Source organism: Xenorhabdus lircayensis (assembly GCF_016306625.1).
GTDB lineage: Bacteria > Pseudomonadota > Gammaproteobacteria > Enterobacterales > Enterobacteriaceae > Xenorhabdus > Xenorhabdus lircayensis.
In genome coordinates, this window is record NZ_JACOII010000033.1 from 57,672 (window position 1) to 115,342 (window position 57,671).

General features: G+C 42.1%; 49 protein-coding genes, 1 other RNA gene and 3 pseudogenes (2 of these 53 cut by a window edge). 34 read left to right on the forward strand and 19 right to left on the reverse strand.

Translation table 11 applies throughout. The annotated features are described in order from the left end of the window. From H8A87_RS08510 to H8A87_RS08520, 3 genes are all read left to right on the forward strand, one after another. A protein-coding gene (locus H8A87_RS08510) for an efflux RND transporter permease subunit (protein ID WP_198689544.1) crosses the window boundary here: on the forward strand, window positions 1-1,410 show its final stretch. The gene continues 1,740 nt to the left of window position 1, outside the view; only the last 1,410 of its 3,150 coding nucleotides appear in the window; its start codon lies off the left edge, out of view; its stop codon occupies window positions 1,408-1,410. Window positions 1,411-1,958: 548 nt separating this feature from the next. Beyond that, window positions 1,959-2,327 (forward strand): Hha toxicity modulator TomB, encoded by a 369-nt coding sequence (gene tomB / locus H8A87_RS08515; protein WP_198689545.1) that lies wholly within the window; start codon window positions 1,959-1,961, stop codon window positions 2,325-2,327. Window positions 2,328-2,372: 45 nt separating this feature from the next. Then, window positions 2,373-2,576: an HHA domain-containing protein gene (locus H8A87_RS08520; protein WP_010845060.1), complete on the forward strand. Its 204-nt coding sequence runs from the start codon at window positions 2,373-2,375 to the stop codon at window positions 2,574-2,576. Window positions 2,577-2,665: 89 nt separating this feature from the next. Here the strand turns inward: H8A87_RS08520 and ffs are convergent. Then, window positions 2,666-2,762, reverse strand: an RNA gene (gene ffs / locus H8A87_RS08525) — signal recognition particle sRNA small type. Window positions 2,763-3,460: 698 nt separating this feature from the next. Between ffs and tesB the strand changes: the two genes are divergently transcribed. Next, complete coding sequence (tesB, locus tag H8A87_RS08530) at window positions 3,461-4,315, forward strand: acyl-CoA thioesterase II (protein WP_198689546.1); 855 nt, start codon at window positions 3,461-3,463, stop codon at window positions 4,313-4,315. Between the two features lie 141 nt (window positions 4,316-4,456). Here tesB and amtB read toward each other — a convergent pair whose 3' ends face one another. The 5 genes from amtB to H8A87_RS08555 all read right to left on the reverse strand — a co-directional run bounded on the left by amtB (window position 4,457) and on the right by H8A87_RS08555 (window position 10,285). After that, window positions 4,457-5,737 carry an ammonium transporter AmtB gene (gene amtB / locus H8A87_RS08535; RefSeq protein ID WP_198689547.1) on the reverse strand — a complete coding sequence of 427 codons (1,281 nt, stop codon included), beginning with the start codon at window positions 5,735-5,737 and terminating at the stop codon, window positions 4,457-4,459. Between the two features lie 14 nt (window positions 5,738-5,751). Beyond that, a complete protein-coding gene (gene glnK, locus H8A87_RS08540; protein ID WP_198689548.1) occupies window positions 5,752-6,090 on the reverse strand; it encodes a P-II family nitrogen regulator in 339 nt (112 codons plus the stop codon). A 156-nt stretch (window positions 6,091-6,246) separates the two neighbouring features. Beyond that, complete coding sequence (locus H8A87_RS08545; RefSeq protein ID WP_198689549.1) at window positions 6,247-8,025, reverse strand: SmdB family multidrug efflux ABC transporter permease/ATP-binding protein; 1,779 nt, start codon at window positions 8,023-8,025, stop codon at window positions 6,247-6,249. Continuing rightward, complete coding sequence (locus H8A87_RS08550) at window positions 8,009-9,757, reverse strand: SmdA family multidrug ABC transporter permease/ATP-binding protein (protein WP_198689550.1); 1,749 nt, start codon at window positions 9,755-9,757, stop codon at window positions 8,009-8,011. Before H8A87_RS08550 ends, H8A87_RS08545 begins: the two co-directional genes overlap by 17 nt. A gap of 57 nt (window positions 9,758-9,814) precedes the next feature. Then, window positions 9,815-10,285: an Lrp/AsnC family transcriptional regulator gene (locus H8A87_RS08555; protein WP_198689551.1), complete on the reverse strand. Its 471-nt coding sequence runs from the start codon at window positions 10,283-10,285 to the stop codon at window positions 9,815-9,817. Window positions 10,286-10,407: 122 nt separating this feature from the next. On the opposite strand from H8A87_RS08555, the gene H8A87_RS08560 reads away from it, so the two are divergent. Both H8A87_RS08560 and queC read left to right on the forward strand, forming a co-directional pair. Next, window positions 10,408-11,460: a PLP-dependent cysteine synthase family protein gene (locus tag H8A87_RS08560; RefSeq protein ID WP_198689552.1), complete on the forward strand. Its 1,053-nt coding sequence runs from the start codon at window positions 10,408-10,410 to the stop codon at window positions 11,458-11,460. A 32-nt stretch (window positions 11,461-11,492) separates the two neighbouring features. Continuing rightward, complete coding sequence (gene queC / locus H8A87_RS08565; RefSeq protein ID WP_198689553.1) at window positions 11,493-12,191, forward strand: 7-cyano-7-deazaguanine synthase QueC; 699 nt, start codon at window positions 11,493-11,495, stop codon at window positions 12,189-12,191. Between the two features lie 122 nt (window positions 12,192-12,313). Here the strand turns inward: queC and H8A87_RS08570 are convergent, their stop codons facing one another. The 9 genes from H8A87_RS08570 to bolA all read right to left on the reverse strand — a co-directional run bounded on the left by H8A87_RS08570 (window position 12,314) and on the right by bolA (window position 22,940). Further along, window positions 12,314-12,718 (reverse strand): acyl-CoA thioesterase, encoded by a 405-nt coding sequence (locus tag H8A87_RS08570; RefSeq protein ID WP_198689554.1) that lies wholly within the window; start codon window positions 12,716-12,718, stop codon window positions 12,314-12,316. A 148-nt stretch (window positions 12,719-12,866) separates the two neighbouring features. Then, the gene (locus H8A87_RS08575) at window positions 12,867-13,259 is read right to left on the reverse strand and encodes a ComEA family DNA-binding protein (RefSeq protein ID WP_198689555.1); all 393 of its coding nucleotides are present in this window, start codon (window positions 13,257-13,259) and stop codon (window positions 12,867-12,869) included. Between the two features lie 148 nt (window positions 13,260-13,407). Then, complete coding sequence (gene ppiD / locus H8A87_RS08580) at window positions 13,408-15,288, reverse strand: peptidylprolyl isomerase (protein ID WP_198689556.1); 1,881 nt, start codon at window positions 15,286-15,288, stop codon at window positions 13,408-13,410. A 175-nt stretch (window positions 15,289-15,463) separates the two neighbouring features. After that, window positions 15,464-15,739: a nucleoid-associated protein HU-beta gene (gene hupB / locus H8A87_RS08585; RefSeq protein ID WP_198689557.1), complete on the reverse strand. Its 276-nt coding sequence runs from the start codon at window positions 15,737-15,739 to the stop codon at window positions 15,464-15,466. A 241-nt stretch (window positions 15,740-15,980) separates the two neighbouring features. Continuing rightward, window positions 15,981-18,335, reverse strand: coding sequence for an endopeptidase La (gene lon, locus H8A87_RS08590; RefSeq protein WP_198689558.1), 2,355 nt, complete (start codon window positions 18,333-18,335; stop codon window positions 15,981-15,983). A 294-nt stretch (window positions 18,336-18,629) separates the two neighbouring features. Next, window positions 18,630-19,901, reverse strand: coding sequence for an ATP-dependent protease ATP-binding subunit ClpX (gene clpX / locus H8A87_RS08595; RefSeq protein WP_198689559.1), 1,272 nt, complete (start codon window positions 19,899-19,901; stop codon window positions 18,630-18,632). 145 nt (window positions 19,902-20,046) lie between these two features. Continuing rightward, the gene (gene clpP / locus H8A87_RS08600; RefSeq protein ID WP_198689560.1) at window positions 20,047-20,670 is read right to left on the reverse strand and encodes an ATP-dependent Clp endopeptidase proteolytic subunit ClpP; all 624 of its coding nucleotides are present in this window, start codon (window positions 20,668-20,670) and stop codon (window positions 20,047-20,049) included. A 262-nt stretch (window positions 20,671-20,932) separates the two neighbouring features. Next, window positions 20,933-22,237, reverse strand: coding sequence for a trigger factor (gene tig / locus H8A87_RS08605; protein WP_198689561.1), 1,305 nt, complete (start codon window positions 22,235-22,237; stop codon window positions 20,933-20,935). A gap of 379 nt (window positions 22,238-22,616) precedes the next feature. Next, window positions 22,617-22,940: a transcriptional regulator BolA gene (bolA, locus tag H8A87_RS08610; protein ID WP_198689562.1), complete on the reverse strand. Its 324-nt coding sequence runs from the start codon at window positions 22,938-22,940 to the stop codon at window positions 22,617-22,619. A gap of 239 nt (window positions 22,941-23,179) precedes the next feature. Between bolA and H8A87_RS08615 the strand changes: the two genes are divergently transcribed. The 9 genes from H8A87_RS08615 to H8A87_RS08655 all read left to right on the forward strand — a co-directional run bounded on the left by H8A87_RS08615 (window position 23,180) and on the right by H8A87_RS08655 (window position 33,056). Beyond that, window positions 23,180-23,767 (forward strand): lipoprotein, encoded by a 588-nt coding sequence (locus H8A87_RS08615; protein WP_198689563.1) that lies wholly within the window; start codon window positions 23,180-23,182, stop codon window positions 23,765-23,767. Window positions 23,768-23,838: 71 nt separating this feature from the next. After that, window positions 23,839-25,368, forward strand: coding sequence for a muropeptide MFS transporter AmpG (gene ampG / locus H8A87_RS08620; RefSeq protein ID WP_198689564.1), 1,530 nt, complete (start codon window positions 23,839-23,841; stop codon window positions 25,366-25,368). A gap of 265 nt (window positions 25,369-25,633) precedes the next feature. Next, window positions 25,634-26,401, forward strand: coding sequence for a nucleoside-specific channel-forming Tsx family protein (locus H8A87_RS08625; protein WP_198689565.1), 768 nt, complete (start codon window positions 25,634-25,636; stop codon window positions 26,399-26,401). A gap of 351 nt (window positions 26,402-26,752) precedes the next feature. Then, window positions 26,753-27,718, forward strand: a complete 966-nt coding sequence (cyoA, locus tag H8A87_RS08630; RefSeq protein ID WP_198689566.1) for a cytochrome o ubiquinol oxidase subunit II — start codon at window positions 26,753-26,755, stop codon at window positions 27,716-27,718. Between the two features lie 4 nt (window positions 27,719-27,722). Beyond that, complete coding sequence (gene cyoB / locus H8A87_RS08635) at window positions 27,723-29,705, forward strand: cytochrome o ubiquinol oxidase subunit I (RefSeq protein ID WP_198689567.1); 1,983 nt, start codon at window positions 27,723-27,725, stop codon at window positions 29,703-29,705. Then, window positions 29,705-30,316 carry a cytochrome o ubiquinol oxidase subunit III gene (locus H8A87_RS08640; protein ID WP_198689568.1) on the forward strand — a complete coding sequence of 204 codons (612 nt, stop codon included), beginning with the start codon at window positions 29,705-29,707 and terminating at the stop codon, window positions 30,314-30,316. The genes cyoB and H8A87_RS08640 overlap by 1 nt, the downstream gene beginning before the upstream one ends. Next, window positions 30,316-30,648: a cytochrome o ubiquinol oxidase subunit IV gene (locus tag H8A87_RS08645; RefSeq protein WP_198689569.1), complete on the forward strand. Its 333-nt coding sequence runs from the start codon at window positions 30,316-30,318 to the stop codon at window positions 30,646-30,648. The genes H8A87_RS08640 and H8A87_RS08645 overlap by 1 nt, the downstream gene beginning before the upstream one ends. A 12-nt stretch (window positions 30,649-30,660) precedes the next feature. Continuing rightward, window positions 30,661-31,545 carry a heme o synthase gene (gene cyoE / locus H8A87_RS08650; RefSeq protein ID WP_198689570.1) on the forward strand — a complete coding sequence of 295 codons (885 nt, stop codon included), beginning with the start codon at window positions 30,661-30,663 and terminating at the stop codon, window positions 31,543-31,545. 143 nt (window positions 31,546-31,688) lie between these two features. Beyond that, on the forward strand, window positions 31,689-33,056 hold the full coding sequence (locus tag H8A87_RS08655; protein ID WP_198689571.1) for an MFS transporter: 1,368 nt from the start codon (window positions 31,689-31,691) through the stop codon (window positions 33,054-33,056). A gap of 116 nt (window positions 33,057-33,172) precedes the next feature. Here the strand turns inward: H8A87_RS08655 and H8A87_RS08660 are convergent, their stop codons facing one another. Continuing rightward, entirely contained in the window at window positions 33,173-34,672 is a 1,500-nt protein-coding gene (locus H8A87_RS08660) for a glycosyl hydrolase family 18 protein (RefSeq protein WP_198689572.1), read from the reverse strand. A gap of 282 nt (window positions 34,673-34,954) precedes the next feature. Further along, the gene (locus tag H8A87_RS08665; protein ID WP_198689573.1) at window positions 34,955-35,446 is read right to left on the reverse strand and encodes a YajQ family cyclic di-GMP-binding protein; all 492 of its coding nucleotides are present in this window, start codon (window positions 35,444-35,446) and stop codon (window positions 34,955-34,957) included. Window positions 35,447-35,621: 175 nt separating this feature from the next. Here H8A87_RS08665 and panE point away from each other — a divergent pair, with 175 nt between their 5' ends. Continuing rightward, window positions 35,622-36,536, forward strand: coding sequence for a 2-dehydropantoate 2-reductase (panE, locus tag H8A87_RS08670; protein WP_198689574.1), 915 nt, complete (start codon window positions 35,622-35,624; stop codon window positions 36,534-36,536). Further along, window positions 36,496-37,092, forward strand: a complete 597-nt coding sequence (yajL, locus tag H8A87_RS08675; protein WP_198689575.1) for a protein deglycase YajL — start codon at window positions 36,496-36,498, stop codon at window positions 37,090-37,092. The genes panE and yajL overlap by 41 nt, the downstream gene beginning before the upstream one ends. A 70-nt stretch (window positions 37,093-37,162) precedes the next feature. On the opposite strand, the gene thiI is transcribed toward yajL, so the two are convergent. Then, window positions 37,163-38,611 carry a tRNA uracil 4-sulfurtransferase ThiI gene (gene thiI / locus H8A87_RS08680; RefSeq protein ID WP_198689576.1) on the reverse strand — a complete coding sequence of 483 codons (1,449 nt, stop codon included), beginning with the start codon at window positions 38,609-38,611 and terminating at the stop codon, window positions 37,163-37,165. 228 nt (window positions 38,612-38,839) lie between these two features. On the opposite strand from thiI, the gene xseB reads away from it, so the two are divergent. The 7 genes from xseB (at window position 38,840) to H8A87_RS08715 (ending at window position 46,431) form a co-directional block, all read left to right on the forward strand. Then, a complete protein-coding gene (gene xseB, locus H8A87_RS08685) occupies window positions 38,840-39,097 on the forward strand; it encodes an exodeoxyribonuclease VII small subunit (protein WP_198689577.1) in 258 nt (85 codons plus the stop codon). A 4-nt stretch (window positions 39,098-39,101) separates the two neighbouring features. Continuing rightward, complete coding sequence (ispA, locus tag H8A87_RS08690; protein ID WP_198689578.1) at window positions 39,102-40,019, forward strand: (2E,6E)-farnesyl diphosphate synthase; 918 nt, start codon at window positions 39,102-39,104, stop codon at window positions 40,017-40,019. A gap of 163 nt (window positions 40,020-40,182) precedes the next feature. Then, window positions 40,183-42,048 carry a 1-deoxy-D-xylulose-5-phosphate synthase gene (dxs, locus tag H8A87_RS08695; protein WP_198689579.1) on the forward strand — a complete coding sequence of 622 codons (1,866 nt, stop codon included), beginning with the start codon at window positions 40,183-40,185 and terminating at the stop codon, window positions 42,046-42,048. 311 nt (window positions 42,049-42,359) lie between these two features. Beyond that, on the forward strand, window positions 42,360-43,568 hold the full coding sequence (locus H8A87_RS08700) for a KamA family radical SAM protein (RefSeq protein ID WP_232370146.1): 1,209 nt from the start codon (window positions 42,360-42,362) through the stop codon (window positions 43,566-43,568). Then, window positions 43,565-44,461, forward strand: a complete 897-nt coding sequence (locus tag H8A87_RS08705) for an ATP-grasp domain-containing protein (protein ID WP_332460349.1) — start codon at window positions 43,565-43,567, stop codon at window positions 44,459-44,461. The genes H8A87_RS08700 and H8A87_RS08705 overlap by 4 nt, the downstream gene beginning before the upstream one ends. 12 nt (window positions 44,462-44,473) lie before the next feature. Beyond that, window positions 44,474-45,199 carry a 2OG-Fe dioxygenase family protein gene (locus tag H8A87_RS08710; protein ID WP_198689580.1) on the forward strand — a complete coding sequence of 242 codons (726 nt, stop codon included), beginning with the start codon at window positions 44,474-44,476 and terminating at the stop codon, window positions 45,197-45,199. A gap of 5 nt (window positions 45,200-45,204) precedes the next feature. Next, entirely contained in the window at window positions 45,205-46,431 is a 1,227-nt protein-coding gene (locus tag H8A87_RS08715; RefSeq protein ID WP_198689581.1) for an MFS transporter, read from the forward strand. A gap of 88 nt (window positions 46,432-46,519) precedes the next feature. Here H8A87_RS08715 and H8A87_RS08720 read toward each other — a convergent pair. After that, window positions 46,520-47,139, reverse strand: a pseudogene (locus H8A87_RS08720) (IS1 family transposase); the annotation flags it as partial. Window positions 47,140-47,850: 711 nt separating this feature from the next. On the opposite strand from H8A87_RS08720, the gene H8A87_RS08725 reads away from it, so the two are divergent. From H8A87_RS08725 to pcp, 10 genes and pseudogenes are all read left to right on the forward strand, one after another. Next, window positions 47,851-48,525 (forward strand): helix-turn-helix transcriptional regulator, encoded by a 675-nt coding sequence (locus H8A87_RS08725; RefSeq protein WP_198689582.1) that lies wholly within the window; start codon window positions 47,851-47,853, stop codon window positions 48,523-48,525. 273 nt (window positions 48,526-48,798) lie between these two features. Continuing rightward, window positions 48,799-49,800, forward strand: a complete 1,002-nt coding sequence (locus H8A87_RS08730; RefSeq protein ID WP_198689583.1) for a LacI family DNA-binding transcriptional regulator — start codon at window positions 48,799-48,801, stop codon at window positions 49,798-49,800. A 38-nt stretch (window positions 49,801-49,838) separates the two neighbouring features. Beyond that, on the forward strand, window positions 49,839-51,293 hold the full coding sequence (nhaC, locus tag H8A87_RS08735; RefSeq protein WP_198689584.1) for a Na+/H+ antiporter NhaC: 1,455 nt from the start codon (window positions 49,839-49,841) through the stop codon (window positions 51,291-51,293). Further along, on the forward strand, window positions 51,280-52,479 hold the full coding sequence (locus H8A87_RS08740) for a MalY/PatB family protein (protein WP_198689585.1): 1,200 nt from the start codon (window positions 51,280-51,282) through the stop codon (window positions 52,477-52,479). The genes nhaC and H8A87_RS08740 overlap by 14 nt, the downstream gene beginning before the upstream one ends. 907 nt (window positions 52,480-53,386) lie before the next feature. Next, on the forward strand, window positions 53,387-54,076 hold the full coding sequence (locus H8A87_RS08745; RefSeq protein WP_198689586.1) for a PAS domain-containing protein: 690 nt from the start codon (window positions 53,387-53,389) through the stop codon (window positions 54,074-54,076). A gap of 33 nt (window positions 54,077-54,109) precedes the next feature. Further along, the gene (locus H8A87_RS08750) at window positions 54,110-54,790 is read left to right on the forward strand and encodes a helix-turn-helix transcriptional regulator (RefSeq protein ID WP_198689587.1); all 681 of its coding nucleotides are present in this window, start codon (window positions 54,110-54,112) and stop codon (window positions 54,788-54,790) included. A 503-nt stretch (window positions 54,791-55,293) separates the two neighbouring features. Continuing rightward, window positions 55,294-56,022, forward strand: a complete 729-nt coding sequence (locus H8A87_RS08755) for a DUF969 domain-containing protein (RefSeq protein WP_198689588.1) — start codon at window positions 55,294-55,296, stop codon at window positions 56,020-56,022. Then, a pseudogene (locus tag H8A87_RS20445) lies at window positions 56,019-56,720 on the forward strand (5-oxoproline transporter, DUF979 family subunit); the annotation flags it as partial. The gene H8A87_RS08755 and the pseudogene H8A87_RS20445, both read left to right, overlap by 4 nt. Window positions 56,721-56,820: 100 nt before the next feature. Beyond that, window positions 56,821-57,141, forward strand: a pseudogene (locus H8A87_RS20450) (5-oxoproline transporter, DUF979 family subunit); the annotation flags it as partial. 20 nt (window positions 57,142-57,161) lie between these two features. After that, a protein-coding gene (gene pcp / locus H8A87_RS08765) for a pyroglutamyl-peptidase I (RefSeq protein WP_198689589.1) crosses the window boundary here: on the forward strand, window positions 57,162-57,671 show its 5' portion. It continues 138 nt past the right edge of the window; 510 of the gene's 648 nt are visible here — the first part of the coding sequence; its start codon is at window positions 57,162-57,164; its stop codon lies beyond the right edge, outside the window.

The window sequence follows — 57,671 nt, forward strand, 5'->3', positions numbered from 1 at the left end:
TCAACTCAGGAACAGACACAAAAGATATTGAACGAAATCAATGACTACTTCTATACCAAAGAGAACGATGTTGTTAAATCTGTGTTTACAGTTAACGGCTTTGGTTTCGGTGGTCAGGGGCAAAATACGGGTCTGGCATTTATCAGCTTAAAGGATTGGGAACAACGTAAGGATGAGAAATATAAGGTGCCAGCCATTATTGGCCGAGCAAACGCAAATTTTGCTCAAATCAAGGAAGGTATCGTCTTTGCGTTTAATATTCCTTCAATTGTAGAGTTGGGCTCTGCCAGTGGTTTTGACTTCCAATTGATTGACAAAGGGAACCTTGGGCATGAAGCACTGACGGCAGCACGTAACCAGTTGCTTGGCATGGTGGCACAACACCCAGATATGCTCAGGAGTGTTCGTCCTAATGGGCAGAATGACACGCAACAGTATCGTATCCATATCAATAAGGAAAAAGCAGAAGCACTGGGTATATCCACCACAAATATCAACTCAACACTAAGTACGATGTTTGGTGGCGCTTATATCAATGACTTTATCGACCGCGGTCGTGTCAAAAAAGTCTATATTCAAGCCGACGCCCCTTATCGTATGTTGCCGAGCGATATCAGCAAGTTGTATGTCCGTAACTACCATGGTCAAATGGTACCGTTTTCCGCATTCTTAGACATATCAAAAGAACCGTGGGTTTATGGTTCACCGCGTCTGGAACGCTATAACGGCCTTCCTTCTATGGAAATCGTGGGTGAAGCCTCTCCTGACAAAAGTACCGGTGATGCAATGGCGCTTATGGAGCAACTGGCATCACAATTACCACCCGGTATTGGCTATGACTGGACTGGAATGTCTTATCAAGAACGTCTGTCTGGCAATCAGGCTCCAGCGTTATATACGCTATCATTGATTGTCGTATTCCTCTGTCTGGCTGCTCTTTATGAAAGCTGGTCTATTCCATTCTCGGTCATGCTGGTCGTCCCACTGGGGGTTATCGGTGCGTTGTTAGCAACATCAATGCGCGGATTGGATAATGACGTTTACTTTAAGGTTGGCCTATTGACGACTATCGGATTGTCAGCGAAAAACGCCATCCTTATCGTAGAGTTCGCTAAGGACCTGATAGAAAAAGAAGGAAAGGGGTTAATAGAAGCAACCCTAGATGCTGTCAAAATGCGTTTACGTCCAATCCTGATGACATCTTTGGCCTTTATGCTTGGGGTTATGCCTCTGGTATTGAGCAATGGTGCAGGCTCAGGTGCACAAAACGCCGTAGGGACAGGGGTATTGGGTGGTATGATTGCAGCTACATCGCTGGCAATCTATTTCGTCCCAGTATTTTTCGTTGTCATCAAGCGTCGATTCACGAAGAAAAGTGAAGATATTGAGCACATCTCAACTCCTCACTAAATTCAACTATGTTAAAAAAGGCCACATATGTGGCCTTTTCCTTTGATAATCTAATTAAAATAAATACTTATGATAAATAGGTTATGTTTAAAGGTGATATCTTTCTGTTTTTTATAATAAATAGAAGATAAATTGATAACTTAGCTTGTTTTTCTTCTGATTACACCTTTAATGGTAAAAAGTGTTCCATCTCGATAGTGACATATGTAATAATGGCACTATATTGATTTTGAAAATCGCAATACAATCGCCTATAATGACTTCTGTGCTATTGCTACAGCATCTACTGTATTAGTATAATTCAATACATTTAACAGCATATGTGGATATGACTATCCTTTATAGTAGAGCGTTAAGCTTTTGTCAGGTTCAGGCGTAAATTAGCCACTTTTTAAAAACCCCTGTTGGCAGATGCGTAAAAAATAGAGCTTTAATATTAATAAATAATAATCATGTTTTGATAGGCTCAATTTTAAAAGAATGACTATAATAATTAACATGTATAAGCCTTAGTTCAAATAAGCCGTGCGTTGTTTACGGAGGTGATTATGGATGAATATTCACCAAGAAGACATGATATTGCTGAATTAAAATACTTATGTGAAAATTTAATTCACGAGGCATTTTCAGTCCTGAATCGCACTGATAATCATTGGATTCACGATCTGACTTCCGAGAAAAGCTTAAAACTAAACGAATTGATCGAACACATTGCAGCTTTTGTTTGGTACTTTAAAATTAAATACTCAGATAACTACGATCTCAGTACCTTAATTGATGAGTATCTCGATGAAACATATAATTTATTTGGAAGTGATAAGATAAGCTTTCTTGAACTTACAAAATGGCAAAAAACAAACGAACACTTAACTAACATTCTGCTACATGATTTGAATGCTTCGTTAAGCAAAACCTGATAAATATATTTCTAACTTTTTTATACCAAATAAGATAAGGCAACCATGACTAAAACTGACTATCTGATGCGTTTGAGAAAATGCACTTCTATTGAAACACTGGAACGTGTAATTGAAAAGAATAAATACGAACTCTCGGATGATGAACTTGAACTGTTCTATTCCGCTGCTGACCACCGTTTGGCTGAACTTACCATGAATAAACTCTATGATAAGATCCCATCATCTGTTTGGAAATTTGTCCGCTAGACTGAAGTGATCAGATAGGAAGTGACTAAAGCCGGTAGCTATTATCGGCTGACTGCATAAATCAATGATGAGCTTGAAAATGGTGAGGGCTCTGCCAGCGACATCCCGGCACACACATCCCCTGCTATGGCTGCTTCCTTCCGGATCTGACCAAGTTAACAAGTTAGCGTTGCGGGAGAACCAACAGAGCCCCCATTGACGTTAGCTTCAAATTTCGAAGCGGCGGCCATTATCTTTCATACATCATAAAATAGCAAGGCCACTTCACTTGAATGCTGTATTCTTGCTCATCGTGATGTAAAAACCATCAAAACAGCGTCAAAGAACTAAAATTTCTGCTTAACAAAATACTATTTGGTACTTTTCCTGATTTTTCATATTATCTTCAATTTTTTCAGTACAATAGCTATATTCCATGACAAATTAGCCTATATAATATACTGGCAATAAACAGATAAAATAATAAAAAATACATTCAATAACACTAATGAATCATTTTTATATCATATAAAAAACCAATAATTGTACAATAACAACTCAAATAAAATATAAACATTCTCTTTTTCGTCCTCTAAAAATCAAGAAATAACTATATAAATCAATAAATAAACACAATAAACACAATAAACACAATAAACACAATAAACACAATAAACACAATAAACACAATAAACACAATAAACACAATAAACACAATAAACAATGTCATTCTCATTATTTGGTAAATATTGATAAAATTAATAGTGATAATTTATATCCAAAATAAAAACGCAAGGATAAATTTTATTTACAATTAAACATGTTTTTCTTCTAATATATAAAGACTTATTATCTACAATAGTTATTCATGCGTTTTAAACGCTCTTAAAAAGCAAAGGCATGTTATGGGCCAGACATTACAAAATTTAATTAACCTGATGCATCTGGAAAAAATAGAAGAGGGAATTTACCGAGGCCAGAGTGAAGATTTAGGGTTTCCTCATGTTTTTGGCGGACAAGTAATAGGTCAAGCTCTATATGCAGCAAAACAAACTGTTGCAAATGATAGAATGATTCATTCCTTCCACAGCTATTTTCTACGCCCGGGTGATATCCATAAGCCCATCGTTTATGACGTTGAAATATTACGTGATGGGAAAAGCTTCAGTGCTCGCCGTGTCAGTGCAATACAACATGGTTTGCCTATTTTCTACATGACTGCTTCCTTTCAAGGCCATGAAGAAAGCTTCGAGCACCAAAATACCATGCCTATAGTCCCACCCCCAGAAGAGTTAGAATCCCAAGAAGAAATTGCAAAAAAAATAGCTGGTCCCCTCCCTGCCAAACTAAAAGAAGCTTTTTCCGCACCACCACTGGAAATGAAACTGGTTAAACCTCACAACCTACCTAACCATTCACCAAACGCTCCTGTTCGTTATGTTTGGTTCCGCAGTAATGGAAAAATGCCGGAAGATCCATTCACTCACTATTGTTTGCTAGGTTATGCTTCAGATTTCAATTTCCTGCCCACGTCATTACAGCCCCATGGCGTAGGTTTTATGGAACGCAATATGCAAGTAGCCACAATTGACCATTCAATGTGGTATCACCGCCCTTTCAATATGAATGATTGGCTACTCTATGCAATCGAAAATCCATCCGCATCAGGAGCCCGTGGTTTTGTTCGTGGGCATATCTATAGCCGTGAAGGTGTGCTCATCGCTTCCGCGGTTCAGGAAGGAGTAATCCGAAAGCTGTAATGAATTAAAGAAGCACTATAATACTGTAATAATATGCCGTAATAACAGAAGTGAGCGTTGCGCTATTATTGTTGCCCTATTACTCATTTTATTTTCTGTTACTACGGCACGGCATACAGTTTTCGAAGAAGCAAAATATAATCAGTTATAAGCACTTTCACCATGTGAAGTAATATCCAAGCCTTCCCTTTCTGATTCAATACTAATGCGCAGCCCAACCAATTTATCAGCAATCTTAAATGAGATGTAAGCAGCTACCGATGACCAGACAATACAGACCAATATACTAATAACCTGAATACCAAGCTGTCTTAGCATTGTCATCCCTTCAGGAAACCCTGTTCCACCTAAAATAGATGCAGTAAAAATACTTGTCAACAAACAACCAACGATGCCACATACTCCATGTACACCAAAAACATCACAGACATCATCAACACGTAACCACCGTTTCAGTATGACCACTCCCCATAAACCGGCAACACCCACAATCAACCCCATAACCAAAGCACCACCGATCCCCACTGTTGCCGCAGCAGGTGTAATTACCACTAGGCCCGAAATACACCCAGAACATGCCCCTAAAAGCGAAGGTTTCCGACGGAATAACCACTCAGAAGAAACCCATGACAATACCGCACCTGCCGTTGCTATCACGGTATTCATTAGAGCTAGCGCTGAGATGGCATTCACTGCACCAGCAGAGCCCACATTAAAACCGAACCAACCGATATAAAGGATCGCTGTTCCAATAAAAGTCATTGGTAAGTTATGAGGTTTAAACGCTTCCCGTCCAAATCCTGAACGCTTTCCAAGTAAGTAAGCCCCAACCAACCCCGCTGCTGCCGCATTAATATGAACAACCGTCCCACCAGCAAAATCCAAAGCGCCATCCTCAGCAAGCCAGCCTCCTCCCCATACCATATGTGCCATAGGAATATAGGATGCCGTCAGCCATAACACACTAAAAATCAACAAAGCTGAAAAACGAATTCTTTCGCACAAAGCTCCCACGACCAAAGCAACAGTGATACAAGCAAATGCACCTTGGAAAACAACATGAATCAATTGGTAGAAACTGCCATTCAGATCAGTTATGGATATATTTTTCAGCATGACCTGATCTAACCCACCCCAAAAACGGTTGCCTGCCTCAAAAGTCATACTGTAACCGTAAACAAACCAAAGCACATAAACCAATGAAAAACTGACAATCACCTGAGACATCAATGACAATACATTTTTGCGGCGCAGTAATCCCCCATAAAACAAGGCAATTCCGGGTATTGTCATAAAAAGCACAAGTACCGTATTCACCAGCATAAATACCGTATCAGCTTTATCGAGGGTTGCTTCCGCAGCAAAAGCGAATGAAGGAAAACTGACCGTAATACCAGCTATGGATAAAAGTTGCTTCTTCATTTTTCATCCCCTATTTACAGTGCTGAATCATTCGTTTCACCCGTCCTGATCCGGACGGCATGCTGTAACTCAAAGATAAAAATCTTCCCATCGCCCATTTTCCCTGTAAATGCAGTTTGTTGAACAATATGGATAATTTCCTCAATCCGTTCATCATTGGTAGCAATATCAATCTTAACTTTAGGCAAAAAGTTAACATTATATTCAGCACCTCGATAAAGTTCGGAATGACCTTTTTGACGCCCAAATCCTTTTACTTCCGTGATAGTCATACCTTGTACACCTATATCAGCAAGTGCTTCCCGTACTTCTTCCAGCTTAAATGGTTTTATGATGATGGTGATCAGCTTCATACTTCCCCCGCTTTTTTGCTGTGTTTGCACAAGAGAAGGTGAGCAAGGAATATGCCAACAGTTAAAAATGATATGTAATCAGATTGTTATAGAAGAATATCTCTAAAGAAGGGATAAAAAGGGGAGCAGCAAGCACAATCACTCCCCATATGCACACTAAACGGGCACAGATTCATTCAAAGTCTCACCAACCTGTTGGAGTTGGTACATTTGATAATAGCGCCCACGCCTTGCCAGTAGCTGTTGGTGCTGCCCTTGCTCGACAATTGCACCACGATGCAGCACTAATATGGAGTCAGCTTCAATAATGGTTGAAAGACGATGAGCAATAACCACCAATGTCGTCTGTTTGCGGATCATCCTCAACGCTTTCTGTACTGATTGTTCCGTTCCCGAATCAATATTCGCCGTTGCCTCATCCAGAATAAGAATTTGTGGCGTTTGCACTAAAACCCTAGCCATTGCCAAAAGCTGTTTTTGCCCCGCGGAAAGGGTATTTCCTTGCTCTCCCAGTACAGAATTCAAACCATCGGGTAAGTTACGAACAAATTCAGCTAATTGAACCATTTCCAGCACTTCCCATATTTTCTCTTCACTGATATCTCGTCCTAACGCAATATTGTCGAGAAGTGAAGCAGCCAGAACCACGGGATCTTGCTGTACCATTGCCACACCATTACGCAATACGGCATGAGAAAGCGAAGATACGGGACGCCCATCAAGGTAAATTTCACCGTCTTGCCACGGGTAATACCCCATGATCAAATTGGCCAGAGTACTTTTGCCGCTCCCCGTATGCCCAACCAAAGCTACAAATCCATGTAGAGGGACATGCAAATTAATATCATTCAAAACAAGTTTGTCACTTCGATAGGCAAAATTTAGATTTTCAACATCAATTCGCCCACTCGCTAATGCCTGCAGATCATCACCATACTGCTGCTGTGGACTATCCATTAGCTCAAAAACCCGTTCTCCTGAAACTACAGCCTGTTGCAATAACGATTGCTGTGCAGTCAGCTCAATCAGCGGTTCATTCAATCGACCAAGATAGTTTATAAAGGCATACAGTACACCTACGCCAATAACTTCCGTTCCTTTGAATCCAAACAGCAAAAGCAGACCACACAATATTGTGGTAGAAAAAAAGCTCATTAATGGCCTCAACAAAATACCATCTAACCGTAAAGCCTGCATGCGAGCTTTATAATGCGCTCGGTTAGTAGCCAGCATTTTTTCACCAAAACGGGCTTGCTGACGAAATTGCTGAATCACAGTCATTCCATTAATGACTTCATTAAAACCATCATTAATGTCAGCCAGATAACCACGTACCCGTCTAACAATTGGGATACTAAGACGCTGATAGATAATCATTACCAGCAAGACCGCTGGAAATATTACGACCGCAACAGATGCCATACGCCAATCTAGGACAAACATGGCTATCAGCATCGCTCCAATCAGTGCAATACTGTGAAACACAGTAGGGATCACATTAACAAACAGATCTTTAATAACTTCAGTATCATTCGTTACGCGAGAGATTAGTTGGCCAACCGGTTGATTATCAAAAGCGCTTAATGGCTGACGCAATGCTGAGTTCATAACATCAGTACGAAGCTGCTGCACCACCCCTACCGATGCCTGATTAAAAAATAAAGTCTGATAATAATGTAAAGCGGCAGAAACCAGCTGCAAGACCAAGAATGCTGCTGCAAGACCAATGACAACATCAAGCGGCAAATTCCCTGTAGCGACCATATTGTCGATAAAATAACTCACAAGCAGCGGCCCACTCACTTCTGCCAATGCTGCAATCCATAACATCAGTACAGCAATTAGCATTGGCTTGCGGTAATTTTTACTATAAGAGAGCAGCCGCTTTAATGATGGCCATAGCTTGTGCATATGAGTATTAGTCATTTTCCCCATCCAATGCGGCTTCTAATTGTTGGTAATGGTACATATCGGAATACCAACCGAATTGAGCGATAAGTTGTTTATGCTGGCCCTGCCGCGCAATCGTTCCATGTTGCATAACCAAAATATTGTCTGCTTCCGTTAATGCAGACAGTCGGTGTGCACTGATAATAATGGTGCGCTGCCGCCGCCATTGGCTGAGATTTTTCATGATTTGATACTCTGTGTGCCCATCAACAGCCGACAGAGCATCATCGAGAATTAAAATCTCAGTATCCAACAACAAGGCTCTGGCAATGGATATACGCTGTTTTTGCCCACCAGAAAGCATTACACCACGTTCTCCCACTTCAGTTTGATAACCTTGAGAAAGTCGCAAAATATCATCATGTACATTTGCCAGGCGAGCGACCTCTTCTATTTGCTCTTGGGTTGCATCAGGCCGCCCTAGTGCAATATTACCTGCGACCGTATCCGAAAACAGAAAAGGTGTCTGATTGACGATAGCCAATCGTGAACGCCACTCTTCCATTCTGAGAGTAGAAATATTCTGTGACTGAAAACGAATTTCTCCGTCAGTGACATCAAATTGCCTTTGCAACAAGGCCAGCAAAGTACTTTTCCCTGCACCGGTTGGCCCACAAAGCCCCAATAGCTGCCCAGGCGCTAGTTGGAAACGGATATCATCCAAAACAGGCCTATCATTTTTGGGATAAATAAAAGAGTTGATATTTACCTGCAAGCACCCCCGCTCTGAAGATAAGGACAACAAACCATCTGCAATCGCCAATGGTTCCTGCAATAAACTGCGGATACGTGTATATGCAGCGCTTCCTCTCTCAACAATGTTGAACATCCACGCCAATGCCAGCATTGGCCAGATCATCAATCCCAGATACATAACAAAGCTGGTCAGCTCACCAAGGGTCATTGAACCATGCACAACCATCCAACTCCCTCCACCCACAGCCAAGAGGTTTGCAACCGCAATAGCGATGAAAATGGTGGGATCAAAACGTGCATCTACGCGTGCAACATGCATATTTTTACGCCCAGCATCAATAGCAACTTCTTCAAACTGGTTGGATTGCAGCTCTTCCAATCCAAACGCTTTTATCATACGAATACTGGTCAGACTTTCCTGTGCGTGGTTATTCAGGACGGAAAATGCACCTTGTGCAGACTTAAAACGATGATGAAGTTGATCGCCATAATGCTTAATCGCTAACGCCATAATGGGCATGGGCAGTAGTGATAACAACGTTAATTGCCAACTAATTTCCACACTCATTACGATCAGAACAGCACACCCCATGACTAAAGCATCAACTAAAGTAAGTACTCCTTCACCCGCAGCAAAAACAACTCTATCAACATCATTTGTTGCGCGAGCCATGAGGTCACCTGTTCTATGGCGCAAATAAAACTCAGGATTTTGGCTGCTCAGCCGCAGATAAAAATCACTGCGCAATTTAACAGCCAGTCGATAAGAAGCACCAAACAGCCATACACGCCAAACATATCGCAGCCCATATATTGCTAACGCGATAAGTAGCATTACCCCCAACCAAATTAATAGCTGGCGGGATGACATAGTCTTTGTACTAACGCCATCAACGATCATTCCAACTAAGCGAGGAGGAATTAGTTGCAGCACCGCAATCATAATGAGAAAAATAACAGCGCCCAAATAACGCCGCCATTCACTAATAAAATACCAGCCTAATTGTGAAAATAGTCTCACACGCCTATTCCCGATGTAAAAAATGAAAGAGTTAGCGCCCAACTACCAAAAGGGTCTTCATATTACTGAATCTGGTATTGGCAACGCCGTTGTATATTTTATCTTCTCCATTGCAAAATTTGAGGTCACATCAATCAAACCAGAAACCCCATTTACCATGCGTTTGTAGAACCGATCATAACTTTTCATATCAACAACTTCTACATGCATTAGGTAATCATATTCACCAGCCATTCGATAAAATGTCAGGACTTCCGGCATTTCCTTTATAAAGTTGACAAACTGTTCATACCATTCACTGCTGTGTTGCTGGGTTTTAATCATCACGATCACTGTCAGGCCAAGCCCGAGTTTTGCACCATTTAGTAATGCAACTTTTCCAACAATATACCCTTCATCTTCAAGTCGCTTGAGACGCTTCCAGCAAGGTGTGGACGTTAAATTAACAGCTTCAGCCAACACATTCAGGGAATGACTACAGTTCTGTTGGAGCAGCTCCAGTAGCTTACGGTCTATTTTGTCTAGCATATCTTAGTCCTGTAGAAATATTTCCCAAACATAACGGATAAACTTAGAAAAATAACAATCTATTTCTCTAAATGTAAGGGTAATCTATATACCACTACGGTATTATTATTCAAGGTCAATTTATGTCGTCTTTATGGGCTACAAATGCCATAAAAGCTATCCAAGCTGATTATCAACGCAGTGCTGATACACATCTGATTCACCTCAACCTTCCCATGTTTCCGGGCATTCATCTCTATCTCAAAGATGAGAGCACTCACCCCACAGGTAGCCTGAAACATCGGCTTGCGCGTTCCCTATTCCTTTATGCACTCACTAATGGCTGGGTCAAGGAAGGAACCCCAATTATTGAAGCTTCATCTGGTAGCACCGCTGTTTCAGAAGCTTATTTTGCCCGATTGCTGGGTTTGCCCTTTATTGCCGTAATGCCCTTCTGCACAGCTAAACGCAAAGTTCAGGAAATTGAGTTCTACGGTGGTAAATGTCATTTTGTGGAGCATTCGGCTCTGATTTATCAAGAATCAGAGCGTCTGGCAAAAGAGCTAAATGGCCATTATATGGATCAATTTACCTATGCCGAACGAGCTACTGACTGGCGAGGAAACAATAACATTGCAGAAAGCATTTTCCGCCAGATGCAATTAGAGCCATTTCCTGAACCAACTTACATCGTTATGAGTGCTGGAACGGGCGGCACATCCGCAACATTTGGCCGCTATATCCGCTATCAGGGATATAACACCAAACTGGTTGTTGTTGATCCTGAAAACTCCGTTTTCTACGATTGTTACCATCAAAATCACCGTGATATTCGCGGAAATACTGGTAGCAAAATCGAAGGCATTGGCCGCCCGCGCGCGGAACCTTCTTTTATTCCTAGTGTTATCGATGACATGCTCCAAGTTCCTGATCCTGCCTCTATTGCTACCATTTATTGGCTTGAAAAATTAATTGGCAGAAAAACGGGCGCATCAACAGGAACTAACTTCTGGGGTACTTTGCAGCTCGCCAAGCAAATGCACGATAACAACCAACAAGGGGCAATCGTGACGTTACTTTGTGATAGCGGAGAGCGCTATCTTGATACTTATTACAACCCAGAATGGGTTCGCAATAATATCGGTGATATCACACAGTATCTAACACAACTACCCAAATTAAACGGTTATGAGTAACATATCTCCTTCAATTTACAGAGGTAGGTATCATGAAACGAGCCGTTGTTGTATTTAGTGGTGGGCAGGATTCCACCACTTGTTTAATCCAGGCACTCCATCAATATGACGAAGTTCACTGTGTCACCTTTGATTATGGACAGCGCCACCGTGCTGAAATTGACGTAGCTTGTCGTATCAGCAAAGAATTAGGAGCCGCTGCCCACAAGGTACTTGATGTTACTTTATTGAATGAGCTTGCAATCAGCAGCCTGACAAGAGACAACATTCCTGTGCCAGATTTCAGTGAAAGTGAAAAAAGTGGCCTCCCAAATACTTTTGTGCCTGGTCGTAATATTCTGTTTTTAACTCTGGCGGCAATCTATGCCTATCAGGTTGAGGCTGAAGCTGTTATTACTGGCGTTTGTGAAACTGATTTTTCGGGCTATCCAGATTGCCGTGACGAATTTGTCAAAGCCCTAAACAAGGCTATCAGTCTGGGTATTGCTTGTGATATCCGTTTCGAAACGCCCCTAATGTGGTTAAACAAAGCGGAAACTTGGGCACTAGCCGATTATTATCAAAAACTGGATTTTGTCCGCAATCAAACTCTCACTTGTTATAACGGTATTCAAGGTGATGGATGCGGTGAATGCGCAGCCTGTCATCTCCGAGCCAAGGGATTAAGTAATTATTTAAACAATGCCCAATCCACTATGGCAGATATGAAATCCAAAACACATTTAAGTTAGTCAAACCATTTTATTCAATTAACATTATCTGTGAGAGGTTCCAAGAACCTCTCATTTCACTGTTTTATACTCTTCGTCTTTCAATATCCCTCTGGGTTGGCTGCACTGCAACTTGAAAGCTATTAGGCATTGTTTTTATACGCTTCCATTCTTTCCCGCAATTCACCTTCCAAAACGAGCGCTTTTTGAGTTTTCAAATCAATACAGACAAATGTAGTTAAAGCATCAGCAATAATTTGATTATCATTCAGACGTGTGATTTCCTGAAAAAATATGCCACTTTTGTTACCCAATTCCTGCATGGAAGATCTCACTTCCAGCTCATCTGTTACCACTGCTGGATAGCGATAATTAATATTGATATTTACCACAACAAAACCAATATTCTTGCTGTTTAGCCATTCCAGAGTGTCATCTTCAGTTAGTAAATCCCAGCGGGCTGCTTCCATAAACTCCAAATAACGAACATTATTCACATGCTGGAAAAGATCAATATGATAGCCCCTGACTTTGATAATCGTACTCATTGCTATTTTTCCCTTTCAACTCATCAGACCAGATAACATGTAACAATAGCAAAACAATTTAATTACAATAGTGTTTAATGAATTATTCTTGATCAGTATCACAGCCCCCTTGATAAAATCACTCTGATTCCACAAGAGGGCTCAACACTCAGTGAGTTAATTTATCTCGATTTTTTTCTATAAAAATAGGTCCAATACCTTGAACTTCCTGCAATTGCTCTATTGTCGTAAAGGGGCCATATTTTTCACGATATTCAATAATTGCCTGTGCTTTTTTAGCTCCAATGCCATTGAGTTCTTTCACTAACTCTTCAGCATTGGCGGTATTGATATTAAGGGCTCCTTTTCCCGATATTTGCTGACCTGAGACTTGCTCTTTCCCCTCTTTCGAATTATCGATCTCAATGTTGGCTTTATTCTGACTAATAGGCTGTTTCACCAATTTATCAGTAGACTCATTCACCGTGGTGGCATGAGATAACGGCATGTTGATACACAAAGCCATAATGAGTGAATTGAATAATATCTTTAAATATTTCATGTAAGTCTCTCCATGTTTTGTTGACGGAGGAGAGATTGCCATAACAATATTTCTGGACAACAGGCAAGATTCAAATATGCGAAAGGCCACGAAAGTGGCCTTTTTTAATTACTAGCTTGCAAAAACAGTTGCGAGTGACTTCGCAATTTTATTCTATTTGACCGAGCTTAATATCCGCATCATCACGTAAATTAATTATTAGTGATTCCAGCATGATATTACCTGTTTGATATTGATAACCCGCAATATATTGTTTGCTCTGTTCGTCTGTAATAGAACCCGGAACAACTTTATCCAATTGGATAAATACAGCGTTGCCCAGTCCGTCTTGAGCTAACCCATATTCAGCCTTACCATCTTTAGGATGAGGCAAAGTGAACGCCACATCGGTAGCCTGATTGGCTTGTGACATACGTTTTATCACCATCGGTTGAGCAAACTGAATCCCTGCTGCTGTCAATGCCTGCTCACCTTTACCTTCTTTCAGAGCAGCCAACAGTTTTGCGCTTTCAACCTGAAGTTGTTTTTCCGCTTTCTGGCGTTTCACCAGTTCAGCCACCTCAGTTTTGGCTTGTTCAAACGGCTGAACTGTTTCAGGTCTAACATCGCCAACACGTACAATAAAGGCTCTGTCACCCTCGACAGAAATGACATCAGAGTTAGTTCCTGTCGCGCCTTTATCATCAGTCAAATTGCCAGAGAAAATAGCCTGTACAACTTGATTGAAATTAATGTCAGCAGGAATATGGTCACGATCAAACCAGTCAGTGGTAACAGCCTGATAGCCCGCGGCTTTTTCTGCTGCGGCCAAAGATTCGTTATCATTGGCAGCTGCATCACTCACTTTTCTCTGTAATGCATAGAACGCATCAATCGCTTTTTCCTGCTTAGTGATTTTTTCTATTTCCGCTCGTACATCCGCCAATGATTTAATTACCTGAGGCTTAATATCGTCCAAACGGAAAACTGCGTATCCATTAGATAATTTGATAACATCAGAAAGTTGCCCTTTCTGTGTCAAATTAGCTGATTTGATCTCATTAGGCAGAGAACTCTCTTCCATCCAACCGAGATCTCCTCCTTTTTGAGCAGAAAATTTATCTGTCGATTTTTCTGATGCCAATTGACTGAAATCTGTGCCTTTCTTTAATTCATCCAAAATCGATTTAGCGGCAGAATCTGAGGCCAGTTGAATAAAGCTGTATTTCTTCTGTTCAGACTTAGTATATTTTGACAGATTGCTTTTATAATATTGTTCAATATCCGCATCAGATACGGTGACATTTTTCAGTTCATCCGCAGCATCCATCTTGATGTAGCTGATTTTAACTTTTTCTGGCACAGCAAAATTTTTGCTATTCGCACCATAGTAGTTTTTCAGCTCTTCATCGGTGACTTTTTGCTGTGCTTCAATTGATTTCAATTCAAGAGTCGCAAAACGTACTGTTCTTTCTTGAGAAAACAGTGCGACTTCCTGTTTGATTTCTGACGGTAATGCAATTTCCGCACCTATCAATACCTGCTTCAATTGACGGTTAATGAGCTCCTGACGAATCTGCTCCGCAAATCCATCAGGACTCATGTTTGAACGGGCAAGCCAGTTCAAATAATCCTGATATTTGTTGTTATCAAATTTTTCATCAGTCTGGAGAAAAGATAGGTTACGTATCTCCTGAGCAACCTGCTTATCACTTGCTGATAAACCCAGCTTATGCGCGTATTGTTCAATCAGAGTGGCATTGATAAGGCGATCCAATGACTGACGCCGAATCCGCTGTACAGCCTGTTCATCGCTCAACAAAGTTGAGAATCCATCTCCCAGCTTCTCCTGCAACGCATTTTTTTCTTGCTGAAATGCCTGCTCTAGCTGAGCACGACTTATGGTTTGGTCATTCACTTTGGCAGCATAACTACCACTTTCGCTTGACAGGTAGCCTGTTAAACCCGTCACCACAAAGGTCAGGATAATTAGAGCCAACACAATTTTAAGCACAGGACCGTTTGCCGCCGTGCGTAGGTTGTCCATCATAAAGACGTAAAACTCCGCTTTAGTGAAAAAGAAACTGTCATATTACGACAATTCAAACGCTAAGAGAAAAAAAGCGCATCAATCAATTGATGCGCTTATATTCTAACCTATCAACACTGCCTAGTCAGTTCAAGTTTACGGCAATGCCAAAAACAAGGAGGCAGTTTCCTGCTCATTAGCCGTTAACAGCATCTTTCAGACCTTTTCCAGCTCGGAATGCAGGCACTTTTGCTGCTGCAATTTTAATTTCCTTGCCTGTCTGAGGGTTGCGTCCCGTACGTGCTGCGCGCTCACGCACAGTAAAAGTACCGAACCCTACCAAAGCGACATCATCACCGTCTTTCAATGCATCAGATACTGAAGAAATAAATGTATCTACTACACGTCCGGCTGCTGCCTTAGAAATATTCGCATCAGCGGCAATTTTGTCGATCAGTTGTGACTTATTCACTCTTATCATCCCCATTTAGTTTTACTATCGTAACAAAAACCGATTTATAACGGATAACACGACAGTCATGCCGTCATATCAATCCTTTCCAGTATTAGCAAGAAATCATGGAACAGCAAAATATTTAATCGGATAATTAGACTAAACTAACTTAATGACACAAAAAAAGGCTGGCAAGTCTGAATTTACTCGCCAACCTAAATTTTATACACAGTTCTTGAGTTAGCTCACTATTTTTGTACTATTTTAGTGATACTACTTCAGCTCCAAATGCCGACTCCTGCAAAGCTATGGATAAAACGTCTTCTATGCGCTTAACAGGATGAATCTCCAAATCTTGGATCACATTCTGAGGAATCTCTTCCAGATCGCGTTTATTTTCATCTGGAATCAAGACAGTTTTGATTCCTCCACGGTGCGCTGCCAGTAGTTTCTCTTTCAGACCACCAATTGGCAGAACTAAACCGCGCAGGGTAATTTCACCCGTCATGGCCACATCAGCACGAACCGGATTACCTGTCAGGCAGGAAACCAATGCAGTGCACATTGCGATACCCGCACTTGGACCATCTTTTGGCGTCGCCCCTTCAGGTACATGAACATGAATATCACGTTTTTCATGAAAATCAGAACTAATGCCCAGTTTATCTGCGCGAGCTCTAACAACCGTCAATGCTGCTTGTATGGACTCCTGCATCACTTCACCCAATGAACCGGTATAAGTCAATTTACCTTTACCCGGCACACTAGCTGTTTCAATTGTCAGCAGATCGCCTCCCACTTCTGTCCATGCCAGACCCTTTACCTGACCAACACGGTTTTCTGTATCAGCACGACCGTAGTCAACACGCTGAACACCCAGATAATCTTTCAAGTTATCTGCATTGATTTCAATGTGCTTAAGCTTCTTATCCATCAACAATGCTTTGACGGCCTTACGACACAATTTAGAGATTTCACGTTCCAAACTACGAACGCCAGCCTCACGGGTGTAATAACGAATAATGCCGATAATTGCACCATCATCTATGGTCAATTCGCCTTTCTTCAGGGCGTTGCGTTCTATCTGTTTTAGCAATAGGTGACGTTTGGCAATGTTCAACTTCTCATCTTCGGTATAGCCCGACAGACGAATGACCTCCATACGATCCAGCAATGGAGCTGGAATATTCATGGAGTTAGATGTTGCTACAAACATAACATCAGACAGATCGTAATCTACTTCAAGGTAGTGATCGTTAAATGCCACATTTTGTTCAGGATCAAGTACTTCCAACAAGGCTGAAGCCGGATCACCACGCATGTCAGATGACATTTTGTCAATCTCATCCAACAGGAATAGTGGGTTTTTAACCCCAATCTTGGACATTTTCTGAATTAATTTGCCCGGCATGGAACCAATATAAGTACGGCGATGACCGCGGATTTCTGCTTCATCACGCACTCCGCCCAAGGCCATACGCACATATTTTCGCCCAGTTGCGCGTGCAATGGAACGACCCAATGAGGTTTTACCCACGCCCGGAGGCCCTACCAAACAAAGTATCGGCCCCTTGATTTTGCTAACACGGCTTTGTACTGCGAGATATTCAAGAATTCGCTCTTTCACACGCTCCAGACCATAATGGTCTGTATCCAACACTTCCTGAGCTTTTACTAAATCTTTTTTTACCTTGCTACGTGCAACCCAAGGAACTTGAACCATCCAGTCAATATAACTACGAACAACCGTTGCTTCAGCTGACATTGGAGACATCATTTTTAATTTCTGCAATTCAGCTTCTGCTTTTTCGCGCGCCTCTTTCGGCATTTTCGCATCTTCGATCTTGCGTTTCAGCGTCTCATATTCATCAGGTGCGTCATCCATCTCACCCAATTCTTTCTGGATCGCTTTCATTTGCTCATTCAGGTAGTACTCGCGCTGGCTTTTTTCCATCTGTTTTTTAACGCGATTACGGATACGTTTTTCTACCTGTAGCAGATCGATTTCTGATTCCATCATTGCGATCAGATATTCAATACGCTCAATAACATCAGCCATTTCTAAAACAGCCTGCTTGTCATTGATTTTCAAAGGCATGTGTGCAGCGATGGTATCCGCTAATTTTGCCACATCTTCAATACTGTGCAACGATGTCAATACTTCTGGTGGGATCTTTTTATTCAGTTTGACATAACCTTCAAACTGATTGATGGCGGTTCTTACCAGAACTTCTTGCTCGCGTTCATCAACATCAGGGGATTCAAGATATTCAACCTGCGCATAAAAATACTCGCCATTATCCGTCAACGTGGTAATACGAGCACGCTGCAAGCCTTCAACCAGAACTTTTACTGTGCCGTCTGGCAGTTTTAACATCTGTAAAACAGAAGCCACTGTACCTACGGAGAAAAGATCATTGACTCCCGGCTCATCAGTAGATGCTTCTCTTTGCGCGACCAACATGACCTGTTTATCATGATCCATTGCTGCTTCCAGGCAATGAATCGACTTCTCACGCCCAACAAACAGAGGGATCACCATATGTGGGTAAACCACTACATCGCGCAAAGGCAATACAGGGATTTCTATGCGTTCGGAACGCTCAGGATTCATAGAGCTCTCTCTTCGTTTATACCCTTCATCTTTTTAAGTTACCTCTTTGTTGGCTGCGCTCATACACTTGCCGCCGCGATGCAACTCAAAATCTATTGGGTACAGCTTTCGCCAGTTTTTAGGAATCTCGTGAAACACGGTTTTCACGAGTTTCACTTCAAAGAATACAAAATATATGGGGACAGGAATCTAACATTCAATAGCCTATACCTGCAAAAAACAAAATGAGGGAGACCCCCTCATTTTAATTTTTTCAACGTATATTGATAATCGGTATTTCCTACCCTATTTTCTTCACTCACCAGAAACTTGAGCATCCGGCTTGCTATATATCAATAATGGTGCGGATTTCTCTTCAACAACCGTTTCATCAACAACAACTTTCTCTACATGTTCCATTGATGGCAGGTCGTACATTGTATCCAGCAAAACACCTTCAACAATTGAACGAAGACCACGGGCACCTGTTTTACGCGTCATTGCCTTTTTCGCAATGGCAGTCAAAGCTTCTTTTCTGAACTCCAGTTCAACACCCTCAAGATTAAACAAGGCCTGATACTGTTTGGTCAGCGCATTTTTCGGCTCTTGTAGAATCTGAATCAGTGCTTCTTTATTAAGTTCAGTCAGCGTTGCCACAACTGGCAGACGACCAATGAATTCAGGAATTAACCCAAATTTAATCAAATCTTCCGGTTCAACCTGAGCCAGCAATTCACCTTCTGTTGCCTTCTCCGATTCCCCCTTAACTGTAGCACTAAAACCAATGCCTGAAGTGACATTCAAACGCTGGCTGATAACTTTGTCCAAACCTGCAAATGCGCCACCACAGATAAACAGGATCTTGGAAGTATCAACTTGCAAAAATTCCTGCTGTGGGTGCTTACGACCACCTTGAGGTGGAACCGCTGCCACAGTACCTTCAATCAGTTTCAACAGAGCCTGCTGAACCCCTTCTCCCGATACATCACGAGTAATTGAAGGATTATCAGACTTACGAGAAATCTTATCTATTTCATCAATATACACGATACCACGCTGTGCTTTCTGCACATCGTAGTCACATTTTTGCAGAAGTTTCTGGATAATATTCTCTACGTCTTCCCCAACATAACCCGCTTCAGTCAATGTCGTAGCATCAGCCATAGTAAACGGGACATCTAAATAGCGGGCAAGTGTCTCTGCCAGCAGAGTTTTACCACTACCTGTCGGGCCAATCAGCAGAATATTACTTTTGCCTAATTCCACACCATTACTAGTGTCACCATTACGTAATCTCTTGTAATGGTTATAGACAGCCACTGCTAACACTTTTTTCGCCGCTTCCTGACCAATGACATAATCATCCAGATGTTGACGAATTTCATGAGGAGTAGGCAATGTGCTACGCTCACGATGTGGTACCAACTCTTTAATTTCTTCGCGAATAATATCGTTACATAAATCGACACATTCATCGCAGATATACACTGACGGGCCGGCTATTAATTTCCGTACTTCATGTTGGCTTTTCCCGCAGAAAGAGCAATACAGCAGCTTTCCTGAACCGTCTTTGCGCTTATCTGTCATCAGTCAACCTCACTTTATGAGCTGTTATCCCAGTTTATCTGGCATAACAGAAAAAACTCTGTTATTACTCCGATTAATTTGACGTCAAAATAAAGAAACGCCCTAAAAAAGCTAGCATCGGAGTAATAAAGTAATTGTCAATAAATTAGTTGCGCTGGGTGAATATACTATCAACCAGTCCGTATTCTACGGCCTCGGCGGCTGATAAGAAACGGTCACGTTCTGTGTCCTCAACAATCTTATCAAGCGGTTTCCCAGTATGTTTCGCCATCAATTCGTTCATACGGGCTTTAACCTTGAGTATTTCCTGCGCATGGATTTCAATGTCAGTCGCCTGCCCTTGGAAACCACCTAATGGCTGGTGAATCATAACTCTGGAATTTGGTAGACAGAAACGCTTGCCTTTTGCTCCAGCGGTCAGCAGAAATGCGCCCATTGAGCATGCCTGCCCCATACAAATAGTACTCACATCTGGCTTGATAAACTGCATCGTGTCATAAATAGACATGCCTGCCGTAATAACCCCACCCGGCGAGTTAATATATAAATGAATATCTTTTTCTGGGTTTTCTGCTTCCAAGAATAACATTTGAGCGACAATCAAGTTCGCCATATGATCTTCAACTTGGCCAGTCATAAAAATAATACGATCTTTTAATAAGCGGGAGTAAATATCAAATGCACGCTCCCCACGTGCTGTTTGTTCAACCACCATCGGCACCAAAGACATGTTAGGTGCATATTGATCTTGCTTGCCACTGTATGACATTTCCGTCTCCTAATAGAACTCACGCTGGTGCCATTCATAACTGATTCTACTTGAGATAAGCGATGATGACCATGATCCAAAGTTAACTAACAAGGGGCTTTTCCCCTCTAAAAAAGTAGTAAGCTCTTACATAATAGTAAGAAAGGATATGAGGTTAAATCTGTTTTTTTCAAGAACAATAAAAAAAACCCGCAAGCATAGCCTGCGGGTTTACTTCATTGAGAGTGAGATTTCATCATCTCAGGCAATCAATAAATGAAACTTATGCCAGTTGATTTTGGTTCATAAGATCATTGAAGCCAGTTTCTTTTTCAGAAATTTTGGCTTTGTTCAGAACAAGTTCAACAGCCTGCTCTTCCAGAGCAATATTGCGAATGTTGTTCATCATTTCTTTGTTTTTGCTGTAGTATTCAACAACTTCTTTTGGATCTTCGTAAGCAGCAGCCATCTCTTCGATCAGCACATTAACGCGCTCGTCTTCGACTTTCAGCTCATTGCTACTGATAACTTCACCTAACAGCAAACCAACAACAACGCGGCGTTTTGCCTGCTCTTCGAATAGTTCACGTGGCAGATCCAGAGCTTGTTGTTCGTTGCCGCCAAAACGCTGAGCAGCCTGACGACGCAGGACATCAATCTCACCATCAACAACTGCAGCAGGAACATCAATTTCGTTAGCCTTAACCAGACCATCAAGAACCTGAGTTTTGATGCGGTTACGAACTGCATTTTTCAGTTCACGTTCCATGTTCTTGCGAACTTCAGCACGCAGACCTTCAACAGTACCATCAGCGATACCAAAGCGCTTGATGAACTCTTCAGTCAGTTCAGGCAGTTCACGCTGTTCAACTTTCTTCAGGTTGATCACAAAATTTGCAGCTTTACCTTTCAGGTTTTCTGCATGGTAATCTTCTGGGAAAGTCACATCAACGGTAAATTCTTCGCCCGCTTTATGACCAACGATACCGTCTTCAAAGCCAGGGATCATACGATCCTGACCCATTGCCAGAACGAAATCAGTTGATTTACCGCCTTCGAACTCTTCACCATCGACAGAACCCGTGAAATCAACAGTTACGCGATCTTCCGCAGTTGCTGCTTCATCAGCCTCTTTCCAATTCGCCTGCTGTTTACGCAAAGTTTCCAGCATAGTGTCAACATCTGCATCTTTAACTTCAACTACAGGTTTTTCAACTTCAATTTCTTCCAGGCCTTTCAGTTCAATTTCTGGATAAACTTCAAACTCAACTGAGTAAGTGAAGTCTTCACCTTCTTTAAACTGCTCTGGTTTGTAGCTTGGTGCACCGGCTGGATTGATTTTCTGCTCAATGATCGCATTGATGAAATTGCGCTGCATCAGATCACCCAGAACATCCTCAAGAACAGAAGCGCCGTAACGCTGCTGAACGATCTTCATTGGCACTTTGCCCTTACGGAAGCCGTCGATACGGACTTTCTTTGCTACATTAACCAGTTCACTGCTAACTGCTTTTTCGATATCGGCAGCAGGAACGGTGATTGACACACGACGCCCAAGGCCTTGAGTGGTTTCAACAGAAACTTGCATCTTGTTACCTCAAAAAAATCATATTGCTCGGTCAACTTCAGGATAGCTGCAATACTTAAAACAAACTGATTGCAGTACTCTTTAAGAACCGGGGCGGTCGCATTTAAAAACCGAGAATCCCTGTGATCAGAAGCGTCCCGAAACCATTCTAAAAATTTAGACGCAGCATTATAGCGACGCAGACAGTATGAGTCGAGAATTGCAGACAAAAGCATGCATGATTCGTTGACTTATGTGATAAACGTTGCTCAATGACTACATCACGATACTGTTTATGTGATATGCATATGAACAAAAATACAGCCCGAAGGCTGCCATCTAAAATTAAACCTAGATTAATAAAATAAAGCCAAACAGACTATTGGATTAGCCCGAAAAATCATAAACTTGACGTCGTTGTATTCCCGCCTCGACACGCAGGCGAAGCCAGAACGGTATCTCCCAGTTCTAGCCACTCCTTTTCCGTATAAGTATGCAGAGCCAAAGCATGCACGCCTTCTTCTAGCTCTTTAGCCAGGACACTATATACTGAGCGATGGCGACTGAGTATTTTTTGTTCAACGAAATCATTGCTTATTACAATAATCTTAAAATGGCTTTCAGAACCCGCAGGCACATTGTGACGATAACTTTCATCAATCACTTCCAGATGAGAAGGCTTAAATGCCGCCCGTAACTTTGTTTCTATTTCCTGACGAACCATCTCATTCTCCTTAATCACCAAAGGTTATTTATCAACCACATAATTGATTCTAGTTTATTTCCCATAATTTATAACATTGGGGATCCCCAAATCTATTTAACAGAATTTACTTGAGGTATTTCGCCCCGTGTTTCAATCATCAGGGATATGCCGCTACCAATGGCGATGCTATGATTACGGCGGTTTATACTACTGTATTAATATATCGGGTATCCGAATCTTGAATTGAGAAAACCTAAATGCTAAAGAAAATATTTATTTCATTGATTACGCTTTTCTTTTTAGCGGGCTTATCTGGCTGCGCAGACTCAGGCAATACATTAGCCATTCAGCCTAAAATTACTCTGCCGCTAGCTGACCCAACAATGAAAGCGATTACAATCAGTATTAGTGGGGTCGACCATCGCCAATCTCAAGCCCTAGCCCAAATTAATCGTGATGCACGATTGGTCACATTAGTCCCTTCCCGCGACTTACGCTTTTTACTGCAAGAAGCACTGGAAAAGCAAATGGTGGCTCGCGGCTATATGATTGGTTCCCCCGCCAATGCCAATTTGCAAGTCATTGTGAATCAGCTCTATGCCGACGTGAAAGAAGGTAGTCTGCGTCATGACATTTCAACAAAAGCAGAGATCTCTATCATTGTTTATGCACAAGACGGGAGTAAACAAATTAAAAACTATCGTACCAGTTACAATGTTCAGGGACCATTGAGTGCAACAAACGCAAAAATTGCTGAAGCAGTAAATACTGTCTTATCTGATGTGATCGCAGACATGGCTCAAGATTCGTCAATCAGCACCTTCATCAAGCAAAACGTCCGCTAACCGGATAATGAACAAATTTTCTGCCTGATGCTAACAAATTAGATGACACGCCGAAAATTTTTGGGAGGCTCATGACTAACCACCGTTATTTAAACCTATCTGCATTACGCAACTATCGCACCCTTCTATTACTGGGCTTTGCCTCAGGCCTGCCTCTTGCGCTTACAGCTGGAACGTTACAAGCATGGATGACTGTCGAAAACGTCGATATCCGAACTATCGGTTTTTTCACTTTGGTTGGTCAAGCCTATGTTTTTAAATTTCTCTGGGCACCCGCAATGGATCGCTATTCTCCCTCATTTTTAGGGCGACGACGCGGGTGGATGCTCGTTACTCAACTTTTACTGATCGTCAGTATTGCCGCGATGGGTTTCCTTCAACCATCCCAGCATTTATGGTGGCTAGCTGCATTGGCTGTTACTGTCGCATTCTTCTCGGCGTCCCAAGACATTATTTTCGATGCCTACAAAACAGACTTGCTATCACAGGAAGAACGAGGGTCAGGAGCGGCGATTTCAGTACTGGGATATCGGCTGGCGATGCTGGTTTCAGGTGGATTAGCTTTATTGCTGACCACCTGTATCGGCTGGCAGAGTATGTATTGGGTTATGGCTGGCATGATGCTGATTGGAGTTTGTGCCACTCTGACAGCCAAGGAACCAGAAATTAATACTGCCCCGCCAAAAACATTACATCAGGCAGTATTCGAACCCTTGTCTGATTTTTTCAGTCGAAATAATGCCTGGCTTATCCTGCTATTGATTGTACTGTATAAATTGGCAGATGCTTTTGCCCTCTCACTCAGTACGACTTTCCTTATCCGTGGGGTTGGTTTCAATGCGGCCGAAGTGGGTATGATCAATAAAACTCTCGGACTCGCTGCCACTATTGTCGGCGCATTGTACGGGGGTTACTTGATGCATAAGTTGAGTCTGTTCCGTGCACTGATGATATTTGGCATTCTGCAAACCGTTTCAAATTTCGGGTACTGGGTACTTGCTGTTACTCCTAAAGACATCTACGTAATGGGAGCGGCTGTTTTTCTAGAAAATATTTGTGGCGGTATGGGAACTGCGGCATTTGTTGCCCTGCTAATGACCTTGTGCAATAAATCATTCTCAGCAACACAGTTCGCTTTGCTTTCTGCATTATCGGCTGTTGGACGGGTTTATGTTGGCCCCGTAGCGGGGTGGTTCGCAGAAGCACACGGCTGGCCAATGTTTTATTTGTTCTCTATTGTTATCGGATTACCGGGGCTTGTACTGTTGCTCGTCTGCCGTAAGACACTGGCTTATACTCAAAAAACTGACAGTTTCATTTCACGAACACTGCTTGGCCGCTATTACCGACTGGCCTTTATTACCATGATAAGCGCCGCCCTTCTCTTTATAGTTTGGCTAGTACTAAGCATTCTGTTATTCATTGCAGGTCATGTGGTGATTTATTTACCTTTTGCCACTCAGGAATATCTGCTAAATATTCATCATATTAAAGATGTGATATCTCCTATGCTGTCATGGAGTGTAGCAATCGGCACTTTTGGGTTGGTTTTGGGAGGGGTTCTGGATTATTTGGCTCTGAGAAGAACTAACCTCGCTTAGTGTACTCCTCTAATAATACACTGACAAAATATCGTTAATGCACTCTTTACTACAGCAGAAGACTGACAAAGTTCAGTCTTCTGCTAAGTTTTTTAGTGATAAACTTCACAATAAAGATAAAAAAACACAATTATGTGACCTGAAAAACATCTTTTTCAGGGTTGGAATATTTATATTCACACTAACAAATATTATTATTTGAAAATATTTTATTTCTAACTATTCGAAATATCTTTATTATCCTAAAACCATATAAAGGGAATTTATGAAAAGACATATTTTGACACTCACTGCAGTTACTACTGCCTTGGTTTCTGCTTCAGCTTGCGCGGAATACCAGTGGGGATTTGCCAATGTCAGCATGAACTACCTTGACTGGAACAAACACGCCACTCAAAAAACTGGGCAGGCCTCGCATAAAGACGACTTTGCTTATCTGGAATTAGAAGGTGGAGCAGGGTTCAGTTGGGGTGAATTATATGGTTTCGCTGATTTAGAAAATCCATTTAATAGTAAAACTGCACAACCGGGTGATAACCAACGTTACACCTTCAAAACAACAGGCCGTTTCTATCTGGGGGATACTGGTTTCAACCTCTATGGTCACGTCTATGGAACCTATTCATTACCAGGTAAAGTGAACGGTGGAAACTTCCATGAAGTCAATACACTCTACGGATTGGGCTACAATACTAACCTTGGCGGTCTGTGGTTCAAACCTTTCGTCGCACTACACTATGTTGACCAAACTTTCTACTCAGGAAATAACGGTTATGTCGTAGGCTGGGTTGCAGGATACGATTTCAACCTTTGGGAACAAAAATTCAGCGTTACAAACTGGAATGAAATTGAACTGAACCGCAATAAACGTTACGGCAACGGTGGACGCGAAGGCGTTAATGGCGCTATCGGCTTGTGGTGGACGCCACATCCTTCTTTTACAACGGGTGTTCAATACCGTTATGCAGATAACAAATTGGGCGAGGATTTCTGGCAGGATGGTATTGTTTACAGCGTAAAATATAACTTCTAATAACTAGTTTGACGAGTGGGCAGCCTCTGGCTGCCCATTGATACGAATAAACAGTAGTTACCCCATCGTTCAGAAAGCTTATTTGAGGATTTTTTTCTTTGATTTCTGTAAATTTTTTCTTTTAAAAAATATAGGGTTATTATAAATAGATAATCTATTTTGATTTTTTGGTTAAGATAACTGCCCGAAATTAACGTTTTATTAAATTTAGCACCTCATGTGATCCCTCTAACATAAAAAGCCTACAAGCCAACCCGCTTCTATTACAATTGTTTACACTCCGGTAACCATACCGTAGAATGCCCGCACTGATGAAACGACAATAAAGCTTTTGTTATCTGGGGTCGCTCAATGAGACTTATGAAATACAAAAAAACTATTGGGTTATCGTCACTACTCGCAGCCACTTTAATGCTAAGTGGTTGTGATATGGTATTGATGAATCCCAAAGGGGCGATCGGCGTTGAACAAAAAACGCTGATACTAACAGCGTTTGGCCTAATGCTGATCGTTGTTATTCCGGCTATCGTAATGGCAGTTATTTTTGCCGTACGTTACCGGGAAGCCAATAAATCTGCAACTTATCGTCCAAACTGGGCACACTCAAATAAAATTGAGCTTGTCGTCTGGACAGTGCCTATCCTGATTATCATCACTTTGGCAACGATTACATGGAAAACGACTCATGAACTCGATCCATATAAGCCATTGGACAGTGATGTAAAACCGGTGACGATTGAAGTGATTTCCCTCGACTGGAAATGGCTGTTCATCTATCCGGAACAGGGTATCGCAACCGTAAACGAAATTGTATTCCCTAAAGATGTTCCAATTAACTTCAAAATCACCTCAGACTCTGTAATGAACTCCTTCTTCATTCCACAGTTAGGTGGTCAGATTTATGCAATGGCAGGCATGCAAACAAAACTGCACTTAATTGCTAACTCTGCGGGTAAATACGATGGATTCTCAGCAAGTTACAGTGGTCATGGCTTCTCAGGCATGAAATTCACTGCAACAGCAACTGATGATCGTGCAGGTTTTGAAGAGTGGGTGCAGAAAGTTAAAGCATCACCTAAAACCCTAGATACCGTGCAAGTATTCAATGAATTGGCTAAACAGAGCCAAAACAATCCTGTTGAATACTTCTCAAGCGTGAAACCAAAACTGTTCCAAGAAACTATCGCCAAATTCATGGGTGATATGGGCCATGGTGGTATGTTTGGTGTATCAAGCCATAGTAAAACAGAACATGGTGAAGCTGCGGGTCATAATATGAATATGAGTCAGCCGGCTCATGCTGGTGTTGAGGAATAAAGGCATGTGGGGAAAATTAACACTGGATGCGGTCCCATTGCATGAACCCATTATTGTGGTGACATTGCTTGGGATCTTGCTTGGGGGGCTGGCAGTTGCCGGTGCCTTAACCTATTTCCGTAAATGGAAATGGCTCTGGAGTGAATGGTTAACCAGCGTTGACCATAAGAAAATCGGTGTCATGTACATCGTCGTAGCCATGGTAATGATGCTTCGTGGTTTTGCTGACGCCATCATGATGCGTGGACAGCAAGCCCTCGCTTCTGCTGGTGAAGCAGGCTTCCTACCCCCGCACCATTATGATCAGATCTTTACCGCCCATGGCGTTATCATGATCTTCTTCATGGCAATGCCTTTCGTTGTCGGTCTGATGAACATTGTTGTTCCTCTGCAAATCGGTGCGCGCGACGTTGCATTTCCATTCCTGAACTCTTTAAGCTTCTGGCTGTTTGTTGTTGGTGTAGTACTCATCAACCTCTCTCTGGGGGTCGGTGAGTTCGCACAAACGGGTTGGTTAGCCTATCCGCCTCTGTCCGGTCTGGAATATAATCCTGGGGTCGGGGTCGATTACTGGATATGGAGTCTTCAGCTCTCCGGTGTAGGTACATTGCTGACAGGTGTTAACTTCTTCGTGACCATCCTGCGCATGCGTGCACCAGGTATGTCCATGATGAAACTCCCTGTCTTTACATGGGCTTCATTGTGCACCAACGTACTGATCATTGCTGCGTTCCCAATCCTGACAGTCACCATTGCACTATTAACTCTGGATCGTTATCTGGGCACCCATTTCTTTACCAACGATATGGGCGGCAACATGATGATGTACATCAACCTGATTTGGGCTTGGGGTCATCCTGAAGTTTACATTCTGGTTCTGCCTGTCTTTGGTATCTTCTCTGAAGTCACTGCAACATTCTCGAAAAAACGCCTGTTTGGTTATACCTCACTGGTGTGGGCGACAATCGTTATTACTATCCTGTCGTTCATCGTATGGTTGCACCACTTCTTTACCATGGGCTCCGGCGCGAACGTCAACGCCTTCTTTGGTATCGCCACGATGATTATCTCTATCCCAACCGGGGTTAAGATCTTCAACTGGCTGTTCACTATGTACCGTGGTCGTATCGAATTCAAAACCCCGATGCTGTGGACTGTCGGCTTCCTAGTCACTTTCTCCATTGGTGGTATGACTGGTGTTCTGCTGGCAGTACCTGGCGCGAACTTTGTTCTGCACAACAGTCTGTTCCTGATTGCTCACTTCCATAACGTCATCATCGGCGGTGTGGTATTCGGCTGCTTCGCAGGTACTACTTACTGGTTCCCGAAAGCGTTCGGTTTCACACTGAACGAAAAATGGGGAGTCCGCGCATTCTGGTTCTGGATCTCTGGATTCTTCGTTGCCTTCATGCCGCTGTACGCACTGGGCTTCATGGGTATGACCCGTCGTCTGAGCCAAGATATCAACCCAGAATTCCACTCACTGCTGGTTGTTGCAGCTGGCGGCGTTGTCTTAATCGCCTTGGGTATTCTGTGTCAGGTTATCCAGTTCTATGTCAGTATCCGTGACCGTGAACAAAACCGTGATCTGACTGGTGATCCATGGGGTGCTCGTACCCTTGAATGGTCAACTTCATCTCCACCTCCATTCTATAACTTTGCTGAAGTTCCACATGTTCAGACTCGTGATGCATGGTGGGATATAAAAGAAAAAGGCACTGAATATAAGCGTCCGGCCAAATATGAAGAAATTCATATGCCTAGAAATACAGCAGCTGGCGTGGTCATCAGCGCATTCTGTCTGATATTAGGCTTTGCTTTTATCTGGCATATCTGGTGGATGGCTATTGGAAGCTTTGCTGGCATCGTTATCAGTTGCATCGTGAAAAGCTTTGACGAAGACGTTGATTACTACGTCCCTGTAGCTGAAGTCGAGAAAGTTGAAAATCAGCGTTACGAAGAACTGAGAAAGGCAGGTGTGAAATAATGTCGACTCAAACCCTGAATAACACAGCTGCCCATGACGATCATGGGCACCACGATACAGGAGCCAATAAAGTATTTGGCTTCTGGATCTACCTGATGAGTGACTTGGTTCTGTTTGCAAGTCTGTTCGCTACCTATGCAGTACTGGTTAACGGCACTGCTGGTGGCCCAACAGGTAAAGATATTTTTGAACTGGATTTTGTTCTAGTCGAAACCTTCCTGCTGCTGTTCAGTAGTATTACCTATGGTTTCGCTATGCTGAACATGAACAAAGGTAAAGTTGCACAGGTTAACCTGTGGCTGTTCATTACCTTCCTGTTCGGCCTTGGTTTCGTTTCAATGGAAGTGTATGAGTTCCATAAACTGATCTCAGAAGGCTTTGGCCCGGATCGTAGTGCATTCCTGTCTTCCTTCTTTGCACTGGTTGCTACTCACGGTCTGCACGTCACCTTCGGCCTGATTTGGATTATCGTTCTGATCGTTCAGGTTTCACGTCGTGGTCTGACTGACATGAACCGTACTCGTCTGAACTGCCTGAGTTTGTTCTGGCACTTCCTTGACGTTGTATGGATCTGTGTATTTACTGTCGTTTATCTGATGGGAGCTATGTAATGAGTCATCCAAATACTTCTCATTCCGGCGCCAGCCACGGTAGCTTCAAAACCTATATGATTGGTTTTGTATTGTCAGTCATACTGACCGTGATCCCATTCTGGATGGTGATGGAAGGTACAGCTTCACACAGCACCATCCTCGTAACAGTAGTCGCGATGGCTGTCGTTCAGATTTTTGTTCATTTCATCTGCTTCCTGCATATGAATACATCGTCTGAAGAGCGTTGGAATCTCGTTGCTTTACTATTCACATTACTGGTCATCGCTATCGTTGTTGTTGGCTCCCTGTGGATTATGTACAACCTGAACATCAATATGATGGTTGATTAAGGGTTGATTTGAATGATTAAGCAATACCTGCAAGTGACCAAACCAGGAATTATTTTCGGAAATCTAATTTCTGCGATTGGTGGTTTTCTACTCGCTTCCAGGGGCGTAATAGATTACCCCTTATTCTTTGCAACGATGGTCGGGGTATCGCTGGTGGTAGCATCTGGTTGTGTATTCAACAACTATATCGACCGCGATATCGACCGTATAATGGAAAGAACGAAAGAAAGAGTCCTTGTAAAAGGGCTTATAGATCCGAAAATCAGCCTGATTTACGCCGCAGTGCTAGGTATTGCTGGCATCGTGTTGCTCTATGTAGCAGCCAATACCTTAGCAATGCAGTTAGCTTTTATCGGGTTTATTATCTATGTCGGGGTTTATAGCCTCTACATGAAAAGGAAATCTGTGTACGGCACACTGGTTGGTAGCTTGTCAGGCGCAGCACCTCCCGTAATTGGTTACTGTGCGGTAGCAGGGCACTTTGATACAGGGGCGCTGATCTTATTGCTGATCTTCAGCTTGTGGCAAATGCCCCACTCTTACGCCATTGCTATTTTTCGGTTCAAAGATTATCAAGCCGCTAACATTCCAGTATTACCAGTGATTAAAGGTATTTCCGTCGCGAAAAACCACATCACTCTGTACATTCTGGCCTTTATGGTCGCCACTTTAATGCTGACTATCAGTGGCTATGCTGGTTATAAATACCTTATCGTAGCCGCAGCAGTCAGTATCTGGTGGCTGGGTATGGCATTATCAGGTTATAAAACCTCTGATGACCGTATTTGGGCCCGTAAGCTATTCATGTTTTCTATCGTCGCTATCATGTCATTAAGCGTCATGATGTCTGTAGATTCATCAGCATCTCCAGAAAACCTACTGACTTACGTCTGGTAATCTCAAAGATGGCAGGGATAGCCCTGCCATCTTTTCCTTTCCCTTATCGCTTTTATTCAATGGCAAATGATTCGGTTGCAAATATGTTTTTTTAGTTTGCCCCCATCAAAGTAAAATGTCATACCAGCTTCTTTGAGGTATCCATGAACGATAATAAAATGACTCCGCTTGAACTTCGGGCGACATGGGGCTTAGGTTCGGTTTTCTCTCTGCGCATGTTAGGCATGTTCATGGTTTTACCTGTTCTGACGACCTATGGCCTGCAATTACATGGTGCAACCGAAGCACTGATCGGGATTGCCATTGGTATATACGGGTTAACACAAGCAATATTTCAAATCCCATTCGGCCTACTTTCAGATAAAATTGGCAGAAAGCCCTTAATCATCGGTGGACTACTCATTTTTGTATTAGGGAGTATTATTGCCGCATTAAGCGATTCTATCTGGGGCATTATTATCGGTAGAGCCTTGCAGGGCACAGGGGCGATATCCGCCGCAATCATGGCATTAATTTCTGATCTAACCCGCGAACAGAACCGAACAAAAGCTATGGCATTTATTGGTATTAGCTTTGGTATTACATTTGCTTTTGCTATTGTCGTTGGCCCTATTATTACCCACCACATCGGCTTAAATGGTCTATTCTGGGTAATCGCTGTCTTGGCTGGATGTGGGATTTTGATCACTCTATTCGCAGTACCAAATACACAGAAGCATTTACTGAATCGCGAATCCGGCATCGCCCGAGACAGTTTTAAGCGTGTGCTATCCGATCCTCAGCTATTAAAACTCAATTTTGGTATTCTCAGCCTACATACCTTATTGATGTCAAGCTTTGTTGCCCTGCCCCTCATCATGGAGAAAGTAGGCTTTCCACCGCAACAACACTGGAAAGTGTACTTAATTACCACACTGATTTCCTTTGTTGCCGTTCTGCCTTTCATTATCTATGCAGAAACAAAACGCCGCATGAAGCAGGTATTTTTACTTTGCGTTGGTATGCTATTCATTGCTGAAGTCGTTTTATGGTCGCAGGGATCGCATCTTTGGGGGATCTTTGCCGGCATTCAAATTTTCTTCCTTGCGTTTAATATCATGGAAGCCATTTTGCCTTCACTTATCAGTAAGGAAGCCCCTGCGGGTTACAAAGGCACTGCCATGGGCGTTTATTCTACCAGCCAATTTTTAGGGGTTGCTTTGGGGGGTTTCCTTGGTGGAATGCTTTATGAACTGCAAGGTGCATCACTGGTTTTTATGGGAGGCATCGCGCTGACTGCACTCTGGTTTATTATCAGCCTCACATTGCGGCAACCCCCATATGTCAGCAGCATCAGACTCATTTTGCCCAATCAATTGAACCATACTGATATTTTGGAAAAAAAGATATTGGCGCAGGCTGGTGTAAAAGATGTCGTCATCGCACCAGAAGAACTCAGTGTGTATATCAAAGTCGATACCAAATTGACCAACCGCGAACAGTTAGAGCAAATTGTCTTGTCCCATGAATGATTGGCTGTATTTGTAACAAAGCAGAATTTATAACAAATAAGTACGGTGCTTGCCAAACACCGTACTATTGTTAGCATCAGGCATTTAAGCTGATAGCTTGCTTCAGGAATAACGCATTATTTACTGGTTTTCCCTTTATAATAGAAAGGCTCCATATCGATCTTTTTAATCAATAATGGACATTCCAGTCCTTCACGCGCTGCATTCACTAATAACCCTCTGTCTTGATCCGCAGTCCAAGTGAAAACCCCACCCAGATTTTTTTCCAATGCATATTTTGCTTTAGCTTTCACTGTACGCGGTGTGTCGATTGACAAAAACAGTTTACTGTCTTGGTTATAAAGATAATCTGCATCCGCAACTTCATCGGTATAAAGGGTAAAATTGTTTCTATCTTTTCGAGATTCGAGATCAATATAATTATATATTGTGTCATACCACTCTGTTGAGCCGGATTCAAATGTTCCCGTAGTCGTCGTACCCTTGTCATGATTATAGCTTCCCGATAGTGGTGAATAACTGTCAATATTGGTATTTTTTGCATTACGGGAATATCCTGCATAACCAATATTAATAGCCTGAGATGGCACACCTACACTCAGTAAATATTCAACAGCTTTTTCTACACTATTTTCGCTACCAGGATAACGACGTAAGTTAGTATGATGTCTTAATTTATCCGCCCATGGCGTACCAAAGAAATCATAAGTCATAACATTGACGCCATACAATCCCGCATTTAATAATTCCGGTATGCTGGATTTCTCCATGATGTCGGGTACGGCAGAACAAGCGATGCTGATTTTAATATCAGAGCGCCCTTCATTCTTGAAGGCAGAAGATAAATCGCGAATGAGGCTAATATAATATTTTCCATCGTCCGAATCGTGCGGATTCTGGTTTCCTGGAGCACCAGGGTATTCCCAATCAATATCTACTTCAGTGAACATCGGAAAACGTCTGAATATATCTATCAAGCTAGAAATAAAATTGGATTTCAGCTGGTTGTCTCTGACCATATGGAAAAAACCATTACTCATGGTCCAGCCACCAACACTGAATGACATTGCCAAGTCATGGCCTTGTGCTCTTGCTGCGCCCTGCACTTTTGCCAATCCACCCAATATTCCCATGGAATTAGCTTGATTGAAGTCTCTGGGCATGTGAATATCTTGCCACCCAGGGTAAGTACAGTTGACATAAGATTGGCAATCGCCCCATTCATCAGTAAATGTGACTTCTCCATTTTTATGACGATCAAACTTTGGTGCTGCCCGAGAAATTAAAGATGCCTTCTCACCTTTATCCCCCAATATTCCGCAGAAACCAATAATCAGTTTGTCATAGGCGAAAGGGTTATCTAACAGATGTTGTAGATCAATACCTCTTCCTCGTGCAGAAGGCGTTTGATTGCCTTGCAAACGGCCATCATATTGTGACCAGTCGGTATAATAACCAATAACTTTAGGCCTATTTTTAACATCATATTTATTATAAACAGGTAAAGCAACTCTTCCCGATGTATAACTGTATTTTGTTGTTTCAGTTGCCGGTTTAAAATTATCTAAACGGTAAGATTCTTCACTGAGTGGATCTATCTGAGTTATCTTTGACATAAACTCTCCTTTTTTAAAATTAGAATTACATGCCTGTCTTTATAAATTCAGAAATCATCCTAGCTCACTCATTTTTTATTTCATACCTCATCATTTATTAGCATTATATTATGAAACTCATTCTGTAAAACAAAAAATGAAATTATCAATTATTCATATCGGTAATAATTTAATTTATTTTATGGTGATTATAAAGGGAAGCATTAGTCATTATTGAAATTACTGTGCTTCCCTTAAATACTTTAGTTAGTCCAACAAAAACAAACCGGTCAATGACGGCAGTTAGTCACGGAAATTAGTAAACTGGAAAGGCTGCCCTAATTCTGCACCACGAATTAATGCAATGACATTTTGCAGATCATCGCGTGCTTTACCTGTTACCCGAACTTGTTCACCCTGAATCTGGGCTTGTACTTTCAGCTTACTGTCTTTAATCAGTTTCACCAGCTTCTTCGCCAACGGTGTATCGATACCTTGCAGCAAGGTCGCGTCTACACTGTATGTTTTGCCGCTATGAACCATATTTTCCGGAATATTAAGTACGGAACCATCAATCCCACGTTTAGAAAATTTCTCACGCAGAATATCAATTAATTGATTCACCTGAAAATCTGATTCACTTGCAATTTTGACCGATTCGTTCTTTTCGTTTAATTCAAAACTCGCGTTGACGTTGCGGAAATCCCAGCGATTGGTTAACTCCCTCTGTGCGTTTTCTACTGCGTTACGCACTTCCTGCATATCAACTTCTGAAACAATATCAAATGATGGCATTACCCGTCACCTCCTGCTAATCAATAAGTCGGCATGATAACCGCTTTCCATTATTGGCAAAAGATCTATACTCGGGAGGTTTAGCGATCTTTGTGAATTTATCCTGTTTTTGAGGACATTTAGCGTTAAATTACGAGTCGAGGTTCCCCATGAAAGTGTCCCTCAAGGAAGAAATATGAAAATAACCATTCTTGGCTGTGGCGCTATAGGTAAACTGTGGCTTGCCGCCTTATCCCAGCAGAACCACAGCCTTCAGGCATGGCTAAGAGTTCCACAACCTTTGATTTCCGCCCAGATCGAAAATTTCAATGGCAAAGTATTTCATCAGCGATTTCTTGCTAATGACGAAAAACATCTCGCTGAAAGCGAGTTACTTCTTGTTTGTTTAAAAGCATGGCAGGTTTCTGATGCGATTAACAACCTTGCTGCCAAACTTTCCCCTTATTGCCCGATCCTGTTATTGCATAATGGAATGGGTTCACAGGAAGAATTCTTACCTTTACCCAATCCCATTTTACTTGGCGTGACAACTCATGGAGCCTATCGGAAAAATGACATTGTTTATCACAAATCACAAGGGATGACTCACATTGGCTCTGTGACAACTAATGCTGATAAACTCAGTGGGTTGGCAGATATTTTGCACCACGCACTGCCCGATGTGGCATGGCATAATGAAATACACGTCATCAGTTGGATGAAACTTGCCGTCAACTGTGTCATTAATCCACTCACTGTGATGTATGATTGTAACAATGGCGGGTTACTGAATCACCGTGCACAAATTCAATTATTATGTGACGAAATCCATCAAGTCATGGAACATGATGATATCCATACGACCAAACAAACACTCATTGATTACGTCATGAATGTGATTGAGCAGACATCTGAAAACTATTCATCCATGCTGCAAGATATACGGGCGCAACGGCATACAGAAATAGACTACATTACCGGTTTTTTACTGCGCCGAGCCCGTATACACGGGCTGCCAGCCGCAGAAAATACCACTGTTTATCATTATATTAAGCGCAAGGAGGAAGAATATGAGTGCCTCAGCCCTTATTTGTCTGGCTCATGGCAGTGAAGAGACCGAAGCGGTCACTACTATTGATTTACTTGTTAGAGCCGGAATTGATGTAACCGTGGCCAGTACCGAAACAGATGGCACCCTCACATTAACCTGCTCACGCGGTGTCAAAATCGTTGCGGACGTGCCTTTGGTTGATGTAGTTGACGAAGATTTCGATGCCATTGTCCTGCCCGGAGGGATAAAAGGCGCAGAATGTTTTCGTGACAGCTTACTGGTAGTAGAAAAAATTCGTATCGCCCAAAGTCAGAGGAAAATCATCGCGGCAATCTGCGCATCTCCCGCTATCGTACTGGAACATCACCAACTTTTCCCCATCGGAAACATGACTGGCTCTCCCAGCATGCAGGATAAGATTGCACCAGAAAAATGGATTGATAAACGGGTTTATTTTGATGAAAGAGTAAATTTACTGACCAGCCAAGGGCCTGCTACCGCTTTTGACTTCGCCTTGAAGCTGATTGAATTGTTGCAAGGAAAAGAGAAAGCAGCAGAAGTTGCCGCTCAACTCGTTTTACCGCCCGGCATTAATAATTACCAAAATACCCAGTAATCATCTGCCTGCATAGGCTGCTTAAAGATATGTTCTAATAAGCAGCCTGATGCTCTGATCTCAAATTAAGTTAAGGCCGATAGACCTTCACATTTTCGAAACCTTGTTCACGCAGATAAAGGGCCTGTAAACGGCTCATCACACCACGCTCACAATAAAGCAAATAAGTTTTCTCTTTTGGCAGATCACCAAACTGAGTGCTCAGTTTATAGAAAGGTAATGAATGAACGTCAATACCCTCCATATTTAACGGGCGATCATCTTGCTCATCTGGAGAACGGATATCCAGCAGTACATCATTGGTGGAAAATTCCGTCACCGTTTCCACTTCAACAACTTGCTCACTGGTTTGCTCTGAAATCTGACGGATATCCAGATTCTGAGCTTCACTGACTACCCGCTCTAAGATCTCGAAATCAAAATTGTTTTCTTCCCCTTCAATTTTGGCCTTAACAGCTTTCACTGTTGGACTTTTCGAAATCACGCCACAAAATTCTGGCATGGTACGAGCAAAGTCTTCCGTGCCAATCTTACGAGCCAGCTTAATAATGTGCTCTTTATCATGAGAAATCAGGGGACGGAGGATCAACGTATCTGAGGCATTATCGATCAGCCTTAAGTTAGTTAAGGTCTGGCTGGATACCTGCCCTAATGCCTCCCCCGTTACGATCGCCTGTACACCGTAGCGCTCTGCAATTTTGGACGCCGCCCTGACCATCATTCTTTTCAGCACAACCCCCATTTGCCCGTCCTCGATTTTTTCCAAAATTTCAGCAACAACAGGTTCAAAATCGATAGCAACAAAACGGACTTTATGAGAACGCCCAAATCGGTTCCACAAATAATGAGCAACCTGTTTCACCCCAATTTCATGGGCAGAGCCACCAAGATTAAAGAAACAATAATGCACACGGCAACCACGACGCATCAACATATAACTGGAAACGCCGGAATCAAATCCACCGGAAATCAGTGACAGCACATCTTCCTGTGTACCAATAGGAAAACCGCCAATCCCTTCATGGCGTGCTTTAACCAGAATCAATTTATCCTGATCGATTTCTAAATTGACCGTCACATTTGGCTGGGTCAATTTTACCTTGGCAGATTCAATGTGCTGGTTCAGGCCACCACCGACATAGCGTTCGACTTCATTGGATGTAAAACTGTGTTTGCCACGGCGCTTTGCACGGACACAAAACGTTTTACCATGCAGTAAATGACCGTATGCTTCATAAGATTGTTCAAAGATATGATGCAAGTCACGAAAATCTCGCTCTTCTACTTGCAGGATATGGTGAATACCTGGAATACGTGTCAGTGCGTCACAAATTTCTGCACCGAGGTTATCATTTTTGACTCGAACTTCGATATTATCCCAATGGCGAACAACAGCAATGCCCTCTCCAAATGTTTTCAGCACATTGCGGATATTGCTGGCAAGAATTTTAATAAAACGCAAACGGACGGTTTGGCTCTTGATCGTAATTTCGGGGAATAATTTAATGATAAACTTCATAGTAAGATATAGTAGTCATTCAATGTTGAACTATCACAAACAATATCAATGATTGTTCTTAAGTGTTCAGTTGGGTAGGGCGCAGAGTATAACATCATCTTGCTATATAGCCTGTAAAAAAACAGCGGTAACGCATGATTTATTTTTCTTGCTGTAGTAGGGTATTCTGCAATTCTATAACGAAATTGCTTTGCTGTAATTCGTTAAATAACCATACGTTAAGTCATTATGTCTAAAGCAAATCAAACATCAGAAACCGAAAAAATTCCAGCATTTGAGACCTCGCTGAAAGAGCTGGAAGAAATTGTTATTCGGCTGGAATCCGGGGAACTCCCATTAGAAGATGCGTTGGATGAATTTGAACGCGGTATTCAACTTGCAAGACAGGGACAGAAAACTCTCCAGCAGGCGGAGCAACGAGTGCAAATTTTATTGAATCATGACGCACAATCGCCACTTGATGAATTTTCGTCCGATACTGAGTAAATTTATGCCTGAACAATATGAGACTCCTTTTGAAGAGCAATTAAGTGCTTGTCAGCAACATGTCAATGACAAACTGATGGCAACATTTTCTTCATTACCCTTTTTAAACAGCCCATTAGGCACAGCAATGCAGCATGGTGCGGTACTGGGTGGAAAACGGCTGCGTCCATTTTTAGTTTACAGCGTGGGCGAAATGTTTGGTCTCCCCAAAAAGAGTCTTGATGCCGCAGCCCTCGCATTAGAGTGCATCCATGCTTATTCATTGATTCATGATGATTTACCCGCAATGGATAACGACGATTTACGCCGTGGGCAACCCACCTGCCACATCAAATTTGGTGAAAGTCAGGCCATTTTAGCAGGTGATGCGTTACAGTCATTGGCCTTTGAAATTCTGGCAAAGCAAGACATGCCCGATGTTGCCTTATCCGATCGCCTTGCCATGGTCACTGAACTGGCAAGTGCCAGCGGTTTTGCTGGTATGTGCGGTGGGCAGTCCCTGGATTTGGAAGCTGAAGGTAAACAGATCGACCTTGCCTCGCTGGAACAAATTCACCGACATAAAACAGGCGCATTAATACGCGCAGCCGTCCGACTGGGGGCTTATAGCGCAGGGCAACGGGGGCGTGAAGTTTTGCCTTTGCTTGAACAATATGCCCAAGCCATTGGCCTCGCATTTCAGGTACATGATGATATTCTGGATGTCATTGGCAATACTGAAGTGATTGGCAAACGTCAGGGCAACGATCAACAACTCGGCAAAAGTACCTATCCTGCCTTATTAGGTTTAGGGCAAGCCCAGAAAAAAGCCCGAGATCTGTATGAAGAAGCACTTACCACACTCACAGAACTGGAAAAACAGTCGTATAACACCGCAACTTTAAAAAAACTGGCTGGTTTTATCATTGAGAGAAACAGCTAAAAAAACGGTCATATTAGTCATCGATTAATATGGTCACCAGTTATATAAAAACCCATAATCAATAAAAGTATCTCATGGGGTGAACCCAAAAATTACATACTGATAATAACAGGGTTCTTAATATTCAACTTCTAACGGGTATAGCATTTTATACAGGCATAGCATGAGCATTGATATAGCGAAATATCCAACATTGGCATTGGCGGAAACTCCAGAAGAACTTCGCCTGCTACCCAAAGACACTTTGCCAAAGTTATGCGATGAACTGCGTCAATTTTTGCTGAACAGTGTCAGCCGCTCCAGTGGGCACTTTGCTTCCGGCCTTGGCACTATCGAATTAACCATCGCACTCCACCATGTTTATAAAACACCCTTTGACAATTTAGTCTGGGATGTTGGTCATCAGGCCTACCCACATAAAATTTTAACTGGGCGTCGTGATCGCATTGATACCATTCGCCAGAAAAATGGTCTTCATCCTTTCCCGTGGCGAGATGAAAGTGAATATGACACCTTGTGTGTCGGCCACTCATCCACTTCAATTAGCGCCGGCTTAGGTATGGCTATCGCAGCAAAACACGAAGGCAAAGGCCGTAAAACGGTATGCGTCATTGGGGATGGTGCCATCACTGCGGGTATGGCTTTCGAAGCCATGAACCATGCGGGAGATATCGACCCCGATATGCTGGTTATTCTCAATGACAATGAAATGTCGATTTCTGAAAACGTCGGGGCGTTGAATAACCATCTGGCACAATTACTATCAGGCAAACTCTATACAACCCTGCGTGAAGGCGGCAAGAAAGTCTTTTCCAACCTGCCTCCTATCAAAGAGCTACTGAAAAAAACCGAAGAACATCTCAAAGGCATGGTCGTCCCCGGCACCTTGTTTGAAGAACTTGGCTTTAACTACATTGGGCCTGTTGATGGTCATGACGTACTGGCGCTGACCCAGACCTTGAAAAATATGCGTGAACTGAAAGGGCCACAATTCCTGCATATCATGACCAAGAAAGGCCGTGGTTATGCCCCCGCGGAAAAAGATCCCATCAGTTGGCACGCTGTCCCAAAATTCGATCCGGCTACCGGTTCCCTGCCAAAAAGCGCAGATACTCGCCCGACATTTTCCAAGATCTTTGGTGACTGGCTGTGTGAAGAAGCCGCCCATGACAAAAAACTGATGGCGATTACCCCCGCCATGCGAGAAGGTTCCGGCATGGTGCGTTTCTCCCGCGAGTATCCTGAACAATATTTTGATGTCGCCATTGCCGAACAGCATTCCGTCACCTTTGCGGCAGGTTTGGCTATCGGTGGCTACAAACCCATCGTCGCCATTTACTCCACCTTTCTGCAACGCGCTTACGACCAGGTTATCCACGATGTTGCCATCCAAAACCTGCCCGTATTGTTTGCTATCGATCGTGGCGGCATTGTCGGCGCAGATGGTCAGACGCATCAAGGTGCATTTGACCTCTCATTCCTGCGTTGTATTCCGAATATGGTAATCATGGCTCCCAGCGATGAAAACGAATGCTGCCAGATGCTACATACTGGGCATCACTATCAAGAAGGCCCAGCTGCCGTCCGTTATCCTCGCGGTACAGGGACCGGTGCTGAACTTCAACCGCTGGTATCCTTGCCAATTGGCAAGGGCGTGATCCACCGTCAGGGAGAGCGCATTGCGATCCTTAACTTTGGCACATTGTTACCTTATGCGCTGCAAGCGGCTGAAAACCTAAATGCGACTGTCGTCGATATGCGCTTTGTCAAGCCACTGGATAAAGAGCTGGTTCTGGAAATGGCCGCTAGCCATGATTTGCTGGTGACTTTAGAAGAAAACGCCATCATGGGCGGTGCAGGGAGTGGCGTTAACGAGCTTTTGATGCAGGAAAAACGGTCAGTTCCCGTATTAAACCTGGGATTACCTGATCACTTTATACCCCAAGGAACCCAGCAAGAGCTTCACGCTGATTTAGGGTTGGATGCGACAGGTATTCAAAATAGTATCGAGAAATATCTGGCTAAATAATTTCTGATAGCGGATGGGTGTTCCTGTTAAATACTCATCCGTTCCTCTCTCCACTTCTACGCTTAACCCACTCAAATTTTTCTATTCAAGTGTTTTATTTGTTATAGATATCGCCACAAATACATTCAAAAAACTAACCATTTCAATCAATATTTCATATACCAATTTCGTAAACACTTCTCCTTATCTCTCAAATAAAAGATATCAATTTGACTAAAAATCAACACAATGATAACCATTTAAGTTGAGTGTTTATTAACCATGTTATTTAAGCAACACATTAAAAATTAAATAAATATTGAGGTTGTATAATGAATAATATCGATGTAGTCCCCCATTCACAGCAATTCTTGTGTAACTCTCATGAAAATTGGCTCAATTGGCGCTGGCAGCAAAAAAACGCATTACGTGATGCAGAGTCTTTACGTACCGCCTGTGGTGGATGGAGTGATGAAATAATCCAACGTATTCAGCAAAATTTGCAGGGCCAGAAAATGCAAATTACGCCCTACTATCTCAGCAGAATCCTAGCCACCAACCAATCTGACGATATCACGACAAACCCACTCTGGCGGCAAGTGGTTCCATTCTGGAGTAAAGAGGAGCTCAATGGCTACGATGGCGAATCTGAAAACTGGGAACTCAATGATGAGATGAAAACCCCCATCTGCCAGCATAAATATGACAATCGCGTTATTTTGCGGATGGTGAATGCCTGTAACTCCTACTGCCAATTCTGCTTTGAGGCTCTGCGGACATTGAAGGTAGATTCAGGTAAATCGAATGCTGGTCGCAGCTCCTTCCAACAATCCCTTGAATACATCAAAAATACTCCTTCTGTGGAAGAAGTGATCCTGAGTGGGGGTGATCCCTTAATGCTGACAGATAACAAACTTGACGAATCCTTAGCCGCCATCAGGGAAATCAGAGAAGATCTGTTGATCCGTATTCATTCCCGTGCCCTGACCTTCAACCCTTACCGTATTACCGATGCTCTCATCAGGACATTGAAAAAACACCGCGTCAACGCCTTTGGTGTGCATATCTGCCATCCACTTGAGTTGAGCGAAGAATTTCAGGCTGCCGTGCGCCGCATCCAAAGTGTCGTACCGATTGTTTTTTCCAATATGCCCTTCCTGCGCGGTATCAATGACAACGAGGAAACCCTCCACAAACTGTTTATCGACCTATATCGCATAGGAGTGAAACCCTACTATCTTTACCACTTTATGCCTTTCTCTCCAGGCTCCTCGGAATACAAAGCCTCGATCAACGATGCCATCTCCATCATGAGCAAACTCAAGCGCCACGTTTCCAACATTGCCTTACCAGCGGTCAAGTTGGCTGCATCGTTGCGGAAGTCTGTCACAACATTGGTCTGCCAAATGCCTCTTCCCCCGCTATTGCCGCCTGCAATAACAAGTTTCTGGTGCGTCAAGCGCTGCAAAAGCATGGTGTCAGATCAATACGTCATGCGCTGTGCCACACTGAAGAAGAACTCCATTCACAAGCCGAGATGATTGGCTATCCCTTAATTGCAAAACCGCCGTTTGGGGCGGGTTCAGCCTTTATCAAAAAATGCCGCAACTGGACTGAACTTCAAGCACATTGCCACGCATTTACGGCTCATTATGCCCACTCGATTTACATCGATTTTATGGGAGATACACAAGAATATTTCACTTTAGAGGGTGAAAAACATATCAGCATACCGGGAAAAAGCCTGCTACTGGAAGAATATCTTGAGGGCATCGAAGCCACTGTTGAATGTGTCATTAGCCAGCACACGGTACATCCGGTATTGATCAATGAAAAATTAATCCTCACTGAAAAAGAAAACACCGTACTGGAAAATCTGCTGATTTGCCCGCCAGTGTCATTTTCTCCGTCAGAACAAGAACAGATTAGAGACTATGCCGTAGCCTGTATCAAGGCCGTCGGATTGAACTATGCCATCGCTCATCTTGAATTTCGTATGACCCACGATGGCCCTGTCGTGATTGAGATTAATCCGCGTCTTGGTGGATTATTTGTTAATTCTTCCTTCCGTGATGCCGCCGAATTAGATCCATACCAGCTATATCTCTCCATTCTTTTGCAAGAACAGGGCATTGATACACAGCTCAGCCTCGCCCAACAACGAGCCACAACGTCCAAACAGCATTATTCGATGCTAGCCATGTATCCGGAAAAGAGCGGGCATTTTCAAGGTATTGAAAATATCGAACACATAAAAAACCATCCAAATGTGATCGAATGTATTCCCCACCCCGCTGACTGCTACATCAATGCGGAAACCGAGGAACATTACCTGCTCAGATGCTGGGCAAAAGTAGGCGATGCTTCCAATGCCCATGCGCTACACCAAGAAATGCTAGAGCACGTAAAACCCATTATCGTCCCCACTCCATAAGGCAGCCAAGATATGCTAATTGCAGATATATCGGCACGTTTGATGAATGAGCATTATTGCCACACCCCATATTTCAGCAAGTTGATTTCCTATGATTCAAAGGAAATTAAAACGTTTAAAGATCATTGGAATAATCTGGCCTTAGATCAGAACTTTAAAGACTACACTCATAGGGAAAGGCGTATCCTGCGCTATTATTATCATTCTGCTCAAGAAAGTCCGCTTCAACTCAATAGGAATACTGAATATCGCTCATCCATCACCTATAACATTGAATATAAACAAGGTGCCAATCAACTCAGTTATGCTGAAGAAACGTTCATCACTGACCCCATCATGCAACACATCCTTGCAACCAATATTGCAATTTTAGGTGATCGATTAACTAAGGAACACCACTATGCGATTGATATTCACCAATTTCGTGTAAAAACGCAGTCCGGTAAAGAGAGTCCCACGACTTCCGGGATTCATCAAGATAGTCAAGATTGGATCTTTATGCACTTTATCCAAAGCCATAATACCGAGCCGGTGATTTCCGAAGTTCACGCAACAGAACATGAAGCACCGCCCTTGTTACACACCGCAATGGAACACTTTCTTGAAACACTCGTAATAAATGATAAACAACTTTATCATCGAGCGAGCAATGTTCGGCAAGTATCTCCTACAAACGCGGCATTTCGGGATCTATTACTGGTGACCTTCCGGCAACTTCCTGAACAACAAGAGAGCTAATAATAATGTCAAGCCAGGAAAATAGTTTGAATTTGCGTTGGTCCGGTCTTAATGCTTTATTTATCGTCAGTGCCCGCTTCGTCTCTGATTTTGGTGCATTTCTGAATATGGTGGCACTTTCCACCTACGTTTACCTGCTCAGTAACAGTGTCATGCACGTCAGTATTTTTCTTGCCTGCCGTGTTGCTGGTGGCATCATTGCCAGCCTGATCGGAACGCCGTTTTTCAGACGATTTGCGGGAAGATGGCCGCTGGTCATTTTTGATCTGGTGCGCGTCATTTTGCTGTCCCTATTATTGGTGATCCCTGTCTCACAGCAATTACTGATCTTACCGGTGATCGCCTTCGGCATTGGCTTAGGCAATTCCATGTTTGCTATCGGACTTAACAGCCAACTGCCCTCTTGGGTACACGCTTCCCAACGCATATCAACGAACTCCTGGCTAACCTCCGTCGCTGCCACGGGGGCAGTATTTGGCAGTCTTGTATCGGGGCTTCTGGTCGCAAGCAGCGGTTATGAAATGGTATTTACCGTCAATATCATTACTTATCTGCTGGCTGCGATCCTGATTATGCCCCTACGTTTCCTCTCTTTACCTGAACAAAAAACGTTAAGAGAACTCGGTAATGAATGGCGTGAATTACGCTTCGGTTTGCGCGGTGCGCCAATGCTGGCAGGAATGCTGTTCCTCAGCCTGGCCGACACACTGGGCAGCGCCGCCCATAACGTCGGTTTTCCCATCATTTCAAAACTCCTTACCCCCGATAACGCCAGTACCACAATGGGATTACTGCTGGCGACATGGGCGATAGGTAAATTCAGCGGTGCACGATTGGCTAGCTATCTGCTACGTAGTCGCAATCTATTGAAGATGGAAAAACTGTTTTTTATCGGCGTCGCTCTGATGTCGACGGGATTTATCCTCACCTTCCAACAAAGCAACCTATTCTGGATGCTGCTGTTTGCAGTCTGGGCAGGAATTGGGGATGGTATCGCAGAAGTCAGCCTGATATCACGGGCACAAAGCGAACCGGAAAGTTTACGCCTGCCTATTTTCAGCTTGCTGACATTATTGCAAATGACAGGCTTTGGAATAGGAATGCTGCTGGTCGCTCCGTTCTACGTCTGGTTGCCACCCTCCATTGTAATTCTGATATTCCACGGCTTGCCGCTAACGGTATTGGTGCTGCTCTTGTTGTGGGTACGGCGTTTTACTGCCAGCAAAGTGTAAAAGTTGAAAATTTAATAATCAGCACCGATTGAGAGTATGACTCTTCGGCGCTGATTTTTTTCTATGATAAACACATGGATTGCTGGATTAGTGCTTTGCGAATCAGCCTTGCCAAATGCTGGCGCAAGTTCAGGTTATGCCTCTTATACGCTGCGTATAACGCTTACTGACGACATGAAGTTTCCCCGCCCGTTCTTTTAACCCTGCCAGCCATCAGTCATGTAGAGCACAATTTCGAAAGGTGCCAGCAAGGCCATTAGGTGTCTCAGTGTTTTCTTTGTTCTCGGGCCAAAAACGTGAGCGATAACTTTCCATTTTATTCTGTCGTAAACATAAAAGAGCCAAAGAGGATTACCCTTTGATTTCACGTATGACCACTGCTCATCCATTTTGCAGCAAACAACGACTTCCGAGCCAGAAGAAATAGCTTCTGTTACTTGTTTTAGCTGGAGTTTTTTAAAGTGGCGAAGCACCGTATTGAATCCAATTCCCATCACTCGCGCGGTTGCCCGACATCCAGACCCATTCAAAGCCATCTTAACAATTTGCTGATGAGTACCGGGCTGACACGCGGTATAAGTAAATTCAAGTTGCCAGGTATGACGACAAGATTGGCAGAGGTAACTGATGACCAGAGCCATCGCGGCCATTGCAATGAATGCCTTTGACAGCACGACAGGATGGACAAACAACATCAATCTTTGCCATCTGAATATTCTCCAAATAGGGGTATTATACATATATCAGCAAATTGATATCATTACCCAATTAATTACTTACACGAAAATCAGCCAAATAAAAATCACCTTAAAAATTAAATTGGAAAAAACATTTCAATACTACCAAAAGTAAAGTTATCGATATTATTTAATTATCGTAAATATAATTTTTATATTCGTCATATAGCATTGCTGTTCTTGGCCCTTGGCTTTTAGATGATAGCGTGACTTCGGAGCGTTTGGCTGTAAGTAGCAGTCATATTCATATCTCCAATTACCCTCATTTGCGCATAATGGGCTGGTAATGGCTACAGTTCCACTCTTGCTTACTCGGTGATAAGCAAGATCAAAAACTGATACGAAAGTCACATTTTCACACTTCATGAAACCGATTACATGAATAAAAAACTCACTTCACATTTCATCTGAAATAAATTCATTACTCTGTTTAAAATGACGTTTGCAACGACCAACCCAAAACTGGAGTTCACAATGTATGATTTAAGAATACTTTTCAATCGAGAGCCAGTCATACGACGGAAATCATAGCAATACGATAACCTCTGTTTATGAAGGAATGCTCTATAAAGTGAATCCGAAAGAGCATAGAGAGCTATGTAACTGAGGTGGGTGAAACCCACAAAGAAGCGATTCGAAAAATAACGGGTATATTATACTCAAGAATTATTGAAGGTTATATATGAGTCAAATCACCCCTCAGTTAACGAATATGTGGGATAGAAGTCATGAACAATGGTTTGTAAAAGATAATGATCTCCGTTTTATATATGCAAATAGAGTATTTATTAAATTAAATAATCTACCTGAAAACTTTGATGTTACAGGATATACTGAAAAAGAATTACCCACGCCGTTTAATTACCCTATTCACCTCTTTGAAAAGCATGACCGTGAAGTCTTACAATCCATGCAACGAATATCATCTATCGGAATTTATTTTCAACATAACAATCAACAAATAAAACCCTACTTTTGTGAAAAATACCCACTAATGAGTGAAAATAATCAATGTATCGGAATAATTTGCCACGCTAAAGAAATGAAACATTTTTCAGTACATCATTATATTAAAGATGAGATTTCTATATCTATTAATCTTAGTCCTCCTAACAATATACTGACAGAGAAAGAATGGTTGATAATTTTTTTGTTCTGTCGTGGTATCAGTAATAGAGATATTGCTAATGAACTGAAAATCTCATGTCGTACCTTGGAAAGGTATTTTGAGATTATCTATGAAAAATTATCAATCAATTCAATCATTGAGTTAAAAACGCTCTGTGAAAGAAATAATTATGACCTGTATATCCCACCAGAATATTTAAAATCCATAGAACATGCATTGATATATTAAAGATGATATCGGTGCTCCCCCATACTTCGCAGCTTAATCAGGGAGGTGAGTTAAGTGACAAAAGAGGTAAGACTTAATAATCATGTGACTTAAGGGAAATTCATACTCCCAATCGTCCTCACTTAATTATTAAATAGTTAATAAAATAACAAATTAAACATAAAATAAAATTAAGTTATTGAAAAATATATATAAATAGATTTATTATAATGTAAATAAATTAATATAAGATCCCGCTTCATATTTATCTTACTCAATTGCTGGGGAGAAAGCATGGCCACTATGAAAGACGTAGCACATCAAGCTGGAGTGTCCGTAGCCACTGTCAGCCGTGTCATTAATAATACAGCTTATGTCGAACCGGGCACCCGTGAGCGTGTAGAAAAAGCCATGCGTGAGTTCAACTACCACCGTAATTCTGCTGCGCTTGCATTGGCGAAAAGATGCGGGAATATGCTAGGTTTACTGACTGGTAATTTGGCCGATCCTTTTTTTTCCCTTTTGGCTCGAGGAGTTGAAAAAATTGCCCGGAAAAAAGAAACCAAACTAATGGTTTGTAGTGGCGGGCACCAAGCTGAACTTGAGAAATTAGCCTTGGACTTTTTAATCAATCAAGGATGTGAAGCAATAATCGCCTATGTCAGCAGAATGAGCGAAGCAGATATATTACGTTATGCAGCTCATACGCCAGGATTAGTGATTATTAATCGATATTTCCCAGCTATCGCTAACCGATGTATCTGGCTAGATAACGTCAGTGCCTCTCATACGGCTACCAACTATCTTATCCAAAATGGTCATCGAAAAATTGCTTATGTTACGGCAGATATACCGATCGATGATAGAAAACTCCGTCTGGAAGGATATCATTCTGCAATGACTAATGCGGGTATCACAGTACCTAGCAATTGGGTTATTAGCGTTCCATTTAACGAAGAAGGTGGGGAACTGGCAGCAGAAAAACTCTTAAGCAGTGGCACCAACTTTACTGCGGCAGTGACATTCAATGATGTTATGGCTGCTGGCATGATGAGATTCCTACACCAGCGAAAAATCAAATTACCTGAACAACTGTCGATCGTTGGATTTGATGATATCGTCACGGCCCGTTATCTCTATCCCCCCTTAACTACCGTACATAACCCAGTAGAACAAATGGCTCAACGAGCAGCTAACCTAGCTTTACAGCTCGTTGCCAAAAAAGAGCTACCTCCACAAATGAATATGTTCTCAGCAGAACTTGTCATCAGAGACTCCGTCTCTTTAATAGAATAATTTTTATTTCAATAACCTATCAAAATTGGAATTTTTATATGGATGAAAAGAAAAAACTGAATCTAGGACTCGCTATACTGCCTATTGCAGCAATGCTCTTACTGCTAATTATTGGCTATGGTCAACTGGGGCTGCGTATCGAATCCTTATTGCTCATATCAGCGGTAATAGCAGCAGCCTTGGCATATTGGCAAGGCTATCGCTGGGATGACATTATTGATGCCATTGTGGCAAAGCTAGCCAAAGCAATGCCTGTGATCATGATACTGATTTGCGTTGGAGGCTTAATTGGCACCTGGATGTTCAGCGGAACCATACCTTACATGGTTTACTGGGGATTAAAGCTGATTAGCCCTCAATATATACTCATTGCCGCCTTCTTTATCACGAGCCTTATTTCAGTTTGTACCGGTACATCATGGGGATCAGCCGGAACTGTAGGGGTCGCTTTAATGGGAGTTGCCGCTGGCCTTGATGTGTCTTTGGCAGCTGCGGCGGGAGCGGTTGTTTCAGGCGCGTATTTCGGTGATAAGATTTCACCGTTATCTGATTCAACTAATTTCGCTGCAATCGTTGCCGACACTGATCTTTACAGCCATATCCAACATTTATTGTATACCACTATCCCAGGCTTTATTTTAGCCACCATTGTCTATTTTATTGCAGGTCATACGGGCTTAACAGGTAGCGTAGCAACCCCCGAAAAAATCACAGAAATCATGCAATCGCTTGAAAGCTTATATCACTTCAATTTGTTGCTGATTCTGCCACCGATACTGGTTTTATGGGGAGCTATGACAAAACGTCCGGTGATACCAATCATGCTGGCTGCCTGCACACTGGCCATTGTGATCGGTATAGGTATTCAGGGATTTACTCTTAAACAGGGGCTTAATGCGTTAATTGATGGTTTCAATCTCTCAATGTTCTCTGATCAGGGACACAACATTACCGGAGTCATTAGCGATGTAACCCGCCTGCTCAATCGCGGTGGTATGTTCTCAATGATGGGAACTATATTACTTGTATTTTGTGCATTCGCGTTTGCTGGTGCGTTAACACTCACTGGTGCCTTGACCGTCATCATTAACCGGCTTCTGCGAGCTGTTCACACAACCGGGCAACTCATCGCTGCAACTCTAGCTACAACCCTTCTGGTCACTGGCGCAACCTGTGATGGAAAGTTGGCTCTTCTCATCCCGGCAGAGTTGTTCAAAGGCGCTTATCGCCGGATGGGGCTAGACAACAAAAATCTCTCACGAACCATAGAAGATGGCTGTACTGTCATTGAACCACTGCTCCCTTGGACTTCTGCTGGCATATATATGGCTACAACATTGGGTGTCAGTACGCTCGAGCTATTACCTTGGGCAATCCAGTGCTATGCCGCTGTCTTTTGTGCTCTTATTTATGGCTTTACTGGTTTCGGTATTGCAAAAACCACACCGGAAAACCCCCTGAAGAAAAAGGAAAATCAACGTGAAATCTCCTGATTTCAACCAGATAATCGATCGCCACAATACAGGCTCTATTAAGTGGGATTTTTTAGATCGTGACTTACAATTAAACCAAACTGACCTTCTGCCAATGTGGGTATCTGATTTCGATTTTCAATGCCCAATAGAAGTCCTGCAAGCCCTATCCTCCCGGATTGACCACGGTATTTTCGGTTATAGCGAACGCGACGATCTCTACTACCAAGCAGCAATAGACTGGTTTTCAAGACGCCATAAACTGACTTTGCATAAGGAATGGTTCACATCAATAGAAGGTGTCATACCTGGACTATCTTTACTGATACAAATGCTGAGTAAACCAGGAGAAGGTGTCATTATACAAGGCCCCTATTATGCTTCATTTGCCAAAATTATTACGATGAACGACAGGGTGCTTATTGAAAATCCGCTTCTTGAAAGTTCAGAAAGTTATCAAATTGACTATGACCATTTAGAACACATATTGGAGCAACACAGACCACCTTTGTTGTTATTATGTAACCCACACAATCCTACTGGTCGATGTTGGAATCGTGACGAACTCCACCAACTATTGATACTCTGCAAAAGATACGGTACGACGGTAATTTCTGATGAAATTTGGGCTGATTTAATTTTGCCTTGGGGTAAATTCACCTCAATATTGCATCTTGGGAGTGAATGGCATAGCAATGTCATTGCCGCCACCTCAGCAAGTAAGACGTTTGGGCTTGCTTCACTGCGTATATCAAACTTTCTCATTCCAGATCCCAGTCTCCGACAAGCCTTTAATGATCGGTTGAATGCTCACGGATTAGATGTATTCAATTCATTATCTATGACTGCGGCTACAGCAGCTTACCAATATGGGGATACATGGTTTGATAAACTACAAGACTATCTGGCTGAAAATCGTGACTGGTTCGAAAAAGCTTTAGCATCTTCCGCCCCTTGGTGCCGAATGACCAAAGCGGAAGGTACATATTTAGCTTGGCTGGACTGTCGGGATTTAGGACTGGATGATAATACCTTGCAACAGGAATTAATGCAGAAAGCCAAAATAGCTGTTTCAATGGGATGCAGTTTTGGCGATAGAGGAAAAGGGTTTATCCGAATAAACTTAGGTTGTCCCCGTCAATACCTTGAAAAGGCAATCGCCGGTTTAGCTCGGTTAACACCCATAAAGGTTAATACCATAAAATAAAAAGGCATCCGAAAGATCAGCAAAAATAGAGGAAGAGATATGATCATACCTGAAACTTTCCATAAGAAAAGTTTCAGGTAATTAGTTTATTTTTATTGTTTTTTGTATGAAACACCCATGTTGATTTCGGAAATGACAATTCATTTAAAATATCTGCTTGGTCATATTCCGTAATGCTCACAATTTAAAGCGATAACGATAAGTCGCTCACCCTTAAGACCAGAAGCGGTGCAAGGCATTTGCTACAATCATTCCTTCTTCCAATCATTCCTTCTTCTTTCCCTTAGTTTGGTTACTCAAAGTGCTATGTTTATAGCCTCTTCAGATTAATATTTTTATATTATTACAGCCTTTTCCCTGGAGCCGGCGCTGGTACAAAATACTAAAAACATCTGTACTAATACGTTAAATTCCGCTAAGTACAGTCAAATATTCTTCTAATAGGAAAATGTTACATCTAGTTACCCAAAAGTCACAAATTAATTCACTCAGTAAAGTTAGAACAATAAACACTCAGATGGATTCTTTTATGACCCGTGGCCGCCAAGATACTTAAAAAGTTTAGTTATTTTTTAAAATGTTGGAAGCGTATAAAATACTTTAATGAACTTTTATTCTCTCAAAAAAACCGATAATACTACCGACAATGCTAAGTACATAATCACAATTAGTTAATATTTCTTATCTGTATAAAACCATCTATCTTAATAGGTTACAACCTTATACGCTAATACCATTAACTTTTAAAATAATTTCAAATAAAAATAATATTTTTTACATTAATAATGTCATATTGAAATTAATTAAACATACAGGCTTTGACTGGATAATTATTGTGCCATATTATATGGTTAAATCATTCCAATCATAATTAGAAAACAATTCAGATAATGAATTAATAGTTAACATGTCAAATATGAAAAAACCAAATAATATCACTCCGCAATTAATTCACATGTGGAAAAAAAGCATTGATCCTTGGGGAGCAAAAAATCGCCAATCAAGATTTATCTATGCCAACCCCGCTTTTTACCAACTGCTCGACCTACCTGAAAATTTCGACATTACAGGACTTCATATAGGCGAATTACCCTCACCTATTGCAGAATATGAAGAGGAACTCTATCTTCAGGATCAAAAAGTTATTCAAACTATGCAAAGAGTAACTTCAATGGAAACTCATCTATTTGGAAAACATAAAGTCAAACAAGCCTATCTTTGTGATAAATATCCACTTTGTGATGATAATGGCGATTGTATTGGCATCACTTTTCATATGTACAAAGTTCAAAATTTATCCACCTCTTATTATTATGATAAAACCATCCCAGTCTCCCTAGAATTCACACCTCCTAGTAATGTATTGACGCAAATTGAGTGGGAAATTCTCTTTCTAATCTTACGTTCATTGGATGAAAAAAGTATTAGTAAAGAATTAACGATCAATACAAAAGATATTGCTGATTACATACAATCAATTTACCAAAAGTTTAATCTTTCAAGACATATAGACCTGAAAGACTTCTGCAAAAAGCATAAATTTGATCACTATATTCCTAAAAGGTTTATCACTATTGGTAGTAAAGAACTCAACTAATTATATTATTCAGACAGAAAAAAGGAATATGATATGAGTAATAAACCCATCATTTCACCTCAAATAATTAACACTCTAGCAATAAGTAACGATCCTTGGGGGATAAAGGATAATAACTCATGCTTTATTTATGGTAACAAAGCATTGAGTTCTATTAAAGGTTTCTCTGATTCATTTTATTTTGAAGGACTTTATGATGATGAACTTCCTTGGGATGGTGCTGAATTTGCAAAGGAATATATTAATCATGATCAAAAGGTAATGGAAGAAGAAAAATCATACATTTCTCTCGAAACACATATTTGGGGGGAAACAAAAACATTATCATCTTACTTCTGTGAAAAATCACCTCTCTATCATGAAAATGGTGATTGTATAGGAATTATATATCATTTATGGAAAGCTCAAGATTATTCATTAACCCGCCTATACCATGGAAAACTTCCTGCATCTATTATGTTTCAACCACCTACTCATTTATTTACTCAACGGGAATGGGATGTCATTTTCCTCTCTTTACACAAAAATACCAGTAAACAAATTGGCAGAATATTAAATATTTCCTATCGTACTGTCGAAAACTATACAGCACAAATATATAAAAAGGTTGGTGTTAGCTCTGCCCAACAATTGGAAGAATACTGTCGTTTTAATGATTTCGATCTCTATGTACCAGAAAGTTTTTTGTGTCCTGAAAGCAGGATTTTTGTTTGAATATCAAATTTTATCAATACCTACGATATCGTTGTACATCACAGTGAAAACTGTTAAATAGGAGCAACAATGTTAATGCCGATATTTAATGCCTATGCAGTGTCACGGATATCGGCATTATTTATGGTAAGTTCAATAACTTGTTCTTTTATCCCTACCAGACAGGTATAAGTACGATAGACATATTATTTTTAAATACATCATATAACATTTCTCTTCCTCTGAGTTTTATCTCTTTTGGCTTCCAGCTGGCTAGCAAAACATTTTCGTCCAAGAAGTGATCTGCATTCCATTTTTACAATCCAATGCGAATTTTATTTGCCTATTTGTTAATCACATCCTATTTATTGTTCAACAATACAAAAACAATTAATTAACAATAAACATAACCTAAGCCAACAATACAACAATACAACAATACAACAATACAACAATACAACAATACAACAATACAACAATACAACAATACAACAACACTAAGTTTAATCATGGGGAAGTAAATTATGCAGCAAGCTATCAATTTTTGGCCCTTAATCGGGATCGCCGTCATTATCATCGGTTTTATCATCAGATTTAATCCTGTTCTTGTTGTCACAATTGCCGGCCTTATAACGGGGTTAGCCGCCCAAATGCCAATAGTTGACGTTCTGGAGAAGCTAGGCTCTGGTTTTATTAATACGTTAAATCTTACGCTGACCATCCTGTTTCCTTTGGTCATTATTGGCCTGCTGGAAAGGCATGGATTAAAAGAACGCGCCCAGAAATCCATTGCCCATATTAAAACCGCCACCACTGGGCGTTTACTGATTGTCTATCTGTTTATACGCGAAACCTCTGCTGCTCTAGGGTTAACCAGTTTAGGCGGGCATCCACAAATGGTTCGCCCTCTGCTGGCTCCCATGGCAGAAGGTGCGGCTGAAAACCAATATGGAGAGTTACCGGATTCGGTTCGTCATCGCATTCGCGCCATGTCCGCCGCAACGGATAATACTGGGCTGTTCTTCGGTGAGGATATTTTTGTCGCCTTTGGGGCCATTATTTTTATGCACAATTTCATGCTGGAATCGGGTGGTATTCATACCGAACCGCTGCATATTGCCCTCTGGGGAATTCCCACCGCAATTTGTGCTTTTCTAATCCACTCTATTCGGTTATATCGCCTCGATCACCGCCTTGCCAACGAACTGAATTCCTTGAATCACACTAGATTGAATAGCAAAGGAGCGAAATAATGTTTCAGTTACAGTATCTCTATGTGCTGGCGGGGCTTATCTTGATCGCTGTTGCTATCATGTCATGGCGTGATAAAGCCAATCCTCGGCGCTTAACTACGGGCCTGTTTTGGGCACTGTACGGTTTAATTTTTCTGATGGGGAAATGGAGCTATCATTTTACGGCTATCTGGATCAGTGATGAAGTCCATGCCCAGAAAATCGCCCATATCTGTGTTGGCGTGTTGGTGGTTGTTATGGCACTGCTGGCTGGATTCGGCGGTGTTCGTCTGGGAAATTATCATCAACGCACACCAAAACAACGGCAGGAAAGTGCTGAACGTCTTGGTAATCGGTTATTTTTGCCCGCTTTGCTGATCCCCATTGTCACCATGCTTGGCATTCTGATGTTTAACCACATTCCCGACCTGCAACAAGCTGTCTTTGGTTCAGGCAATAACTCAACACTGGTGACGCTCTTTTCCGTTACTCTAGGGTGCCTGATTGGATTAATTATCGCGTTACGCATGAGTCGTGATGCCATTACACAGCCTATACAGGAGACTCGCCGTCTGCTAGATTCGATTGGTTGTGTATTTATCCTACCACAAATTCTGGCAACCCTCGGTTTGCTGTTTACCGCAGCCGGTGTAGGCACTGTGATTTCTCATCTGACCGAAAATTATTTGGCTGTCGATAATCGATTTATCGCAGTGGTATAGCTAAATCAGTATAACTTGACGCAGTCTACATGCCTCATAAGCAATACTGCCTTGTCATTTGAATTTAGATGCTATGTCATATTATTTTGGTTCTGCTATAGCTTATGTATTTGGCATGGCTCTGCTAACCATGATTATGGGTAATGCTTTCGCCGCCTTTCCCATCATCACCGCTGGTATTGGCATTCCGATTTTGATCTTACAGCACGGCGGCAATCCAGCAGTTATGGCCGCTATTGGTATGTTCTCCGGCTATTGTGGTACGTTAATGACCCCAATGGCAGCGAATTTCAACATCGTGCCCGCGGCTCTGTTAGAGTTGCCTGATCGCAATGCTGTGATCAAAGCACAAATTCCCACGGGAAGCACTTTACTGGTGACTAATGTGTTCTTACTCTACTTCCTAATGTTCTTATGAAACAACAATAAGGATCCGACATGAAAACTATTTTAGTTACTGGTTTTGAACCTTTTGATGGTGAAACGATAAATCCATCATGGGAAGCCACTAAACTATTACAGGGCCATCAAATTGCCGGCGCAAATGTTGAAGTTTGCCAGCTTCCCTGCATTTTTGATGCCGCTTTAGAACATCTCTATGCTGCTATTGACCAGATTCAACCGGAACTGGTGATTTCAGTAGGGCAATCAGGAGGTAGGGCAAACATCAGCGTAGAACGTATCGCAATTAATATCAATGATGCCAGTATTCCCGATAATGCTGGGAAACAGCCGATTGATACTCCCATTATTCCCGGTGGCCCTGCGGCATATTTCTCTAGTCTGCCTACCAAAGCTATGGTTAATGAGCTGAAGAAGGCAGGTATTCCCGCGTCAGTTTCCCAAACTGCTGGTACTTTTGTTTGCAATCATGTTATGTATGGCTTATTGCATTATTTGGCACAAAAATATCCCTCTGTTTACGGAGGATTTATCCATGTTCCTTAT

Bases quoted from the DNA above. Each gene is read 5' to 3' on its own strand.
- nhaC (WP_198689584.1), top strand. From the start codon at position 49,839: ATGGATGAAAAGAAAAAACTGAATCTAGGACTCGCTATACTGCCTATT.
- H8A87_RS08555 (WP_198689551.1), bottom strand. From the start codon at position 10,285: ATGCTAGACAAAATAGACCGTAAGCTACTGGAGCTGCTCCAACAGAAC.
- H8A87_RS08700 (WP_232370146.1), top strand. From the start codon at position 42,360: ATGAATAATATCGATGTAGTCCCCCATTCACAGCAATTCTTGTGTAAC.
- H8A87_RS08725 (WP_198689582.1), top strand. From the start codon at position 47,851: ATGAGTCAAATCACCCCTCAGTTAACGAATATGTGGGATAGAAGTCAT.
- H8A87_RS08750 (WP_198689587.1), top strand. From the start codon at position 54,110: ATGAGTAATAAACCCATCATTTCACCTCAAATAATTAACACTCTAGCA.
- H8A87_RS08545 (WP_198689549.1), bottom strand. From the start codon at position 8,025: ATGGGGAAAATGACTAATACTCATATGCACAAGCTATGGCCATCATTA.
- H8A87_RS08570 (WP_198689554.1), bottom strand. From the start codon at position 12,718: ATGAGTACGATTATCAAAGTCAGGGGCTATCATATTGATCTTTTCCAG.
- cyoA (WP_198689566.1), top strand. From the start codon at position 26,753: ATGAGACTTATGAAATACAAAAAAACTATTGGGTTATCGTCACTACTC.
- H8A87_RS08660 (WP_198689572.1), bottom strand. From the start codon at position 34,672: ATGTCAAAGATAACTCAGATAGATCCACTCAGTGAAGAATCTTACCGT.
- ppiD (WP_198689556.1), bottom strand. From the start codon at position 15,288: ATGATGGACAACCTACGCACGGCGGCAAACGGTCCTGTGCTTAAAATT.
- tesB (WP_198689546.1), top strand. From the start codon at position 3,461: ATGGGCCAGACATTACAAAATTTAATTAACCTGATGCATCTGGAAAAA.
- H8A87_RS08615 (WP_198689563.1), top strand. From the start codon at position 23,180: ATGCTAAAGAAAATATTTATTTCATTGATTACGCTTTTCTTTTTAGCG.
- panE (WP_198689574.1), top strand. From the start codon at position 35,622: ATGAAAATAACCATTCTTGGCTGTGGCGCTATAGGTAAACTGTGGCTT.
- tomB (WP_198689545.1), top strand. From the start codon at position 1,959: ATGGATGAATATTCACCAAGAAGACATGATATTGCTGAATTAAAATAC.
- queC (WP_198689553.1), top strand. From the start codon at position 11,493: ATGAAACGAGCCGTTGTTGTATTTAGTGGTGGGCAGGATTCCACCACT.
- H8A87_RS08715 (WP_198689581.1), top strand. From the start codon at position 45,205: ATGTCAAGCCAGGAAAATAGTTTGAATTTGCGTTGGTCCGGTCTTAAT.
- cyoB (WP_198689567.1), top strand. From the start codon at position 27,723: ATGTGGGGAAAATTAACACTGGATGCGGTCCCATTGCATGAACCCATT.
- H8A87_RS08755 (WP_198689588.1), top strand. From the start codon at position 55,294: ATGCAGCAAGCTATCAATTTTTGGCCCTTAATCGGGATCGCCGTCATT.
- lon (WP_198689558.1), bottom strand. From the start codon at position 18,335: ATGAATCCTGAGCGTTCCGAACGCATAGAAATCCCTGTATTGCCTTTG.
- clpP (WP_198689560.1), bottom strand. From the start codon at position 20,670: ATGTCATACAGTGGCAAGCAAGATCAATATGCACCTAACATGTCTTTG.
- H8A87_RS08645 (WP_198689569.1), top strand. From the start codon at position 30,316: ATGAGTCATCCAAATACTTCTCATTCCGGCGCCAGCCACGGTAGCTTC.
- dxs (WP_198689579.1), top strand. From the start codon at position 40,183: ATGAGCATTGATATAGCGAAATATCCAACATTGGCATTGGCGGAAACT.
- glnK (WP_198689548.1), bottom strand. From the start codon at position 6,090: ATGAAGCTGATCACCATCATCATAAAACCATTTAAGCTGGAAGAAGTA.
- H8A87_RS08665 (WP_198689573.1), bottom strand. From the start codon at position 35,446: ATGCCATCATTTGATATTGTTTCAGAAGTTGATATGCAGGAAGTGCGT.
- xseB (WP_198689577.1), top strand. From the start codon at position 38,840: ATGTCTAAAGCAAATCAAACATCAGAAACCGAAAAAATTCCAGCATTT.
- H8A87_RS08640 (WP_198689568.1), top strand. From the start codon at position 29,705: ATGTCGACTCAAACCCTGAATAACACAGCTGCCCATGACGATCATGGG.
- H8A87_RS08625 (WP_198689565.1), top strand. From the start codon at position 25,634: ATGAAAAGACATATTTTGACACTCACTGCAGTTACTACTGCCTTGGTT.
- ampG (WP_198689564.1), top strand. From the start codon at position 23,839: ATGACTAACCACCGTTATTTAAACCTATCTGCATTACGCAACTATCGC.
- H8A87_RS08575 (WP_198689555.1), bottom strand. From the start codon at position 13,259: ATGAAATATTTAAAGATATTATTCAATTCACTCATTATGGCTTTGTGT.
- H8A87_RS08745 (WP_198689586.1), top strand. From the start codon at position 53,387: ATGTCAAATATGAAAAAACCAAATAATATCACTCCGCAATTAATTCAC.
- clpX (WP_198689559.1), bottom strand. From the start codon at position 19,901: ATGACAGATAAGCGCAAAGACGGTTCAGGAAAGCTGCTGTATTGCTCT.
- thiI (WP_198689576.1), bottom strand. From the start codon at position 38,611: ATGAAGTTTATCATTAAATTATTCCCCGAAATTACGATCAAGAGCCAA.
- H8A87_RS08730 (WP_198689583.1), top strand. From the start codon at position 48,799: ATGGCCACTATGAAAGACGTAGCACATCAAGCTGGAGTGTCCGTAGCC.
- yajL (WP_198689575.1), top strand. From the start codon at position 36,496: ATGAGTGCCTCAGCCCTTATTTGTCTGGCTCATGGCAGTGAAGAGACC.
- cyoE (WP_198689570.1), top strand. From the start codon at position 30,661: ATGATTAAGCAATACCTGCAAGTGACCAAACCAGGAATTATTTTCGGA.
- H8A87_RS08520 (WP_010845060.1), top strand. From the start codon at position 2,373: ATGACTAAAACTGACTATCTGATGCGTTTGAGAAAATGCACTTCTATT.
- H8A87_RS08705 (WP_332460349.1), top strand. From the start codon at position 43,565: ATGATTGGCTATCCCTTAATTGCAAAACCGCCGTTTGGGGCGGGTTCA.
- ispA (WP_198689578.1), top strand. From the start codon at position 39,102: ATGCCTGAACAATATGAGACTCCTTTTGAAGAGCAATTAAGTGCTTGT.
- H8A87_RS08710 (WP_198689580.1), top strand. From the start codon at position 44,474: ATGCTAATTGCAGATATATCGGCACGTTTGATGAATGAGCATTATTGC.
- bolA (WP_198689562.1), bottom strand. From the start codon at position 22,940: ATGGTTCGTCAGGAAATAGAAACAAAGTTACGGGCGGCATTTAAGCCT.
- H8A87_RS08560 (WP_198689552.1), top strand. From the start codon at position 10,408: ATGTCGTCTTTATGGGCTACAAATGCCATAAAAGCTATCCAAGCTGAT.
- tig (WP_198689561.1), bottom strand. From the start codon at position 22,237: ATGCAAGTTTCTGTTGAAACCACTCAAGGCCTTGGGCGTCGTGTGTCA.
- H8A87_RS08655 (WP_198689571.1), top strand. From the start codon at position 31,689: ATGAACGATAATAAAATGACTCCGCTTGAACTTCGGGCGACATGGGGC.
- amtB (WP_198689547.1), bottom strand. From the start codon at position 5,737: ATGAAGAAGCAACTTTTATCCATAGCTGGTATTACGGTCAGTTTTCCT.